At 73.6% G+C, this 55189-nt stretch carries 56 protein-coding genes and 3 tRNA genes (1 of these 59 cut by a window edge); 35 read left to right on the top strand and 24 right to left on the bottom strand.

Annotated elements, in window-relative coordinates; genetic code table 11:
* Positions 1-156 carry the final stretch of a glucose-6-phosphate dehydrogenase (coenzyme-F420) gene (gene fgd, locus ACQZ2A_RS17920; RefSeq protein WP_430213805.1) on the top strand. 882 nt of this gene lie to the left of the window's left edge, so the window shows 156 of its 1038 coding nt (coding positions 883-1038); the start codon falls outside the window, past its left edge; the stop codon is at positions 154-156.
* On the top strand, positions 153-1310 hold the full coding sequence (locus tag ACQZ2A_RS17915) for a CaiB/BaiF CoA transferase family protein (protein WP_430213804.1): 1158 nt from the start codon (positions 153-155) through the stop codon (positions 1308-1310). Before fgd ends, ACQZ2A_RS17915 begins: the two co-directional genes overlap by 4 nt.
* 81 nt (positions 1311-1391) lie before the next feature.
* Here the strand turns inward: ACQZ2A_RS17915 and ACQZ2A_RS17910 are convergent, their stop codons facing one another.
* On the bottom strand, positions 1392-2561 hold the full coding sequence (locus ACQZ2A_RS17910) for an SGNH/GDSL hydrolase family protein (protein WP_430213802.1): 1170 nt from the start codon (positions 2559-2561) through the stop codon (positions 1392-1394).
* Positions 2562-2623: 62 nt separating this feature from the next.
* On the opposite strand from ACQZ2A_RS17910, the gene ACQZ2A_RS17905 reads away from it, so the two are divergent.
* The 14 genes from ACQZ2A_RS17905 to ACQZ2A_RS17840 all read left to right on the top strand — a co-directional run bounded on the left by ACQZ2A_RS17905 (position 2624) and on the right by ACQZ2A_RS17840 (position 18579).
* Complete coding sequence (locus ACQZ2A_RS17905; protein ID WP_430213800.1) at positions 2624-3385, top strand: enoyl-CoA hydratase-related protein; 762 nt, start codon at positions 2624-2626, stop codon at positions 3383-3385.
* A gap of 264 nt (positions 3386-3649) precedes the next feature.
* Positions 3650-3736 (top strand): potassium-transporting ATPase subunit F, encoded by an 87-nt coding sequence (locus ACQZ2A_RS17900; RefSeq protein ID WP_430213830.1) that lies wholly within the window; start codon positions 3650-3652, stop codon positions 3734-3736.
* Between the two features lie 9 nt (positions 3737-3745).
* On the top strand, positions 3746-5392 hold the full coding sequence (gene kdpA, locus ACQZ2A_RS17895) for a potassium-transporting ATPase subunit KdpA (protein WP_430213799.1): 1647 nt from the start codon (positions 3746-3748) through the stop codon (positions 5390-5392).
* Entirely contained in the window at positions 5389-7425 is a 2037-nt protein-coding gene (gene kdpB / locus ACQZ2A_RS17890; protein ID WP_430213797.1) for a potassium-transporting ATPase subunit KdpB, read from the top strand. The genes kdpA and kdpB overlap by 4 nt, the downstream gene beginning before the upstream one ends.
* 11 nt (positions 7426-7436) lie before the next feature.
* Positions 7437-8009 (top strand): potassium-transporting ATPase subunit KdpC, encoded by a 573-nt coding sequence (gene kdpC / locus ACQZ2A_RS17885; RefSeq protein WP_430213795.1) that lies wholly within the window; start codon positions 7437-7439, stop codon positions 8007-8009.
* A gap of 10 nt (positions 8010-8019) precedes the next feature.
* The gene (locus ACQZ2A_RS17880) at positions 8020-10530 is read left to right on the top strand and encodes an ATP-binding protein (RefSeq protein WP_430213793.1); all 2511 of its coding nucleotides are present in this window, start codon (positions 8020-8022) and stop codon (positions 10528-10530) included.
* Positions 10527-11219 (top strand): response regulator transcription factor, encoded by a 693-nt coding sequence (locus tag ACQZ2A_RS17875; protein WP_430213791.1) that lies wholly within the window; start codon positions 10527-10529, stop codon positions 11217-11219. The genes ACQZ2A_RS17880 and ACQZ2A_RS17875 overlap by 4 nt, the downstream gene beginning before the upstream one ends.
* Before the next feature lie 500 nt (positions 11220-11719).
* A complete protein-coding gene (locus ACQZ2A_RS17870; protein ID WP_430213828.1) occupies positions 11720-13408 on the top strand; it encodes a BCCT family transporter in 1689 nt (562 codons plus the stop codon).
* 107 nt (positions 13409-13515) lie between these two features.
* Positions 13516-13950, top strand: coding sequence for a GNAT family N-acetyltransferase (locus ACQZ2A_RS17865; RefSeq protein WP_430213789.1), 435 nt, complete (start codon positions 13516-13518; stop codon positions 13948-13950).
* A 38-nt stretch (positions 13951-13988) separates the two neighbouring features.
* Entirely contained in the window at positions 13989-14348 is a 360-nt protein-coding gene (locus tag ACQZ2A_RS17860; protein WP_430213787.1) for a VOC family protein, read from the top strand.
* Positions 14345-15880 carry an ATP-dependent DNA ligase gene (locus ACQZ2A_RS17855; RefSeq protein WP_430213786.1) on the top strand — a complete coding sequence of 512 codons (1536 nt, stop codon included), beginning with the start codon at positions 14345-14347 and terminating at the stop codon, positions 15878-15880. Before ACQZ2A_RS17860 ends, ACQZ2A_RS17855 begins: the two co-directional genes overlap by 4 nt.
* A 133-nt stretch (positions 15881-16013) precedes the next feature.
* Positions 16014-16736, top strand: a complete 723-nt coding sequence (locus ACQZ2A_RS17850) for an HpcH/HpaI aldolase family protein (RefSeq protein WP_430213784.1) — start codon at positions 16014-16016, stop codon at positions 16734-16736.
* A gap of 42 nt (positions 16737-16778) precedes the next feature.
* On the top strand, positions 16779-17684 hold the full coding sequence (locus ACQZ2A_RS17845) for an alpha/beta hydrolase (RefSeq protein ID WP_430213782.1): 906 nt from the start codon (positions 16779-16781) through the stop codon (positions 17682-17684).
* Positions 17685-17730: 46 nt separating this feature from the next.
* Entirely contained in the window at positions 17731-18579 is an 849-nt protein-coding gene (locus tag ACQZ2A_RS17840) for an SDR family oxidoreductase (RefSeq protein ID WP_430213780.1), read from the top strand.
* Positions 18580-18598: 19 nt separating this feature from the next.
* On the opposite strand, the gene ACQZ2A_RS17835 is transcribed toward ACQZ2A_RS17840, so the two are convergent.
* Entirely contained in the window at positions 18599-19567 is a 969-nt protein-coding gene (locus tag ACQZ2A_RS17835; RefSeq protein ID WP_430213778.1) for an aldo/keto reductase, read from the bottom strand.
* Positions 19519-20670, bottom strand: coding sequence for a lysylphosphatidylglycerol synthase domain-containing protein (locus ACQZ2A_RS17830; RefSeq protein WP_430213776.1), 1152 nt, complete (start codon positions 20668-20670; stop codon positions 19519-19521). Before ACQZ2A_RS17830 ends, ACQZ2A_RS17835 begins: the two co-directional genes overlap by 49 nt.
* A gap of 120 nt (positions 20671-20790) precedes the next feature.
* Here ACQZ2A_RS17830 and ACQZ2A_RS17825 point away from each other — a divergent pair, with 120 nt between their 5' ends.
* Positions 20791-21678, top strand: coding sequence for an ROK family protein (locus ACQZ2A_RS17825; RefSeq protein WP_430213774.1), 888 nt, complete (start codon positions 20791-20793; stop codon positions 21676-21678).
* Here ACQZ2A_RS17825 and ACQZ2A_RS17820 read toward each other — a convergent pair.
* The 5 genes from ACQZ2A_RS17820 to ACQZ2A_RS17800 form a co-directional block, all read right to left on the bottom strand.
* A complete protein-coding gene (locus tag ACQZ2A_RS17820) occupies positions 21654-22487 on the bottom strand; it encodes an ABC transporter permease (RefSeq protein ID WP_430213772.1) in 834 nt (277 codons plus the stop codon). The genes ACQZ2A_RS17825 and ACQZ2A_RS17820 overlap by 25 nt on opposite strands.
* Complete coding sequence (locus ACQZ2A_RS17815; protein ID WP_430213770.1) at positions 22484-23443, bottom strand: ATP-binding cassette domain-containing protein; 960 nt, start codon at positions 23441-23443, stop codon at positions 22484-22486. The genes ACQZ2A_RS17820 and ACQZ2A_RS17815 overlap by 4 nt, the downstream gene beginning before the upstream one ends.
* A gap of 40 nt (positions 23444-23483) precedes the next feature.
* The gene (locus ACQZ2A_RS17810; RefSeq protein ID WP_430213768.1) at positions 23484-24335 is read right to left on the bottom strand and encodes a DUF4097 family beta strand repeat-containing protein; all 852 of its coding nucleotides are present in this window, start codon (positions 24333-24335) and stop codon (positions 23484-23486) included.
* 85 nt (positions 24336-24420) lie between these two features.
* A complete protein-coding gene (locus tag ACQZ2A_RS17805; RefSeq protein ID WP_430213766.1) occupies positions 24421-24942 on the bottom strand; it encodes a toxin-antitoxin system HicB family antitoxin in 522 nt (173 codons plus the stop codon).
* Positions 24943-25000: 58 nt separating this feature from the next.
* Positions 25001-25777, bottom strand: a complete 777-nt coding sequence (locus tag ACQZ2A_RS17800; RefSeq protein WP_430213764.1) for a DUF6624 domain-containing protein — start codon at positions 25775-25777, stop codon at positions 25001-25003.
* A 105-nt stretch (positions 25778-25882) separates the two neighbouring features.
* Between ACQZ2A_RS17800 and ACQZ2A_RS17795 the strand changes: the two genes are divergently transcribed.
* Positions 25883-26428 carry an SRPBCC family protein gene (locus ACQZ2A_RS17795; RefSeq protein WP_430213762.1) on the top strand — a complete coding sequence of 182 codons (546 nt, stop codon included), beginning with the start codon at positions 25883-25885 and terminating at the stop codon, positions 26426-26428.
* A gap of 47 nt (positions 26429-26475) precedes the next feature.
* A complete protein-coding gene (locus tag ACQZ2A_RS17790; RefSeq protein ID WP_430213760.1) occupies positions 26476-27000 on the top strand; it encodes a GNAT family N-acetyltransferase in 525 nt (174 codons plus the stop codon).
* 59 nt (positions 27001-27059) lie between these two features.
* Here the strand turns inward: ACQZ2A_RS17790 and ACQZ2A_RS17785 are convergent.
* The 9 genes from ACQZ2A_RS17785 to ACQZ2A_RS17745 all read right to left on the bottom strand — a co-directional run bounded on the left by ACQZ2A_RS17785 (position 27060) and on the right by ACQZ2A_RS17745 (position 33683).
* Positions 27060-27136, bottom strand: a tRNA-Phe gene (locus tag ACQZ2A_RS17785).
* A gap of 47 nt (positions 27137-27183) precedes the next feature.
* Positions 27184-27257: transfer RNA gene (locus ACQZ2A_RS17780), tRNA-Asp, on the bottom strand.
* A 20-nt stretch (positions 27258-27277) separates the two neighbouring features.
* Positions 27278-27350: transfer RNA gene (locus ACQZ2A_RS17775), tRNA-Glu, on the bottom strand.
* 119 nt (positions 27351-27469) lie between these two features.
* The gene (locus ACQZ2A_RS17770) at positions 27470-27859 is read right to left on the bottom strand and encodes a GntR family transcriptional regulator (RefSeq protein WP_430213758.1); all 390 of its coding nucleotides are present in this window, start codon (positions 27857-27859) and stop codon (positions 27470-27472) included.
* Positions 27856-28821 carry a hypothetical protein gene (locus tag ACQZ2A_RS17765; RefSeq protein ID WP_430213756.1) on the bottom strand — a complete coding sequence of 322 codons (966 nt, stop codon included), beginning with the start codon at positions 28819-28821 and terminating at the stop codon, positions 27856-27858. Before ACQZ2A_RS17765 ends, ACQZ2A_RS17770 begins: the two co-directional genes overlap by 4 nt.
* A gap of 166 nt (positions 28822-28987) precedes the next feature.
* Complete coding sequence (locus ACQZ2A_RS17760) at positions 28988-29833, bottom strand: aldo/keto reductase (protein ID WP_430213754.1); 846 nt, start codon at positions 29831-29833, stop codon at positions 28988-28990.
* A 112-nt stretch (positions 29834-29945) separates the two neighbouring features.
* A complete protein-coding gene (locus ACQZ2A_RS17755) occupies positions 29946-30998 on the bottom strand; it encodes a PHP domain-containing protein (protein WP_430213753.1) in 1053 nt (350 codons plus the stop codon).
* A gap of 2 nt (positions 30999-31000) precedes the next feature.
* Positions 31001-32224, bottom strand: a complete 1224-nt coding sequence (locus ACQZ2A_RS17750) for a cysteine desulfurase-like protein (protein WP_430213751.1) — start codon at positions 32222-32224, stop codon at positions 31001-31003.
* 22 nt (positions 32225-32246) lie between these two features.
* Positions 32247-33683, bottom strand: a complete 1437-nt coding sequence (locus ACQZ2A_RS17745; protein WP_430213749.1) for a GuaB1 family IMP dehydrogenase-related protein — start codon at positions 33681-33683, stop codon at positions 32247-32249.
* A gap of 51 nt (positions 33684-33734) precedes the next feature.
* On the opposite strand from ACQZ2A_RS17745, the gene ACQZ2A_RS17740 reads away from it, so the two are divergent.
* The gene (locus ACQZ2A_RS17740) at positions 33735-34997 is read left to right on the top strand and encodes a DUF445 domain-containing protein (RefSeq protein ID WP_430213747.1); all 1263 of its coding nucleotides are present in this window, start codon (positions 33735-33737) and stop codon (positions 34995-34997) included.
* Between the two features lie 49 nt (positions 34998-35046).
* On the top strand, positions 35047-35481 hold the full coding sequence (locus tag ACQZ2A_RS17735) for a DUF2177 family protein (protein WP_430213745.1): 435 nt from the start codon (positions 35047-35049) through the stop codon (positions 35479-35481).
* Between the two features lie 13 nt (positions 35482-35494).
* Here ACQZ2A_RS17735 and ACQZ2A_RS17730 read toward each other — a convergent pair whose 3' ends face one another.
* The 3 genes from ACQZ2A_RS17730 to ACQZ2A_RS17720 all read right to left on the bottom strand — a co-directional run bounded on the left by ACQZ2A_RS17730 (position 35495) and on the right by ACQZ2A_RS17720 (position 38634).
* Entirely contained in the window at positions 35495-36292 is a 798-nt protein-coding gene (locus tag ACQZ2A_RS17730; RefSeq protein WP_430213743.1) for a DUF1295 domain-containing protein, read from the bottom strand.
* On the bottom strand, positions 36292-37590 hold the full coding sequence (locus ACQZ2A_RS17725; RefSeq protein WP_430213741.1) for a class I SAM-dependent methyltransferase: 1299 nt from the start codon (positions 37588-37590) through the stop codon (positions 36292-36294). Before ACQZ2A_RS17725 ends, ACQZ2A_RS17730 begins: the two co-directional genes overlap by 1 nt.
* Before the next feature lie 72 nt (positions 37591-37662).
* Complete coding sequence (locus ACQZ2A_RS17720) at positions 37663-38634, bottom strand: MerR family transcriptional regulator (RefSeq protein WP_430213826.1); 972 nt, start codon at positions 38632-38634, stop codon at positions 37663-37665.
* A gap of 101 nt (positions 38635-38735) precedes the next feature.
* Here ACQZ2A_RS17720 and ACQZ2A_RS17715 point away from each other — a divergent pair, with 101 nt between their 5' ends.
* From ACQZ2A_RS17715 to ACQZ2A_RS17665, 11 genes are all read left to right on the top strand, one after another.
* Positions 38736-40022 carry an NAD(P)/FAD-dependent oxidoreductase gene (locus tag ACQZ2A_RS17715; protein WP_430213739.1) on the top strand — a complete coding sequence of 429 codons (1287 nt, stop codon included), beginning with the start codon at positions 38736-38738 and terminating at the stop codon, positions 40020-40022.
* A 4-nt stretch (positions 40023-40026) separates the two neighbouring features.
* Positions 40027-40782 carry a DUF1365 domain-containing protein gene (locus ACQZ2A_RS17710; protein ID WP_430213737.1) on the top strand — a complete coding sequence of 252 codons (756 nt, stop codon included), beginning with the start codon at positions 40027-40029 and terminating at the stop codon, positions 40780-40782.
* Complete coding sequence (locus ACQZ2A_RS17705) at positions 40779-42035, top strand: class I SAM-dependent methyltransferase (RefSeq protein ID WP_430213735.1); 1257 nt, start codon at positions 40779-40781, stop codon at positions 42033-42035. Before ACQZ2A_RS17710 ends, ACQZ2A_RS17705 begins: the two co-directional genes overlap by 4 nt.
* On the top strand, positions 42032-42463 hold the full coding sequence (locus ACQZ2A_RS17700; protein ID WP_430213733.1) for an SRPBCC family protein: 432 nt from the start codon (positions 42032-42034) through the stop codon (positions 42461-42463). The genes ACQZ2A_RS17705 and ACQZ2A_RS17700 overlap by 4 nt, the downstream gene beginning before the upstream one ends.
* Positions 42460-43479: an NAD(P)H-binding protein gene (locus ACQZ2A_RS17695; protein WP_430213731.1), complete on the top strand. Its 1020-nt coding sequence runs from the start codon at positions 42460-42462 to the stop codon at positions 43477-43479. Before ACQZ2A_RS17700 ends, ACQZ2A_RS17695 begins: the two co-directional genes overlap by 4 nt.
* Positions 43480-43502: 23 nt before the next feature.
* The gene (locus ACQZ2A_RS17690; protein ID WP_430213729.1) at positions 43503-44225 is read left to right on the top strand and encodes a CPBP family intramembrane glutamic endopeptidase; all 723 of its coding nucleotides are present in this window, start codon (positions 43503-43505) and stop codon (positions 44223-44225) included.
* 10 nt (positions 44226-44235) lie between these two features.
* Complete coding sequence (locus ACQZ2A_RS17685) at positions 44236-45600, top strand: cryptochrome/photolyase family protein (RefSeq protein WP_430213727.1); 1365 nt, start codon at positions 44236-44238, stop codon at positions 45598-45600.
* A 371-nt stretch (positions 45601-45971) separates the two neighbouring features.
* Positions 45972-47033 (top strand): TerC/Alx family metal homeostasis membrane protein, encoded by a 1062-nt coding sequence (locus ACQZ2A_RS17680; RefSeq protein WP_430213725.1) that lies wholly within the window; start codon positions 45972-45974, stop codon positions 47031-47033.
* Positions 47034-47142: 109 nt separating this feature from the next.
* Positions 47143-47976: a D-hexose-6-phosphate mutarotase gene (locus tag ACQZ2A_RS17675; RefSeq protein WP_430213723.1), complete on the top strand. Its 834-nt coding sequence runs from the start codon at positions 47143-47145 to the stop codon at positions 47974-47976.
* Positions 47973-49139 (top strand): AGE family epimerase/isomerase, encoded by a 1167-nt coding sequence (locus ACQZ2A_RS17670; RefSeq protein ID WP_430213721.1) that lies wholly within the window; start codon positions 47973-47975, stop codon positions 49137-49139. Before ACQZ2A_RS17675 ends, ACQZ2A_RS17670 begins: the two co-directional genes overlap by 4 nt.
* Positions 49140-49171: 32 nt before the next feature.
* On the top strand, positions 49172-49477 hold the full coding sequence (locus ACQZ2A_RS17665; protein WP_430213719.1) for a glutaredoxin domain-containing protein: 306 nt from the start codon (positions 49172-49174) through the stop codon (positions 49475-49477).
* Positions 49478-49498: 21 nt separating this feature from the next.
* Here ACQZ2A_RS17665 and ACQZ2A_RS17660 read toward each other — a convergent pair whose 3' ends face one another.
* Complete coding sequence (locus tag ACQZ2A_RS17660; protein ID WP_430213717.1) at positions 49499-50077, bottom strand: TMEM165/GDT1 family protein; 579 nt, start codon at positions 50075-50077, stop codon at positions 49499-49501.
* Between the two features lie 296 nt (positions 50078-50373).
* On the opposite strand from ACQZ2A_RS17660, the gene ACQZ2A_RS17655 reads away from it, so the two are divergent.
* The 3 genes from ACQZ2A_RS17655 (at position 50374) to ACQZ2A_RS17645 (ending at position 52099) form a co-directional block, all read left to right on the top strand.
* Positions 50374-50553: a hypothetical protein gene (locus ACQZ2A_RS17655; RefSeq protein ID WP_430213716.1), complete on the top strand. Its 180-nt coding sequence runs from the start codon at positions 50374-50376 to the stop codon at positions 50551-50553.
* Between the two features lie 79 nt (positions 50554-50632).
* The gene (locus ACQZ2A_RS17650; RefSeq protein ID WP_430213714.1) at positions 50633-51679 is read left to right on the top strand and encodes an NADP-dependent oxidoreductase; all 1047 of its coding nucleotides are present in this window, start codon (positions 50633-50635) and stop codon (positions 51677-51679) included.
* A 78-nt stretch (positions 51680-51757) separates the two neighbouring features.
* Positions 51758-52099, top strand: coding sequence for a YnfA family protein (locus ACQZ2A_RS17645; protein ID WP_430213712.1), 342 nt, complete (start codon positions 51758-51760; stop codon positions 52097-52099).
* Here ACQZ2A_RS17645 and mraY read toward each other — a convergent pair.
* The 3 genes from mraY to ACQZ2A_RS17630 form a co-directional block, all read right to left on the bottom strand.
* Positions 52089-53201, bottom strand: coding sequence for a phospho-N-acetylmuramoyl-pentapeptide-transferase (gene mraY / locus ACQZ2A_RS17640; RefSeq protein ID WP_430213710.1), 1113 nt, complete (start codon positions 53199-53201; stop codon positions 52089-52091). The genes ACQZ2A_RS17645 and mraY overlap by 11 nt on opposite strands.
* A 131-nt stretch (positions 53202-53332) precedes the next feature.
* Positions 53333-54244, bottom strand: a complete 912-nt coding sequence (locus ACQZ2A_RS17635; protein WP_430213709.1) for a carbohydrate ABC transporter permease — start codon at positions 54242-54244, stop codon at positions 53333-53335.
* Positions 54241-55110: a carbohydrate ABC transporter permease gene (locus ACQZ2A_RS17630; RefSeq protein ID WP_430213708.1), complete on the bottom strand. Its 870-nt coding sequence runs from the start codon at positions 55108-55110 to the stop codon at positions 54241-54243. Before ACQZ2A_RS17630 ends, ACQZ2A_RS17635 begins: the two co-directional genes overlap by 4 nt.
* Positions 55111-55189 lie beyond the last annotated feature (79 nt).

Here is a 55189-nt window from a genome sequence, read left to right as displayed (position 1 = left end):
CCCGAGGACGTCGTCGAGACGATGCGCTTCTACACCGACCTCGGGTTCGACCACCTCGTCGTGCACGGCCCCGGCCACGACCAGGAGCGGTTCCTGCGCACCTTCACCGAGCAGGTCCTGCCCGGGCTGCGCGAGCTCGTCCCCGCCGCGCGGTGAGCGAGGGTTCGCCCGTCGCCCCGGCCGGACCGCTCGCCGGGGTGCGTGTCGTCGAGCTCGGCGGCATCGGCCCGGCGCCCTTCGCGTGCCTCGTCCTCGCCGAGATGGGCGCCGATGTCGTGCGCGTCGACCGGCCGGGTGCGGTGAGTGACGTCGACGCCTCCGGTGGGCTGCGGCGCTCGCGGCCGAGCATCGCCGTCGACCTCAAGCACCCCGAGGGTGTGGCGGTGGTCCGTCGTCTGGTGGCGGGGGCCGACGTGCTGGTCGAGGGGTTCCGGCCTGGAGTGCTCGAGCGGCTCGGGCTCGCGCCGGAGGACCTGCTCGCCGAGAACCCGCGGCTGGTCGTCGGCCGGATGACCGGCTGGGGGCAGGACGGGCCGTGGGCGCCGCGCGCCGGTCACGACATCACCTACGCCGCGCTCTCGGGGACGCTGCACGCGATGGGTGGTGAGGACCGCCCGGTCGCACCGGTACCGGTGCTCGCCGACTTCGCGGGCGGGGCGATGTACCTCGTCTCGGGGGTGCTGGCGGCGCTGGTGTCGCGTGGTGTGACCGGGCGCGGGCAGGTCGTCGACGCGGCGATGGTCGACGGCGCCGCACACCTGCTGACGCTCGTCCACACGATGCTCGGCGCCGGAGCCTGGGAGGACCGGCGGCGTTCCAACGTCCTCGACGGCGGTGCGCCCTTCTACGACGTGTACCAGTGTGCCGACGGCCGGTTCGTGGCGGTCGGGGCGCTCGAGCCGCAGTTCTGGCGAGAGCTCGTCGGGCTGCTCGGGGTCACGGTCGACGGCGAGCAGTACGACACCGCGACGTGGCCGGCGCAGCGCGCGGCCTTCGAGGCGGCGTTCGCCGCGCGGACCCGCGACGAGTGGGCGGGGCACTTCGAGGGCTCGGACGCCTGCGTGGCACCGGTGCTCTCGCTCGAGGAGGCGCACCGGCACCCGCACCACGCGGCGCGGGACTCCTTCGTGCCCGGGCCGGGCGGCGGGATGGTGCCGCGGCCGGCGCCGCGCCTGTCGGGGACGCCGCTCGGGACGCCCGGGCCGGAACCGGTGCCGGGGCAGCACACGCGCGAGCAGCTGCTGGCCCACGGCTTCGACGCCGCCGAGGTCGACGCGCTGCTGGCGTCGGGGGCAGTCGTCCAAGCCTGAGCGCCCTGCTCCCGGCGAGATGCGAGGGTCCGCGTGCGACCGCGCACGGACCCGCGCATGTCGCACGGAGGGGAGCCGCGTTCAGGCGGTGGGGAACGGGCCGTCGGCGCCGAAGACGGTGCGGGCGAACCGTTCTCCCATCAGCCGGTGCGTCTCCTCGTCGGGGTGCAGGGCGTCGGGCAGCGGGTGGGCCTCCACGTCGCCGGCGCCGTACATCCCGAGCCCGTCGACGAGGTGGAGGTTCGGGTCGTCGGCCCGGCGCTGCTCGACGACGCGCGCGAGCTCCTCGCGGACGATGCGCAGGGTGAGCTTGCCCATCGGCACCTCGGCGGGATCGCCGGCCGCGGTGAAGACCAGACGCCCCTCGCCCAGGGCCGCGGGGTCGATGGCGCCGGGGCCGGGGGTGTCCTCGTGGATCGGGCAGAGCACGGGTGTCACGACGATCAGCGGCGTGCTCGGGTGCCCCTCGCGGATGGTGTCGAGGAAGCCGTGGACGGCCGGCCCGAGGACGCGGCGCCGCATCAGGTCGCCGCCGACGATGTTGATGCCGACCTTGACGCTGAGGAGGTCGGCGTCGAGGTCGCGCATCGTGCGGGCGACGAACGGGTCCAGGACGGCCGAGCCGCCGAAGCCGAGGTTGACGAGGTCGAGCCCGGCGGTGCGCGCGGCCACGACCGGCCACGTGCCGGTGGGGCGAACGGCGTTGCTGCCGTGGCTGATCGAGCTGCCGTGGTGCACCCACCGAGGGCGGTCGGTGTGCGGCACGGTGGTGACGGGGGCATCGGCACGCAGGGCGACGAGCTCGACGCCCTCCTGGTGCGGCAGCCACAGCTCGACGACCTTCTCTCCGGGCGCCGGCTCGAACCGCACGGTCCCGGCGCCGCCCTGCTCGAGGGTGGTCTGCCCGGTCGTGGGGTCGGTGGTCAACAGGTCCCCGTTCGGGACGACGGCGCCGTCGGTGAGGCGGCCGTCGACGACGAGGTCCACCTGCCCCTGCGCCCGGGCCGGAGCACCGGTCAGCGCCCGGCGGGTGACGACGAGGTCGAGCTCGACGACCGTGGCCGTGGTCCGGACGACGAGGCGGACCCCCGCCGGCTGGCCCTCGTTGACGGCGAGCATCGGGTCGGCGTTCTGCGCGCGGGCCCACGCGGGGAGGCGGTGGGGACGCAGGCCGCCACCCTCGGTGGGCTCGACTTCGACGGCGCCGTGCACGAGGTCGGGAGTCAGGGGGACGTCCTGGAGTGCGGTCACGGGAGCCAAGTCCAGCACGTCCCGTCCGTGCGGTGCCCCGGAGGGTGCGGTTGGATGGCGGGATGAGCAGCGCACGGGTCCGCGTGGAGGCGGACGGATCCATCGGCCGGATCACCCTCGACGCCCCGGAGCGGCTCAACGCCGTCGACCCGGAGATGTGCGCCGCCGTCACCGACGCCCTGCGCCGGTTCGACGCCGACCCCGAGGTGCGGGTCGTCGCGCTGACCGGCGAGGGGCGCGGCTTCTGCTCGGGTGCGCCGCTCACCGCCGAGGGCGCGTCGATGGGGGTGCTCGACGCCGGGGCCGAGCTGGTGCGGGCCGTCGTGGCGTCCCGCACACCGGTCGTCGCCCTCGTCCACGGTGTGGCGGCGGGCATCGGGGTGCCGATGGCGCTCGCCTGCGACTACGTGCTCGCCGCCGACGAGGCGCCGTTCGTCCTGGCGTTCAGCCGGATCGGGCTGATGCCCGACGGCGGCTCGACCGCGCTCGTGGCGGCGGCCGTCGGGCGGGCGCGGGCGATGCGCCTCGCGCTGACCGGTGAGGCGCTGCCGGGGCGCACCGCGGCCGAGTGGGGCCTGGTCGCCGAGTCGGTGCCGGCCGACGGGTTCGCCGCGCGCGCCGAGGAGCTGCTCGTATCCTTCGCCGCCGGCCCGACGCTCGCGCTCGCCGAGACCAAGGCCGCGGTCAACGCCGCGTCGCTCGACCTCGAGGGAGCGCTCGCGCGCGAGGACACCGGCCAGCGCGCGCTCTCGACCACCGCCGACCACCGCGAGGGCGCCGCCGCGTTCGTCGGCAAGCGCCGCCCGGAGTTCCGCGCCCGCTGACCCACTGACCCGCCGGCCCCACGCCACCCGAAGCGACAACAACTGACACATTCGTCGATTTCTGCACGGTCGGGCGGGGTGAGGGTGTGCAGGAACTGACACGTTCGTCGATTCCTGCACGGTCGGGCGGGGTGAGGGTGTGCAGGAACTGACACATTCGTCGATCGGTGGACGCCGGCGCGGGCGTCAGGATGGCGTCAAGACGCCGTCAGCGGCGCATCACCGCGCCCGACCGCGGACCGGCCGGCTGGTGTCGTGGCCGGTATGTGGCAAGACCTCGTCGCGGGCGGAATCGGCCTGCTCCTCCTCGGATACCTGCTCGACGCCCTGATCCACCCGGACAGGTACTGAGGAGCTCTCATGACCATCGCCCTCCAGACGGCCGCGGCCGTCCTCCTCGTCGCGGCCGTCCTGGCCGCCACCCACGTGCCCCTCGGCACCTGGATCCACCGCACCTTCACCGACGAGCGCGACTGGCGTGTCGAGCGCCTCGTGTACCGGCTCGTCGGGGTCGACCCGCGCACCGAGCAGCGCTGGACCGGCTACGCGGGCTCGGTGCTGGCCTTCGCCGTCGTCTCGGTCGCCCTGCTCTTCGCCCTCATCACCGCCCAGGGCCTGCTCCCGTGGTCGCTCGGCCGCTCGATGCACTGGGACACCGCGCTGAACACCGCGGTCTCGTTCGTCACCAACACGAACTGGCAGTCCTACGCGGGGGAGGCCGGGACCGGGCACACCGTGCAGATGGCCGGCCTCACGGTGCAGAACTTCGTCTCGGCGGCGACCGGCCTCGCCGTGGCCGTCGCCCTGCTGCGCGGGCTCTCCCGGGCCACCTCCGACCGGGTCGGCAACTTCTGGGTCGACCTCGTGCGCGGCACCGTGCGCATCCTGCTGCCGCTCGCCGCGGTCGGCGCGGTCCTCCTCCTGCTCGGCGGCGTCATCCAGAACCTCGCGGCGCCGCACACCATCGAGACGCTCACCGGCGCGCAGCAGGTGATCCAGGGCGGGCCGGTCGCCTCGCAGGAGGCGATCAAGGAGCTCGGCACGAACGGCGGCGGGTTCTTCAACGCCAACTCCGCGCACCCCTTCGAGAACCCGGGCCCCTGGACCAACCTCCTGGAGATCGTCCTCATCCTGCTCATCCCGTTCGCCCTCCCGTACGCGTACGGCCTGATGGTCCGCGACCGGCGGCAGGGCGCCGTGGCCACCGGGGTCATGGGCTTCCTCCTCGTCGGCAGCATCGCGCTGACCACGTGGGCCGAGGTGCACGCGGCCGCGGGTCCGCTGGCCTCGATGGAGGGCAAGGAGCAGCGCTTCGGGGTCGTGTGGTCCAGCCTCTTCGCGAGCGTGACCACCGGGACTTCGACGGGCGCCGTCAACTCGATGCACGACAGCTTCAGCGCGCTCGGCGGCGGTGTGCCGCTGGTCAACATGCTGCTCGGCGAGCTGTCGCCGGGAGGTGTGGGAACCGGCCTGTACTCGTACCTCGTCGTCGTCGTGCTCGCGGTGTTCATCGCCGGCCTGATGGTCGGGCGGACCCCCGAGCTGCTCGGCAAGACCATCGGTCGATCCGAGGTCACGAGCGCCGCCCTCGTCACCCTGACGATGCCCGCCCTCGTCCTCGTCGGCACCGGTCTCTCGGTCGTGCTCCCGGTCTCGCTCGACGCCCGGCTCAACGACGGGCCGCACGGACTGTCCGAGCTGATGTACGCCGTCGCCTCGGCCTCGAACAACAACGGCTCGGCGTTCGCGGGGCTCTCGGCCGACCAGCCGTACCTCAACCTGCTGCTCGCCTTCTGCATGTTCGTCGGCCGGTTCCTGCCGATCATCCTGGTGCTCCGCCTCGCCGGATCGCTTGCGGCGCAAGGCAAGCGACCGGTCACGGCGGGCACCATGCCCACCCACACCCCCCTGTTCACCACGCTCGTGGTCGGCACCGTGATCGTCGTCGCCGGCCTGACGTTCTTCCCGTCCCTCGCCCTGGGACCCATCGCGGAGGCTCTCTCATGACGTCGTCCCTCGCGCGCACCGCCTGGCAGAACCTGCCCGCGGCGTTCGCCAAGCTCGACCCCCGCCACCTCTGGCGCAGCCCGGTCATCATGGTCGTCTGGGTCGGTTCGGTCCTCACGACGGTGCTGTCGGTGCTCGACCCGTCGGTGTTCTCGGTCGCGGTCACGGTGTGGCTGTGGGCGACCGTCCTCTTCGCCAACCTCGCCGAGGCCGTCGCCGAGGGCCGGGGCAAGGCCCAGGCCGAGACCCTGCGCCGCACCCGGACCGAGACCTCGGCCCGTCGGCTGCGCGCCGACGGCACGGAGGAGGAGGTGCCCGGCACCGCCCTCGCGCTCGGCGACCACGTCGTCGTCGAGGCCGGTCAGGTGATCCCCGGGGACGGCGACGTCGTCGAGGGCGTCGCGACGGTCGACGAGTCGGCCATCACCGGCGAGTCGGCCCCGGTCATCCGCGAGTCCGGTGGTGACCGGTGCGCCGTCACCGGTGGCACCACGGTGCTCTCGGACCGGATCGTCGTGCGCATCACGAGCAAGCCCGGCGAGACGTTCATCGACCGGATGATCGCCCTCGTCGAGGGTGCCGCCCGGCAGAAGACCCCGAACGAGATCGCCCTGTCCATCCTCCTGACGACGCTGACGATCATCTTCGTCCTCGCCGTCGGGGCCATCCAGCCGATGGCGGCCTACTCCGGGCAGCGGCTCTCGCTCGTCGTCCTCGTCGCGCTCCTCGTCTGCCTCATCCCGACGACGATCGGAGCACTGCTCTCGGCAATCGGCATCGCCGGGATGGACCGGCTCGTCCAGCGCAACGTCCTCGCGATGTCCGGGCGCGCCGTCGAGGCCGCCGGTGACGTCAGCACCCTTCTGCTCGACAAGACCGGCACCATCACCTACGGCAACCGGCGGGCCAGCGAGCTCGTGCCGGTGCACTCCGTCGGGCGTGACGAGCTGGCCCGCGCCGCCTACCTCTCCTCCCTCGCCGACGAGACGCCCGAGGGGCGCTCCATCGTCGAGTTCACGGTCGAGGCGGGAGTGGACGCCGACGCGCTCGGTGACGTCACGGCCCTGCGCCGGGCCGGTGCCGAGGTCGTCGAGTTCAGCGCCACGACGAGGATGTCCGGCGTCGACCTCCCCGACGGCCGTCGCGTCCGCAAGGGCGCCGGGTCCGCGGTGTCGGCGTGGGTGCGCGAGCAGGGCGGCACGGTCGGCGGCGACCTCGAGGTGCACGTCGACGGCATCAGCGCCTCGGGCGGCACGCCGCTCGTCGTCGCCGAGGCCGCTCCCGGCGAGGCGCCCCGCGTGCTCGGTGTCGTCCACCTCAAGGACGTCGTCAAGCCCGGGATGGCCGAGCGCTTCGCCCAGCTGCGTGAGATGGGCATCCGCACGGTGATGATCACCGGTGACAACCCACTGACCGCCAAGGCGATCGCCGAGGAGGCCGGTGTCGACGACTACCTCGCCGAGGCCACGCCCGAGGACAAGATGGCGCTCATCAAGAAGGAGCAGGAGGGCGGGCGGCTCGTCGCGATGACCGGTGACGGCACGAACGACGCCCCGGCGCTCGCCCAGGCCGACGTCGGCGTCGCGATGAACACGGGCACGTCGGCCGCGAAGGAGGCCGGCAACATGGTCGACCTCGACAGCGACCCGACCAAGCTCATCGACGTCGTCGCGATCGGCAAGCAGCTCCTCATCACCCGCGGCGCCCTGACGACCTTCTCGATCGCCAACGACGTGGCCAAGTACTTCGCGATCATCCCCGCGATGTTCGTCGGGATCTTCCCCGGCCTCCAGGCGCTCAACGTGATGGACCTGTCCAGCCCCTCGTCGGCGATGCTCTCCGCGGTCATCTTCAACGCGCTCGTCATCGTCGCGCTGATCCCGCTGGCGCTCAGGGGTGTTCGCTACCGCCCGCTCTCGGCGCACGCGATGCTGCGCCGCAACCTCCTCGTCTACGGGCTCGGAGGGGTGATCGTGCCGTTCATCGGCATCAAGGCGATCGACCTCGTCGTGTCCCTGATCCCCGGCCTCTGAAGGACAGCACCGTGACCACCACCCGACAGCTCGGCGCAGCGCTCAAGGCGCTGCTCGTCCTCACCGTCCTCTGCGGTGTGCTCTACCCCGCGGCGATCCTCGCCGTCGGCCTCGTCGTCCCCGACCGGGCGAACGGCCAGCCGGTCGTCGTCGGCGGTCGCGAGGTCGGCTCGGCCCTCCTCGGCCAGCCGCCGAGCGGCCCGGAGTGGTTCCAGGGCCGCCCCTCGGCCTCCGACTCCTCCGGCGACGTGAGCGGTGGCTCCAACCTCGGGCCGTCCAACCCCGACCTCGCCACCGCGGTGGCGGAGCGCGAGAAGGCCCTGCGCGCCGCGAACCCCGATGCCCCGGAGTCGATCCCGGCCGACGCCCTGACCACCTCGGCCAGCGGCCTCGACCCCGACATCTCGCCCGCCTACGCGCGCTGGCAGGTCTCCCGGGTCGCGGCGGCCCGGGGGCTGGAGCAGACCCGGGTGCTCCGGCTGGTGGACCAGCAGGTCCGCGAGGCCCCGCTCGGCTTCGTCGGCCAGGACCGCGTCAACGTGCTCGAGCTCAACGTGGCGCTCGCCGCCCTCGGCCGCGGGTGAGAATGGGCCCATGGCACGCGGACGGCTGCGGATCTACCTCGGGGCGGCCCCGGGCGTCGGCAAGACCGTCGCGATGCTCGACGAGGGCCACCGCCGCCTCGACCGCGGCACCGACGTCGTCGTCGGCCTCGTCGAGACGCACGAGCGGCCGCACACCTCCGACCTGCTCGCAGGCCTCGAGGTGGTGCCCCGGGCGCGGGTGAGCCACCGGGGCGCGACGCTCGAGGAGATGGACCTCGACGGCCTGCTGGCCCGGGCGCCCAGGGTCGCGCTCGTCGACGAGCTCGCGCACAGCAACGCCCCCGGCAGCCGGAACGCGAAGCGCTGGGAGGACATCGAGGAGCTGCTCGACGCCGGCATCGACGTCATCTCGACGGTCAACATCCAGCACCTCGAGTCGCTCAACGACGCCGTCACCGCCATCACCGGGGTGGTGCAGCGCGAGACGGTGCCCGACGCCGTCGTCCGGGCCGCCGACCAGATCGAGCTCGTCGACATGTCCCCGGAGGCGCTGCGCCGCCGGATGGCGCACGGCAACGTCTACGCCCCGGAGAAGGTCGACGCCGCCCTCTCCAACTACTTCCGCGTCGGCAACCTCTCGGCGCTGCGCGAGCTCGCGCTGCTCTGGCTCGCCGACCGCGTCGACGAGGGGATGGGCCGGTACCGCGCCGACCACGGCATCGAGGCCACGTGGCCGACGCGCGAGCGGGTCGTCGTCGCGGTCTCCGGTGCGGCAGAGGGCGAGACGTTGCTGCGGCGTGGCGCACGCATCGCGGCCCGGGGGGCCGGTGGCGAGCTCCTCGCCGTCCACGTCGTGCGCTCGGACGGCCTGACCGGTCCGCACCTGCCCGACCTCGTGGCGCAGCGCCGGCTCACCGACGAGCTGGGCGGCACCTTCCACACCGTGTCGGGCGACGACCTCGCCGAGGCGGTGCTCGACTTCGCGCGCGGCGTCAACGCGAGCCAGGTCGTCATCGGGTCCTCGCGGCGGCCGCGCTGGCGGACCCTGTTGTCCCCCAGCACGACCGAGGAGGTCATCGCCGAGTCCGGCGACGTTGACGTGCACGTGGTGACGCACCGGTTCGCGGCCGGTCGCGGGTGGCGGGCGCCGCGCGCGGGCCTGCCCCGACGCCGCAAGCTGCTCGGGTACGGCCTCGGCGTGCTCGGGCCGTTCGTGCTCACCGAGGTGCTCGCGGGGCTGCCCGAGGACCCCGACCTGCCGCTCACCGTCCCCCTCTTCCTCCTGCTCAGCGTGCTCACCGCGCTGCTCGGCGGCATGGGACCGGCGCTGCTCGGGGCGGTGGCGTCCTCGCTGTTCCTCAACTGGTTCTTCACGCCCCCGACCGGGGGTCTGACGATCTCCGAGCCCGAGAACGCCGTCGCGCTCGTCGTCTTCGTCCTCGTGGCCGCTGCGGTGGCCTGGGTCGTCGACCGCAGCGCCCGGCGGGCCGACCGCGCGCTGCGGGCCCAGGCCGAGTCGGCCTCGCTCGCCGAGCTCAGCCACACCCTCCTCGGCTCGACCGACCAGATGGCCCTTCTCCTCGAGCACGCGGTCGAGATGTTCGGCGCCGAGGCGGCGGCCGTCGTCCGCCGCCCGGACCGCGAGCACCCCGCAGCCGTGCTCGCCTCCACGGACCCGGTGCTCACGACGAGCGACCTCGGCCGCGCTGGCCTGCCCCGTGAGGAGGCCGACGACGAGCACGACCTCGTCCTCGTCGGCGCCACCGTGCCGGCGGGCCGGCAGCGCCTGCTCGCCGCCTTCGCCGCGCATGCGGGCGCCATCCTCCAGCGCCGGTCCCTCCAGGCCTCGGCGGGCGAGGCGGCGGTGTTGGCCCGTGACAACTCGGCGCGCACCGCCCTGCTGTCGGCCGTCTCGCACGACCTGCGCACGCCGCTCGCCGGCATCAAGGCCGCCATCGGCAGCCTGCGCTCGGACGAGGTGACCTTCAGCCCCGAGGACGAGGCCGAGCTCGAGGCGGCCATCGAGGACTCCGCCGACCGGCTCGACGCGCTCATCGGCAACCTCCTCGACATGTCGCGGCTCCAGGCCGGCGCGCTCGTCGCCCACCCGCGGCGGGTGGACCTCGGGGAGGTCGTGCCGGGCGTCGTCGCGGCCGTCGCCGAGCCGGAGCGGGTCGAGTGGGCGCTCGACCCCGACGCGCGGGTCGTCGTCGCCGACGCCGGGCTGCTCGACCGCGTCCTCGGTAACGTCGTCGAGAACGCCCTGCGCCACCAGCCGTCGCCCGGCCGGGTCCGGGTGTGCACCAGCCCGTTCGGTGACCGGGTGCAGGTGCGGGTCGTCGACTCCGGTCCGGGTGTCCCCGAGCCCGACCGCGACCGCATCTTCCTGCCGTTCCAGCGCCAGGGCGACGTGCCGGCCGGCGACGGGGTGGGGCTGGGTCTCGCCGTCGCCCGCGGACTCGCCGAGGCGATGGGCGGCAGCGTCACCGCCGAGGACACCCCCGGTGGGGGCCTGACGATGGTCGTCGACCTGCCGACGACGGAGGAGGAGGACCGATGAGCCAGCGCGTGCTCGTCGTCGACGACGACCCCACGCTGCGCCGCACCCTGCGCATCAACCTGCGGGCGCGCGGCTACGAGGTGGAAGAGGTCGGGTCCGGGCGTGACGCACTGGCGACGATGCAGGACGCACCGCCGGACCTCGTCGTCCTCGACCTCGGCCTGCCGGACGTCGACGGCGTCGAGGTGCTGCGCCGCATCCGGGAACGGTCCCGCGTCCCGGTCGTCGTGCTGTCGGCGCGCCACCAGTCCGACGACAAGGTCGAGGCCCTCGACGAGGGCGCCGACGACTACGTCACCAAGCCGTTCGGGATGGACGAGCTGATGGCCCGGGTGCGCTCGGCGCTCCGGCGCGGGGGCGGCGAGGACGACGGGCTGGCCTCCGTCGCACCGGTTTCCACGGACGCGTTCGAGCTCGACTTCGCCACGCTCGCCGCGACGCACCGCGGCGAGCCCGTGCACCTCACGCCCACCGAGTGGCGCCTGGTCGCCGAGCTGGCCCGCCACCGCGGCCGGGTCGTCACCCAGGCCGACCTCCTGCAGGCGGTCTGGGGGCCGGGGTACGGCCGCGAGTCGAACTACCTGCGCGTGTACGGGAACCAGCTGCGGCGCAAGCTCGAGGACGATCCCTCGGCACCGCGGCACATCCTCACCGAGCCTGGCATCGGGTACCGCCTCGTCGAGGGCTGACCCGCCACGCGGGCAGGGGTGCTCCCACCCCGCGATCGCCTCGTCGAGGGCGGCGCCCATCACGGTGCGGTCGGGGTCGACCCCGGTCCAGAGCCGGATGTCGACCGCGCGACCGTCGGGTTCCCTGCGGCGGGGCAGGTGAACGACCCGGTGAGCGCCGGCAGCAGGCCGGTCATGGCCCCACGGTAGGGGTCGGTGGGCGTGAGAACGGTCTCGTCACACGATTGGAATACTCGGGGTATCGGTGCAGGTCAGCGGTGGTGCGCAGGGCGATCGAACGCGGGATCCGGGCCGTCCCGGTTTGGGGACGGCGCCCATCGGTGGTCTGGTTGGAAGGTTGACAGGACCGAGTACCCCCGACTTCGAGCATGGACGGAGGCCGCGGCGAGCGCGCCGTGGACGCACCCAGAGTGAGCACAGACACCCGACCGCCGCACGCACCGGACGCACCGCCCACCCCATCCACCACCGCCGACGACGTTCCCCACCCCGTCCTCGGCATCGACGTCGTGGAGCAGACCGCCCGCGGCTCGGCCGTCGACAAGGTCGTCTTCGGCGTCGTCGCCGCGATCGCGGTCGCCTTCGTCGCATGGGGTTTCCTCAGCACCGACACCCTGGCGAGCGCCTCCGGCTCCGCGCTCGGCTGGTCGGTGACGAACATGGGCTGGATGTTCGTCGTCCTCGCGTCGGCGTGCGTCGCGTTCGTGATCTGGTTGGCGGTCAGCCGTTTCGGTGACATCCCGCTCGGCACCGACGACGAGGGGCCGGAGTTCCGCACCGTCTCGTGGATCGCGATGATGTTCTCCGCGGGCATGGGCATCGGCCTGATGTTCTACGGCGTCAGCGAGCCGTTGTCGCACTTCACCACCCCGCCGCCCGGCACCGGCGAGGCCGGCAACCCGCAGGCCGTGCAGACCGCGATGGCCACGACCCTCTTCCACTGGACCCTGCACCCGTGGGCGATCTACGCCGTCGTCGGCATCGCCATCGCCTACGGCGTCTTCCGCAAGGGCCGCTCGCAGCTCATCTCCTCGGCGTTCATCCCGCTCATCGGCGAGCGCCGCGCGACCGGTGGCGCCGGCCGCGTCATCGACATGCTCGCGATCTTCGCGACGCTCTTCGGCTCGGCCGCCTCGCTCGGCCTGGGCGCGCTGCAGATCGGCAGCGGCCTCGAGATCGTCGCCGGCATCGGGAAGGTCGGCAACGGCGTCCTCGTCGCCGTCATCGCGCTGCTCACCGTCGCGTTCATCCTCTCCGCGGTCTCCGGCGTCGCCAAGGGCATCCAGTGGCTGTCCAACATCAACATGGTGCTGGCCATCGGCCTCGCGGTCTTCGTGTTCGTCGTCGGCCCGACCGTCTTCATGCTCGACCTCATCCCCACCGCGGTCGGCTCCTACTTCCAGGACCTCGCGATGATGTCCGCGCGCACCGACGCCGCGGGCGGCGACGGGATGGCCGAGTGGCTCTCCGGCTGGACGGTCTTCTACTGGGCCTGGTGGATGTCGTGGACGCCGTTCGTCGGCATGTTCATCGCGCGCATCTCGCGCGGGCGCACCATCCGCCAGTTCGTCACCGGTGTGCTGCTCGTCCCGAGCCTCGTCAGCCTCGTGTGGTTCGCGATCTTCGGCGGCGCCGGCATCCACGCGCAGCAGGGCGGCACCGACCTCGCGGGCCAGTCGACGTCCGAGGGGCAGCTGTTCGGGCTGCTCGACACGATGCCGCTCGCAGGCGTCACGACCGTCGTCGTCATGCTGCTCGTCGCGATCTTCTTCGTCTCGGGTGCCGATGCGGCGTCCATCGTCATGGGCACCCTCTCGCAGCGCGGCACGATGGAGCCGAGCCGCTGGAACGTCATCTTCTGGGGCGTGGCCACCGGTGCCGTCGCGGCGGTGATGCTGCTCGTCGGTGGCGACTCCGCGCTCACCGGGCTGCAGAACCTGACGATCGTGGCGGCGCTGCCGTTCGCGCTCGTCATGGTCGGGCTGGCGTGGGCGCTGGTCAAGGACCTGTCGCAGGACCCGGTCGTGGTGCGGCGGAAGTACGCCGTCGCAGCCGTCGAGAAGGCCGTGGTCACCGGGGCGACCCGGCACGGCGACGACTTCGCGTTCACCGTCGAGGCCGCCGACGAGCCGGTCATGGGCGAGAGCGACCCGACGCCGAGCGAGGCCTCCGAGGTCGCCCGCGCCTGACCGCGCTACCTCGCCTCGTCCCACCGCGAACGTGTGTGGACTCGCCGGAGACCACCGGCGAGTCCACACACGTTTCGTGCGTCGCGGGGGTGCCTAGGGTGGTGGGCGTGTCCACCGTTCGTTCCGCGCCGACGCTCGAGCTCACCCCCGAGGTCCTCTACGCCCTGATGCGGCTGCGACAGGACGTCTTCGTGCTCGAGCAGGAGTGCCTCTACCCCGACCTCGACGGCCGCGACCTCGAGCCCGGCACGGTGCAGTGGTGGGCGGAGGACGGCTCGGGCGAGGTCGTGGCGACGCTGCGGGCCCTCGACGACGGTGGCGATGTGGTGCGGATCGGCCGGGTGGCGACGGCGCGGGAGGCGAGGGGCGCGGGGATCGCGCGCGAGCTCGTCGTCGCGGTGCTGGCGGCCACGCGCGGGCCGGTCGTCCTCGACGCCCAGTCCCACCTGGAGCACTGGTACGCCCGGCTGGGGTTCGCGCGCGACGGCGCCGAGTTCCTCGACGACGGCATCCCGCACGTCCCGATGCGCCTCGCCCGCTGACGCCCCGGGTGTCGGTGGGGGTCGCTAGCGTGCGGGGGATGACGCACACCCACCACGCCATCGACTACGTCGAGCTGGGCGCGCCCGACCTCGCGCCGACCCGCGCCTTCTACGAGCAGGCGTTCGGCTGGACCTTCACCGAGTACGGCCCCGACTACCTCGGCTACCGCGTCCCGGGGCGGGACGACGAGGCGGGCGGCATCGACGCCGGGCGCGCCCCCGGCACCGGCGGCCCGCTCGTCCTCCTCTACTCCGACGACCTCGACGCCACGGTCCGGGCGGTCCGCGACGCCGGCGGCGCGGTGAGCAAGGACCCCTACGAGTTCCCCGGCGGCCGCCGGTTCTACTTCACCGACCCCGCCGGCAACGAGCTCGGGGCCTGGCAGCCGGCCGGATGACCGTCGCGCTCGCCGACCTGGTCGCCGTCTCGGGGGAGGTCGGAGCCACCCGCTCGCGCACGGCCAAGACCGCCGCGCTCGCCGGGCTGCTCGCGCGCGCCGACGCCGACGAGGTCGGCACCGTCGTCGCCTTCCTCTCCGGTGTCCTGCCCCAGCGACGGCTCGGGGTCGGGTACCGGTCGCTCACCTCGCTGCCCGCGCCGGCGGACGAGCCGTCCCTCACGGTCGCCGACGTCGACGTCGCCTTCGACGGGCTGGCCACTACGGCCGGGGCGGGCTCCACCGCTGCCCGGCGCGAGGCGCTTGCCGGCCTGATGGGCCGCGCCACCGCCGACGAGCAGGCCTTCCTCCGCGCCCTGATGACGGGCAACCTGCGCCAGGGCGCCCTCGACGGCGTCGTCCTCGGAGCCGTCGCCGCGGCGTTCGAGGTCCCCGACGCGGTCGTCCGCCGAGCCGTGATGCTCGCCGGGTCCACGCACGTCGTCGCCGGGATCGCCGCGCGCGGAGGGCAGCCGGCCCTCGAGGAGGTCGGTCTCGTCGTCGGCCGGCCGCTGCGCCCGATGCTCGCCGGCTCGGCCAAGACCACCGCCGAGGCGGTCGACGGGTTCGACGGCGCCGCCATGCTCGTCGACGGCAAGCTCGACGGCATCCGGGTGCAGGTCCACCGCCGCGAGGGTGCGGTCACCGTCTTCACCCGCAGCCTCGACGAGATCACCGAGCGCGTGCCCGAGGTCGTCGAGGCCGTGGCCGCCCTGCCCGGCGGCGACCTCGTCCTCGACGGCGAGGCCATCGCGCTCCGGGAGGACGGCCGGCCGGAACCGTTCCAGGTCACCGGTGCCCGCACCGCCAGCTCGGCGGACGTCGAGCGGCTGCGCACCGAGGTGCCGCTGACCACCTACCTCTTCGACGTCCTGCACGCCGACGGCCGCGACCTCGTCGACGCGCCCGCCCACGAGCGTCACGAGGTCCTCGCCGCCCTCGCGCCGCACCTCCTCGTCCCTCGGCTGCTGACGGCCGACCCCGACGACGCCTCCGCGTTCTTCGACGAGCTCGTCGCGGCCGGCCACGAGGGCGTCGTCGTCAAGGACGCCGCTGCTCCCTACGCGGCCGGCCGCCGGGGCAGCGGCTGGGTGAAGGTGAAGCCGACGCACACCCTCGACCTCGTCGTGCTGGCCGTCGAGCGCGGCTCGGGCCGCCGCAGGGAGTGGCTCTCCAACATCCACCTCGGGGCCCGCGACCCCGCCACCGGCGGCTGGGTGATGGTCGGTAAGACCTTCAAGGGCATGACCGACGAGATGCTGCGCTGGCAGACCGAGCGGTTCACCGCGCTCGCCGACGGGCCCGCCGACGGCTACGTCGTCACCGTCCGTCCCGAGCAGGTCGTCGAGATCGCCCTCGACGGCGTGCAGCGCTCGAGCCGCTACCCCGGCGGGGTGGCGCTGCGCTTCGCCCGGGTGCTGCGCTACCGCGACGACAAGCCGGTCGAGGAGACCGACACCATCGACGCCGTCCGCGCCCTCGGCGGCGCCTGATCCCGGCAGAGCCCGTCCGTCGACCTACGGACGACACGATGCCCATCGCCCCAAACGCCACGAGCACGCACTGCCCCTGGATGACACGCTTCGTGTCGTCGGCCGGTCGGCGCCGCGCTGGCACGATGGCCGGATGGAGCACTCCCGCGGCATCTGGACGAGCACGGCCGATGTCGACCTCCTGCTGCGGCTCGCGGGGACGGGCTTCGACTGGCTCGCCCTCGACGCCCAGCACGGGCCGGTCGACCGGGCGGTGCTCCACGCGGCCGGGCGGGCCCTCGCCGGTGTCCACGCCCCGTTCCTCGTGCGTGTCCCCGCCGTCGACCCCGCGTGGATCGGGGCGGCCCTCGACGCCGGGGCGGCCGGCGTCGTCGTCCCGTCCGTCACGGGCGTGGCCGACGCCGAGCGAGCGGCCCTCGCATCCCGCTATCCGCCTCTCGGAGAACGCAGCTGGGGGCCGTTCCCACCGCTCTGGGGCGGCAAGGCCTCGGACCCCGAGGTCGCGAACGAGCTCGTCCGGTGCTGGGTGATGGTCGAGACGCCCGGGGCGCTCGACGACGTCGAGGCCATCGCGGCCACCCCTGGCGTCGACGGGCTCTTCGTCGGACCGCTCGACCTCGCGCTCTCGCTCGGCACCAGCGTCGACGCGCTGCTCGACGACCACGACCCGCAGGGGCCGCTCGCCCGGGTCGTCGCCGCGGCCGAGCGGCAGGGCATCCTCGTGGGTGCCTTCGCCGGTTCACCGACCGCCGCCCGCCGGCTGCGCGCGCACGGCATCGGGTTCCTCGCCGTGACCACCGACTCGGCCCTGCTCACGGCCGGAGTGCGTGCGGTCCTGGAGGACGACGACGCCTGACGGTGCCCATCCGCCGCCCCTGCCGGCCCCGAACCACGGGGCGTGACCTTCCTCGACGACGCGCAGGCCTGGCTGATGCAGAAGTCGGCGCCCTTCACGGTGCGCTACGGGGACCCGCTGAGGTTCGCGGGGCAGGACCTGCCGGCGCCGGAGCGGCTGCGGGTCCCGACGCGGCACGGTGACGTCCGGGTCGACCTGTACCGGCCCGCACCGCGCCCCGGCCCGGGTGCCCCTCCGCCGGTCGTCGTGCACTTCCACGGCGGGGCCTTCGTGATGCGGTACCCGGAGATGGACGACTGGTGGTGCCGGTACCTCGTGGCCACGGCCGGGGTGGCCGTGGCGAACGTCGACTGGTCGGTCGCCCCGCAGGCGCGCTACCCGGTCGGGCAGGAGGAGGGCGACGACGTCGCCGCCGAGCTGGCCGCCCACGGCGCGGAGTACGGGGTCGACGGGCGCCGGCTGGTCGTCAGCGGGTTCAGCGCGGGCGGGCAGGTGGCTGCCGCCGTCTGCCTCATGGCGCGCGACCACGGTTCCTACGCACCGGTGCTCCAGGTCCTCGGGGTACCGGCGCTCGACCTCGCCTCCCCCGTGGAGGACCGGCCCGGGATGGTGGGGGCCGACCTCCGGCGGCTCGTCCGACGGGTCTACTTCCCCGACGTCGCCCGCCGACGCGAGCCCTACGCGTCGCCACTGCTCGCCGACGACCTGTCGCGCCTGCCCCCGACGGTCGTCCTCACCGGCGGCCGCGACGCACTCCGGCCGGACGGTGACCGGTACGCGGCCCGCCTGCGAGCCGCCGGGGTCGACGTCGTCCACGAGGTCACGCCCGATGTCGACCACTACTTCCTGACCGACGACCCGGAGCGCGCCCGCGTCACGATGGCGATGGTCGCCGAGCAGGTCCGGGCGGCCTGCGGGCTCCTCCCGCGCGGAGTCGCGCAGCCCTGACCTGCGGCGCTCCCGCGCGTGGCGGGGGCGGGTCTACCCTCCGGGGATGAGCCCTCGGCAGGACATCGCCCTCGTGACCGGTACCTCGAGCGGGATGGGGCTCGAGACCGCCGTCGGCCTGGCCCGGGCCGGGCTCACCGTCGTCGCGACGATGCGCGACACCGGGCGCGCCGGACCGCTGCGCGAGGCCGCCGCGGAGGCGGGCGTCGAGCTCGACGTCCGCGCCCTCGACGTCACCGACGCGGACGGCTCGCGCGCCGCGGTCGAGGCCGTCCTCGCCGACCACGGCTCCCTCGACGTGCTGGTCAACAACGCCGGCCGGGGCGCCGTCGCCACCCTCGAGCAGCTGAGCGATGCCCAGCTCCAGGAGCAGCTCGACGTCAACTACCTCGGCGTCGCCCGGATGACCCGCCTCGTCCTCCCGGCGATGCGCGCCGCCGGGCGCGGGCGCGTCGTCACGGTGACGAGTGTCGGCGGGGCGGTGGGCCAGCCGTTCGCCGATGCCTACTGCGCCGCGAAGTTCGCCGTCGAGGGGCTCATGCAGTCGCTCGCGCCCGTCGTCGCGACCTTCGGCGTGACCGTCAGCATCGTCGAGCCGGGCGCGGTGGCCAGCGAGTTCACAGGCAACGTCCACCGGGCCGACGGCGACGGCGCGGAGACCACCGACGACCCCTACGCGGAGCTGCTGGCCGCCTACCTGCACCGCACGGCCGCCGCCTTCGACGCCGCGCAGTCCTCGCGCGATGCGGCGGCGGTCATCGTCGAGGCCGCCACCACCGATGCGCCCCGGTTCCGCTGGCAGACCTCGGCGCAGGCCGAGCAGTTCGTCGGCCTCTCGCTGGGCGACCTCGACGGCTCACGCGTCGTCGGCGCCACCTCGACCTGGCTCGGCTGAGCGGGCCCCGACGCCGGCGTCAGAACCCGGTCGGCCGGCGCGGGGTGTAGGCCTCCTCGAGCGCCGCGACCTCGTCGTCGGTCAGCTCGAGGTCGAGCGCGGCGACGGCGTCCGGCAGGTGGTGCTCCTTGGTCGCCCCGACGATCGGCGCGGTGACGACCGGGTTGCGCAGCACCCACGCGAGGGCGACGGTCGACATCGCGACGCCACGGTCGGCCGCCACCCGCTCGACGGCTCCGACGATCTCGGCGTCGCCCTCCTGGTAGAGCCGCTTCCCGAACTCGTCGGTGCCGGAGCGGTCGGTCTCGCCACCCCACGGCCGCGCGAGCCGGCCGCGCGCCAGCGGGCTCCACGGCAGGGACCCGAGCCCCTGGGAGGCGAGCAGCGGGAACATCTCCTGCTCCTCCTCGCGCATGAGGAGGCTGTACTGGTCCTGCATCGTGACGAACCGGGTCCACCCGCCGAGGTCGGCGGCGTGCTGCATCGTCGCGAGCTGCCAGGCCCACATCGAGGACGCCCCGATGTAGCGCGCCTTGCCCGCACGGACGACGTCGTGCAGCGCCTCCATCGTCTCCTCGACCGGGACCTCGGGGTCGAAGCGGTGGATCTGGTAGAGGTCGACGAAGTCGGTGCCGAGGCGGCGCAGCGAGGCATCGACCTGTTCGAGGATCGCCTTGCGGGACAACCCGCTCCCGCCCGGGCCGTCGTGCATCCGGCCGTGGACCTTGGTGGCGAGCACGATGTCCTCGCGGCGGCTGTAGGTGCGGATCGCCCGACCGACGAACTCCTCGGACGTCCCGGCGCTGTAGACGTTCGCGGTGTCCCAGAACGTGATCCCGAGCTCGACCGCCTGGCGGAAGAAGGCGCCCGAGGTGTCCTCGTCCAGGGCCCACGGATGCGCGCCGCGGCTGCCGTCCGCGTAGCTCATGCAGCCGAGGGCTATCCGGCTGACGGTGAGCCCGGTGCTGCCGAGACGGGTGTACTCCACGGGGATGCTCCTTCGGTCGGGACGCTCCCCGCATCATGCGCCCCGCTGCGGGGCGAGGGCCCCACGGGGTGCACGCGGATCACGGACCGGACCGGTGATGCCTCGCGCCGCCGGGCGACCCACCAGCCGAGGAGCGTCAGCCCGCCGACCGGCACCTCCATGCCGATGACGAAGGCGCGGTAGAGCAGCACACCGGCCGCAGCCGGCGCGGCCGGTGCCCCGAGCGCGGTGAGCGCCCCGGCCATCCCGACCTCGACGACGCCGGTGGCGCCGGGGGTGAGGACGACCATCGAGAGCAGGCGCTCGACGACGAAGGCCGAGGCGACGAGCAGCGGCGCGGACGGCGCGCCGACGACGGCGAGGCAGGCCCAGAGGAGCAGCGCCTGGAACGCCGCGTAGAGGACCTTGCCGCCGAGCATCCGGTGCCAGCCGGCGCGCACGAGGTCGGCGCTCTCGGCGCGGAAGCGGGCGGCGCGCTCGCCCCATCCCTCGGGGGCGTCGGGGAGGCGCGGGTGACGGGCGGCGAGGCGGTCGGCGAGGCCGCCGACCCGCCGCAGGGCGCGGTCGTCGCGCCCGACGAGGACGACCGCCAGGACGAGCACCACGAGGAGGGCCAGGCCGAGCGCACCCGGGCCGGCCAGCCGTGCCGCACCGCGGTCCCCGGCGAGGGCGAACCAGCAGAGGACGACGCCGGGCAGGAGGAGCTTGACGACCGTGTCGGCGAGGTTGGTCACCAGGGCCCAGCGCCCGAACGCGGCCGAGCCGAAGCCCCAGGCCCGGGCCATCCGCCAGTTGAGGACGGTGCCGGCCGCCCCACCGAGCGGCAGCAGGTTGGAGACGCACGAGCCGGAGAGGTTGAGCATCAGCGCCCGGCGGTGCGAGAGGCCGGGGAGGGCGGCGGTGAGCGAGGGGGTGTGCACCCAGAGACCGGCGAGCCAGAGGACGGCGAGCAGGGCCAGCTGCCCCGCGCTGGGGTGGGTGAGCGCGTCGAGGATGGGACGCCACGAGGTGCCCGTCACCCGCGGGAGCGCCAGCGCGATGGCGGCCGCCGCGAGGGCGAGCCCCACCACCAGGCGCGCTCCCGGTCCCCAGATCCTCGTCATGGCCCCCACCGTGTCGTGCCGTGCGCGCGTGGCGCATCAGGGGTGACCCCGATGTCGACCCCGGGATCACGGTAGCGACCCCCGGTGGCCGCCCGCCGGGACACGCCTAGGGTGGGCGACATGGCCGCCGGTCGCTCCCTCGCCGTCGTCGCGGACGTGGGCGGGACCAAGGTGCTCCTGCGGGCGGTCGACGAGCGCGGGACGGTCCGGGCCGAGGAGCGCCACGTGACCGGCCCCGAGGCCGACGGGCCGTGGCTCGACCGACTGATCGGCCGCTTCGTCGACCGCCACGACGAGGTGGGGCAGGTGGCCGTGGCGGTGCCCGGTCTGGTCGACGCCGACCACCGGGTCGTCCTCTCGGACGTGCTACCGCGGCTGGCCGGGTGGTCGCCGGTGCGCGCGGACCTGGTCGTCAACGACGTCCGGGCCGCGCTGGCCGCGGTGCGGGCCGAGGAGCCCGGGGTCGAGGACCTCGCCGTCGTGGTGGTGGGCACGGGCATCGCGGCCGCCGTGCTCACGGGCGGCCGGGTGCTCACCGGGGTGCGCGGATGGGCCGGCGAGCTCGGGAGCGTCCCGGTCGACCTCACGGGTGGCTCGGACCTCCGGCTCGACGACGTCGCGTCCGGTCGGGCGATCGTGCGGGCCCTGGGGGTGACCGGGGAGGAGGTCGCGCGGCGCCTGGCCGGCGGTGACCCGGCAACGAGAGAGGTCGTCTCGGTCGCCGGCTCGGCCCTGGGTCGGGCCGTGGGGTCCCTCGTGACGCTGCTGGCGCCGGCCCGGGTCGTCCTCGCCGGGGGGACCACGCGCTTCGCGGGGTACGCGGAGGCCGCGCTCGCGGCGGCCGCGGACGTGGCGCTGCCCGAGTCGTGGGCGGGCTGCCGGGTCGGGGTCGACGCGGACCCGGGGTCGCTCGTCGTGCGCGGCCTGACCGCGCTCGCCCTCGCCCCCCGGGCCGGGGACGAGGGTGAGGACGGGCACCGGGGTCAGGCGCGGCGCGGGCGGGCGTAGAGCCGCCGGGCCAGCCACCAGCCGACCACCGTGAACACAACGCACCAGCCGGCGGCCAGCCACACGGTCGAGGCATCGACCGGCGTGCCGAGCAGCAGCCCGCGGACGGCGTCCATGATCGGCGTGAACGGCTGGTACTCGGCGAACCAGCGGAGGCCGGCGGGCATCGAGTCGGTCGGCACGAACCCGCTGCCGAGGAAGGGCAGCAGGACGAGCGGCATCGGGTAGTTGCTCGCGCTCTCGACGGTGCGCGAGGCGAGCCCGAGCGCGACCGACAGCCACGAGACGCCGAACGACACCCCCGCCAGCAAGGCCGCCACGACGAGCCAGTCGGTGGCCCCGGCCTGCGGCCGGAACCCAACGGCCAGACCGACGCCCGTGACGACGACCATCGACAGCAGCGACTGGATCGTCGCCGCGAGGACGTGCCCGGAGAGCACTGCTCCCGGTGCGATGGACAGGGTGCGGAAGCGGTCGATGATGCCCTGCGTCGTGTCCATGGCCATCGTCGTCGACGTGCCCTGGGCGATCGAGGCGATGGTCATCACGAGGATGCCGGGCAGGACGTAGTCCGCGTAGGCGCCGCGGCCCGCCCCGCTCGCGCCCGGGACGAGCCCGGCGCCGAGCGCGCCGCCGAAGACCATGACGAACAGGACGAGCAGGATCACCGGGACGAGCAGGACGATGACGGTCAGCTCGGGGTAGCGGCGCGCGTGGCGCAGCTGCCGGTCGAGCATCGTCATCGCGTCGGCGAACGGGCGGGGTCGCGGCAGCGCCGGGGTGGGGACGGGGGCGGTCGTGGCGCTCATCGGGAGGCCTCCTCGGGCTGGTCGGTGCGACGCGGCCCGCCGGTCAGGGCGAGGAACACGTCGTCGAGGTCGGGGGTGCGGATGCTGAGGTCGTCGACGGCGACCCCGGCGGTGTCGAGCCGGTCGAGCAGGGTGCGCAGGGCGGTGACGTCGCCGGTGCCCGGCACGTCGAGCGCGAGCGCCTCGCGGTCGGGTTCGCCGCCGAGGGCGTGCAGGGCTCCGTCGAGCGCGGACTCGTCGGGGAAGGTCAGCCGGACGTGGCCCCCGGGCACGAGCCGCTTGAGCTCGGCCGGGGTGCCGTCGGCGACGACGCGGCCGCCGTCGAGCAGCGAGATGCGGTCGGCGAGCTGGTCGGCCTCCTCGAGGTACTGCGTCGTGAGGAGGACGGTGACCCCGTCGGCGACGAGGTCGCGCACGACGTCCCAGGTGGCCCGCCGGCTGCGGGGGTCCAGCCCGGTCGTCGGCTCGTCGAGGACGAGGACGCTCGGGCGGCCGACGAGCCCCATCGCGAGGTCGAGCCGGCGGCGCATCCCGCCGGAGAACGTCGAGGGGCGGGCACCCGCGACGTCGGCGAGGTCGAAGCGCTCGAGCAGCTCGGTGGCGCGCCGGCGGGTCTCGGCCGGGGGCAGGTGGTGCAGCCGCCCGATGAGCACGAGGTTCTCCTCGGCGGTCAGCAGGTCGTCGACCGCGGCGAACTGCCCGGTCAGGCCGATGCAGGCCCGCACGAGCCGGGGCTCGCGGAGGACGTCGTGGCCGAGGACGGCCGCGGTGCCGCCGTCCGGGGCGAGGAGCGTGGTGAGGATGTTGACCGTCGTCGTCTTGCCGGCGCCGTTCGGGCCGAGCAGGGCGTGGACGGTGCCGGGCGCGACGGTGAGGTCGACGCCGTCGAGGACGACCGTCTCGCCGTAGGACTTGCGCAGGCCGCGCAGCGCGACGGCCGGTGTGGTGGTGCTCATCGGGGGTCCTTCCCTGGTGCTCGGTGTCGGTCGGTGGTCGTCAGACGCGACGCAGGACGATGTCGCCGTAGCCGGCGCGCACGCGCAGCTCGAGGGTCGGTTCGCCCTCGGCGGGGGCGGCGGTGCCCTGCAGCTCGTTGCGGACGGCGCCGTGGCGGGCCTCGACGTCGAGCCAGGCGGGGAGGTCGTCGGCGACGCCGATGTCGACCCGCCCGTAGGAGCTGTCGACGCCGACCACGCCGCCGTGGACGGCGGCGAGCCGGACGTCGCCGGCCGAGGCCTTGGCGGTGACGCCGCCGCGCGCGTGCTCGACCCGGACGTCGCCCGCGGTGGTCGAGAGGTGGAGCGGGCCGTGACCGGTGCCGACGGTGACGTCACCAGCGGAGGTGCGCGCGGTCACCTCCTCAGCGGCCTGCTCGACGTGGATCGCGCCGGCCGAGGTGCGGAGCTCCACGCGGCCGCCGGCCGAGCCCAGCCGGACGTCGCCCATCGAGGTGCGGGCGTGGACGGCCCCGGCGCGCTCGATGCCGATGTCTCCCATCGAGGTGTCGACGTCGACCGCGCCGAGGAGGCCGCTGGTGCGGGTCTCGCCCCACCCGCGGACCTCGAGGGCCGACCCCTCGGGCAGCTGCACGTCGATGTCGACGCGATCGCCCGTGCCGACCATCGCGCGCAGCCGGCTCGCGACCGAGCGGGGGGAGCGGACGGTGACGCGGGTGCCGGAGTGCTCGGCGGTGAGGGCCGCCGCGTGCTCGACATCGCCCCGGCGGGCCGGGTTGTGCGGGCGGATGTCGACGACCGTCTCGTCGGTCGCGGTGGCGTGGACGGTGAGGTCGGCGCCGGCGACGTCGATGTGCAGGGTGACGGGGTCGGGGGTGCTGAACGTGGGCATGACGGATCCTCCCGTGGCGGGTCGGGTTGTGGCTGTAGGGTTCTCGTGGGGCCGGCGCCGGGTGGGCCGGTCGGGTGGGCGGGTCCTAGCGGACCCAGCCGGTCTGGCGCTGCCCGGTGAGGGACGGCGCCGGCGTGGGGACGGTGGGGGTGCTGGGGGTTGCGCGCGGTTCGGCGACGGCGGCCGCGACGGTTCGGACGAGCCAGGCGTTGACCGACAGGCCGGCGGCCTCGGCGGCCTCCTCGAGCCTCGGCTTGAGGCGCTCCGGCAGGCGCAGGCTGAGCCGGGCGGTGCCGCCGGCCTCGTCCTCGTCGGCCGGGTCGGGCTCGACCACGGCGGGGACGGGCGCCGGTGCCGCTGCCTCGGTGGGGGTGCTCACGACGAGGTCGAGGTCACGGCCGCGGAGGCGGACGTCGACCGAGCCCGGGGCCATCCGCTCGGTGACCTCGGCGGCGGCCTCCACGACGGCGTCGAGGAGGAGCATCCGCGCGGAGGGCTCGAGCCCGCCGGCGATCAGCTCGGCCAGCTCGGTCGCCTCGGGGCCGCCGGTGCGGGCGGTCGTGACGAGGTCGCGCTGGAGGCGGGCGACGTAGGGCGTGAGGTCCATGACGCCACTATGACACCAAGATGACGTCATGCGCAACCCCTATGACGTCATGGTGACGTCACGATGCCGCGGCGAGCTCCTCGAGGTAGGCGGCGAGCGTGCCCAGGCCCACGGCCGCCCGGCGCACGTCGACCCGCTCGAAGTCCTCGATGGGTGTCCGCGGGGCCGGGGCGCCGGTGGCGTCCGAGCCCCACTGGGTGCCGTAGACCTGCGGCTGCCCGGTCGCCACGCGCACCCGGTCCAGGAGGTAGGCAAGGTCGCTGGGGTCGGCGTCCCCGCGGCCGACGGCTGCCGTCAGCAGCTCCAGGCCCCGCTGCTGGAGCGGTAGGTCGAGGTCGGCGTGCTGCACGAGGACGAAGGCCGCGAAGGCGCCGTCGGAGCCGACCAGCCGCCACCCCGGCCACCCGTGCTCGTCGAGTACCGCGTGCATCCGCTCGCCGTGGCGGCGGTCGGTCTCGTCCCACGCCGCGGCCAGCTCGTCGGGCGAGCGGGAGTCGCCGGGCGGGGCGACGCCGGTGCGTACGGCTTGGTCCTGGACGAGCATCGCGAGCAGCTCGGTGCGCAGTGCCGGCTCCTCGACGGGTGCCGTGGTCGGTGGCTTCTCGATGACCGCCGGCGCCGGCGCAGGGAGCGGCGAGCCCGTCGGCGCCGGCTCCGGCGTGTCCGGCGGCCCGGTGGGAGCGGGTGTGGCCGGGGCGGAGGAGGGCGGGCGCGTGGGACCGGCGTCCCGCAGGTCGTCGCGCCGCGTGCTGCAACCGGCGGCCAGCGAGGCGAGCAGTGCGGGGACCAGGGCGCAGGCCAGGCCGGCCGTTGCGGTCCGCCCCACGCGTGGCACCCGGCACCTCCTGCCCGCGCCGGACCGGGGCCGGCCGCGGCGCCCTGTCATCATGACCCCGGAGGCACGCCCCATGCACGGGTGCGTCCGGACGGGAGGTCCAGGGTGTTCGGAACCATCGCCGTCACCGACGACGAACGCGCGGCGCCGCGCGAGGGCGACGACCTGGTGCCCGGGGCGGACGTCGTGATGGACCGCGCCTTCACCCTCCGGGCCGCACCGGCCGAGGTGTGGCCGTGGCTGGTGCAGCTCGGCAAGCGCCGGGCGGGCTGGTACCTGCCACGGTCCGTCGAGCGGTTCGTGCCGCCGAGCCGGCGCGCGCTGCGGGTCATCGATGCGCGGTGGCAGGGCCTCGCCGTGGGCGACACCATCCCCGACTACGGCGGCCGGCACGAGACCTTCGACGCGCGGGTCGTCGACCCACCCCGGGTGCTCGTCTACACCTCTCGACGCGGTGCCGTCGACCTCAGCTGGTCGATCACCCTCGTCCCGGTGGGCGAGGGGACGCGCGTCTTCTTCCGGCTGCGTCTGGGTGGCGTGAAGCGGAAACGGCTGGCCGAGACCGCCGGCGGGTTCTTCGACGCGCTGACCCTCGCCGGGCTGGCGGAAGGCTTGGAGGAGCGAGTGACCCCGGGCTCGTCCCGTCGGTAGCGTGGGTGCGCGGCGGCCCGGGGCGGGTCGCGGAGGGAGGGGTGGTCGTGGACGACTCGTCGCACGGGGGAGCGCCGGGTGACCGGCAGGTGCCGCTGCGCCTGCCCGAGCACCGCCGTGGTGTGCGGGATCTCTACCTCGCCGTCTTCTCCGAGCCGCCATGGGGTGAGGGTGCGGACGAGGCCGACGGGTTCGCCGAGCGGCTCGACGCCGAGGTGGCTGCCGGGGCTCGCGGGCTGGTGCTCCTCGACGGCGAGCGCGTCGTCGGGCTGGCCTACGCCGTCCCGACCCCTGCGCCGTTCCCGACCGGCCGCTCGTACGGCCGGGTCGCGCGCGTGTGCGAGGCGCGGCTGCTCGAGGGCACGTGGGAGGTCATGGAGGTCGCGGTGCACCCCGACGCGCGTGGCGGCGGGCGGGCCCGGAGGCTGCTGGATGCCCTGCTGCTCGACTGCTCGCCGGCGTGGCTGCTGACCTCCACCGAGGCGCTCGCCGCGCAGCGGTTCTACGACCGGCAGCCGGGGTTGGTGCGGCTGGGGACCGGCGAGGGGCTGGTCGTCTACGGCACGACCTGAGCACGGTCGCCGGGAACGGGAGAAGCCGCAGGCCAGAGGGTTCTGGGCTGCGGCTTCGGTGGTGGCCAGGGGCGGGGTCGAACCGCCGACCTTCCGATTTTCAGTCGGACGCTCGTACCAACTGAGCTACCTGGCCGGACCTTGCAGGAAAGGGCCGGACGAACCGGCCCTTCCATGAAGGAGCGACCCCGACGGGACTCGAACCCGCGACCTCCGCCGTGACAGGGCGGCGCGCTAACCAACTGCGCTACGGGGCCTTGTGTGTGACGCAAGACCGTATCCCCAACGGGATTCGAACCCGTGCTACCGCCGTGAAAGGGCGGGGTCCTGGGCCGCTAGACGATGGGGACCCGACTCTCGTCGAACCCGCCCGTCGGACAACCCGGGTTCGGATCCGTCGAGGACTCGGAAAGCATAGGGGACGGCGGGCCAGCCACCAAAACGAGGTCGGCGTCGTCGGCGGGCGGGGTCACCCGGCGGGTGCGCCGGACGGTCCGCCGTGCCGCACCGCGGCCCGGACGAGGTCGAGCGCCTCCACCTCGCTCAGCCCGTGCCGGCGGGCGAGCTCGGCGAACGCGTCGGCGGCCCGGCGCACGTCGGCGGCCGGCGGCGCCATGGCCTGCGCCACCACCGTCCCCGTCCGCCGGCGCGTGTGGACCAGCCCGAGGGCCTCGAGCTCGCGGTAGGCCCGGGCCACCGTGCCGCCGGCGATCCCGAGGTCGCCGGCGAGAGCCCGGATGGTCGGGAGCCGGTCGCCCGGAGCCAGCCGGCCCGTCGCGATGTGCCCCGCGATCTGCGCGCGCAGCTGCTCGTACGGCGGGGTGGCGGCGGCCAGGTCGACGGTGAGCGTGGTCGTCATCGGGGGGTGTCCGGCACGGCCGAGGAGGTGCTCGGGCGGGATGAGGTGGCCGTCGGGGCGTCGCGTGCCTCCCAGCGCGGTCGCGCAGGGTCGGCCGACGTGACCGCCGCGACGAAGGCCAGGACCCCGGCGAGCAGCCCGAGCGCGAAGAGGCCGAAGGCGAGGTCCTGGCGCCAGTCGAGGGGCGGGGCCAGGGCCATCGGCGAGTCGACCATGCGCAGCCCCTGGGCGTACTCGTGGAGGGATGACCCCGCCACGAAGGCCACACCGAGCACGGCGAGCCACGTGGTGCACGCGGAGTAGCGGAGCAGCCGGGCGGTCCCCGTGCGGCGGGCGGCGGCATCGACCTCGGCGTGCGCGACGTCGAGCGAGGGGCGCGCCTCGACGACGCGTAGCCCCCAGCCAACGGCCAGCCACAGGAGGCCGAGCGCGGCGACGAGGGCGAGGCCGTACGGCCAGCCCGGGAACAGCCCGTCGCCGAGCAGCGGGAACGCGGTGAGGCCCCGCATCCGCCGGCCGTGGTCGGCGCCCTCGGTCGCCCCGAGGACCGCGGTGAGCCCGCACAGGGCGACGAGCGTGAGCGCCCCGCCGGCGCGGAGCCGGCGCAGACCCGGGCCGACGTCCGGTCGCGGGCGGGCCGTGGCGGTGCGCACCGTGCCGTGGGGCCGCGGCCAGGTCAGCTCGACGAGGGCCGCCGTGACCGCCATGACCGCACCGACGAGGAGCACGCCGACCGACCCGACCAGCGGGTTGCCCGCGGGTACCGGGACGTCGAGGACCAGGAGCGCCAGCACGGCGAGCCCGGCGGCCGCGCCCGCCCCGGCCGTCCGGCGGCGCACGCCACGGTCGACGGGGTCGGTGCCGCGGCCGAGGGTGGCCGACACGGTCCGGACGACGTGGACGAGCAGGACCACGAGCAGCGCCGGGAGGGCGAGCCCGAGCGCGAGGGGGAGTCCCTGCATCGTGCACTCCTGGGGGGCGAGGGAATTCGGTGCGGGGAGCATCCCGCCATTCATCCAATGTGTCAAGTGATTGAGTGAATGCCCGCACGGTCGCCCGGTGACGACGGAGCGCCCGCACCGAGGGGGTGCGGGCGCTCGCGGGCCGTCTGCTCGGCGGGGTCCGAGGTCAGTCGGGGATGTAGTCGAACTCGTCCGGGTTGGGGCCGGTGCGGCCGTCCTCGCCGCGGTCGAGGGCCGAGATGCGGCCGACCTCATCCGGGGTCAGGGAGAAGCCGAAGATGTCGAAGTTCTCGCGCATCCGGGACTCGGTGACCGACTTCGGGAAGACGATGTCGCCCCGCTCGACGTGCCAGCGCAGCGTGGCCTGGGCGGTGGTGACGCCGTGGGCCTCGGCGATCTCGGTGATGACCGGGTCGTCGAGCACACCGCCCTGCGCGATCGGGGACCACGCCTCGGTCGCGATGCCGTGCTCGGCGTCGGCGGCGCGGACGGCCTCGTTGGTCAGGTACGGGTGCACCTCGACCTGGTTGACGGCCGGGATGACGCCGGTCTCGTCGATGATCCGGGCCAGGTGCGCCGGCTGGAAGTTGGAGACACCCACCGAGGCGGCGCGCCCGTCGTCGGCGAAGGAGGCCATCGTGCGCCACGTCGAGACGAAGTCACCGTCGTAGCGCGTCGGCAGCGGCCAGTGGATCAGGAAGAGGTCGACCTGCTCGACCCCGAGCTTCTCGAGGGTCTCGGCGAACGCCTTCTGCGCGTCCTCGGGGCGGTGGAAGCCGTTGTTCAGCTTGGAGGTCACGAAGATCTCCTCGCGCGGGATGCCGGAGCGCGCGATCGCCTCACCAACCTCCCGCTCGTTGCCGTACATCTGCGCGGTGTCGATGTGCCGGTACCCGATCTCCAGGGCCTTGGTCACGGCCTCGACCGTGTCGGCCGGGTCGATCTGGAAGACGCCGAAGCCGAGCTGCGGGATCGTGCGGCCGGTGTTCAGGGTGATCGTCGGAACGCTCATACAGGGGCCAGCGCCCTCGCGCGGGCTGGTATTCCGACGGGTACGGCCACTCCGGACGTCCAGGAATCGACGAATGTGTCAGTTCGTGGACATGCAGCCCCCCGGGCGCCGCTCAGGCCGGCGTCGCCCACTCGCGGACGCGGTCGACGTCCCACGTCGTGACGATGCGCTCGGCCGGCACGCCCAGCCGCTCGGCGCGCTCGCAGCCGTAGGCCTTCATGTCGAGCTGGCCGGGGGCGTGGGCGTCGGAGTCGATGCTGAAGAGGCACCCCATCTCGAGGGCCATCGTCACGAGCTCGTCCGGTGGATCGCAGCGCTCGGGGCGGCTGTTGATCTCGACGGCGGTGTCGTGCTCGGCGCAGGCCTCGAAGACGGCCCGGGCGTCGAACTCGGACTGCGGGCGGGTGCCGCGCGAGCCCTCGACGAGCCGCCCGGTGCAGTGGCCGAGGACGTTGACGCGCGGGTTCGACACCGCGGCCACCATCCGCTGCGTCATCGGCACCCGGTTCATCCGCAGCTTGCTGTGGACCGATGCCGTGACGAGGTCGAGCCGGCCGAGCATCTCGTCGGTCTGGTCCAGCGAGCCGTCGTCGAGGATGTCGACCTCGATGCCCTTGAGGAGCGTGAAGTGCCCTGCGAGGGAACGGTTCACGCCGTCCACGATCTTCAGCTGCTGGCGCAGGCGCTCGACGGTCAGACCGTTCGCCACCCGCAGCTGGGGGCTGTGGTCGGTGAGGACCATCCACTCGTGGCCGAGCTCGACACCGGTGAGCACCATCTCGTCGATGGGCGAACCGCCGTCGCTCCAGTCCGAGTGCAGGTGGCAGTCGCCGCGGAGCATCGCGTAGAGCTCCTCGCCGCCCTCGACGAGCGGGCCACCGGACTTCTCCTGCAGCGACGCCAGGTACGCAGGAACCTCACCGGCCAGCGACTCCTCGATGACCCCGGCGGTCGACTTCCCGATGCCCGGGATCTCCTGCAGCGTCCCGGCCTCGGCGCGCTCGCGCAGCTCGTCGTCGTCGATGCCGCGCAGGGTCTTCACCGCGTTGCGGAACGCCTCGACCCGGTAGGTGCCGGCGCGCGTGCGCTCGAGGAGGAAGGCCACCCGGCGCAGCGCCTCGACCGGGTCGACCGGTGCCTCCAGCGGCTCGAGCAGGGCGACCACGGTCAGCCTCGCGAGCCGATGACGGCCTCGAGGCCGGCGAGCAGGCGCTCGACGTCGTCCTGGCTCGTGTAGGGGGCGAGCCCGACCCGCACGCCGCCGGTGTCGCCGAGGCCGAGGTGGCGCGAGCACTCCAGCGCGTAGAAGCTGCTCGCCGGTGCGTTGACGCCGTGCTCGGCGAGGCCACGGTAGACGTCCTGCGGGTCGACGCCGTCGACCGTGAACAGCAGTGTGGGAGTGCGGCTCTCGGCGTTGGAGTAGACGGTGACCCCGGGGAGGGCGCGCAACGCGGGCTCGAGCACGGCCAACAGCTTCTCCTCGTGCTCCTCGAGGGCGCGGAAGGAGGCGAGCAGCCGCTCGCGGCGGTCGGCATCGGTGACCGGGGTGTCGAGGTCGTCCATCCCGGCGAGGAAGTCGATGGCCGCGCTCGTGCCGGCGAGCAGCTCGTAGGGGAGGGTGCCGAGCTCGAAGCGCTCGGGGACGGCGTCGCTGGAGGGTGCGAGCTTGTCGTTGCGCACCGTCTCGAGCCACGCCGGGTCGGCCGCGAGGAGGCCGCAGTGCGGGCCGAGGAACTTGTACGGCGAGCAGGTCCAGACGTCGACGCCGAGGGCCTCGACGTCGACGGATGCGTGCGCCGTCGCGTGCACGCCGTCGACCCAGTGCAGCGAGCCGACCCGGTGCACCGCCTCGGAGATCTGCCGCACCGGAGGCCGTGTGCCGATCAGGTTGCTCGCGGCCGTCGTGGCCACGAGGCGGGTGCGCTCGGAGAGGACGGCCTCGACGTCGGCGACGGTCAGCTCGCCGCTCGCGGGGTCGAAGTCGACCCAGCGCACCGTGGCGCCGACGGCCTCCGCGGCCTGCACCCACGGGCGGACGTTCGAGTCGTGGTCGAGGCGGGTGACGACGACCTCGTCCCCGGGGCCCCACTGCTTGGCGAGCGCCCGGGCGAGGTCGTAGGTCAGCGCGGTGGCGCTGCGGCCGTACACGATGCCGCGCGGGTCGGCCCCGAGCAGGTCGGCGGCCGTGCGGCGGAAGCGGGACACGACGTCGTCCGCCCGGCGCTCCGACGCGGTGACGGTGCCGCGGTTGGAGATCGACGCGGTGAGGGTGTCGGCGACGGCCTGCCCGACGACGTCGGGGGTCTGGCTGCCACCCGGGCCGTCGAAGTGGGCCAGCCCGGCGTTCAGCGACGGGAAGTGGGACCGGATGCGCTCGACGTCGTAGGCCATGGCGCCATCCTGCCCCAGCCGGTCACCAGGACGAGTGGAGCGGGCGGCCCTCGGCGAACCCGGCCGTGCTCTGCAGCCCGACGGTGGCCCGCTCGTGGAACTCCTCGAGCGTGCGGGCCCCGGCGTAGGTGCACGAGGACCGCAGTCCCGCGACGATCTCGTCGATGACGTCCTCGACGCTCGGGCGGGCCGGGTCGACGTACATCCGGGCGCTGCTGATGCCCTCCTCGAACATCGCCTTGCGTGCCCGCTCGTACGCGCTGTCGGTGGCCGTGCGGTTGCGCACGGCGCGGGCCGAGGCCATGCCGAAGGACTCCTTGTACTGGCGGCCCTTCTCGTCGGTGTAGAGGTCGCCGGGCGACTCGAGCGTGCCTGCGAACCACGAGCCCACCATGACGTTCGAGGCGCCGGCGGCCAGCGCCAGGGCGACGTCGCGAGGATGCCGCACCCCGCCGTCCGCCCAGACGTGCTTGCCGAGCTCGCGTGCAGCGGAGGCGCACTCGAGCACCGCGGAGAACTGCGGCCGGCCGACGGCGGTCATCATCCGGGTCGTGCACATGGCGCCGGGGCCCACGCCCACCTTGACGATGTCGGCGCCCGCCTCGACGAGGTCACGGGTGCCGGCGGCCGAGACGACGTTGCCGGCGACCAGGGGCACGCCGAGGTCGAGGGCCCGCAGCGTGCGCAGCGTCTCGAGCATCTTCTCCTGGTGCCCGTGCGCGGTGTCGATGACGAGGACGTCGGCCCCGGCCTGCGCGAGCGCGGACGCCTTGGCGGCGACGTCGCCGTTGATGCCGACCGCCGCGCCGATCCGCAGCCGGTCGTTCGCGTCGACCGCCGGCGCGTAGAGGTGGGCGCGCAGTGCTCCCGCGCGGGTGAGGAGGCCGACGAGCCGGCCGTCGACGTCGACGACCGGGGCGAGCCGGCGGCGCGCGTGGGACAGGGTGTCGAAGGCCTTCTCGACGTCGACGCCGTCGTCGAGGGTGACCATCTCGCGGACCATGACGTCGGCGAGCTGGGTGTACCGGTCGACGCCCGTCAGGTCGGTCTCGGTGACGACGCCGACGGGGCGCTCGCCGTCGACGACGACCGCGGCACCGTGGGCCCGCTTGTGCAGCAGCACGAGCGCCTCGCCGGTGGTGGTCGTCGGGTCGAGGGTGATCGGGGTGTCGTAGACGAGGTGGCGCGACTTCTGCCAGCCGATGACCTCGGCGACGACCTCGGTGGGGATGTCCTGCGGGATGACGGTCAGCGCGCCGCGGCGGGCCGTGGTCTCGGCCATCCGGCGCCCGGCGATCGCGGTCATGTTCGCGACGACGAGCGGGATGGTCGTGCCGGTGCCGTCGACGGTGCGCAGGTCGACGTCGAGCCGGCTGGTCACCGACGAGCGGTTGGGCACCATGAAGACGTCGTCGTACGTCAGGTCGTGCTGCGGCATGAGGTCGTTGAGGAAGCGCACGGCACCAGCGTAGGTGCGCCGGCGCCGACCGGATGGGGCAGGATCGGCCGGGTGAGCCTCATGGCACCGTCCCCGGCCGACGAGCGGCGTCGCGCCGGGCTGCGCCGGATGCGGCTGCTCGCCCTCTCGCTGCTCGTCCTCGCCGCCGTCGTCTTCCTCGCGACCCTGCGCCTCGACCACAGCGGCGTGTGGGGCTACGTCAACACCGCAGCCGAGGCCGCGATGGTCGGCGCGCTGGCCGACTGGTTCGCCGTCACCGCACTGTTCCGGCACCCGCTCGGGGTACCGGTACCGCACACGGCGATCATCCCCAAGCGCAAGAACGAGATCGGCCGCAACCTCCAGGAGTTCGTCACCGAGAACTTCCTCACCGAGGAGATCGCCCGAGAACGGCTGGCCGCCGCCCACGTCTCCGAGCGGGTGGGGCGCTGGCTGGGGGTGGCGTCGCACCGGCGGCGGGTGCTCACCGAGGTCGTGCGGGTGGCCCGGGCCGGGCTCGGCCGGCTCGACGAGGACGAGGTCCGCCGGCTCGTCGAGGACTTCCTCGTGCCGCGGCTGGTCCGCGAGCCGATCAGCCCGATCGCCGGCGCGCTGCTCGAGGGCGTCGTCGAGGAGAGCACCCACCACGGGCTCGTCGACCTCGGGCTCGAGCAGCTGCACGACTGGCTGCGCGACAACCCCGGTGCCTACGCCGAGGTGCTCACCACCAAGGCGCCGTGGTGGACGCCGCCGTGGCTCGACGAGCGGGTCATCGGGTGGACCTACGACCAGGTGCTCTCCTGGCTCGTCGAGATCCGGCGCGACCCCCGCCACCCCGCGCGGCTCGCGCTCGACGACCTGCTGCGCACCCTCGCCCACGACCTGCAGCACGACGCCGCGGTGATGGCCCGCGCCGAGTCGCTCAAGGAGCGGCTGCTCACCCACCCCCAGGCCGCCGAGACCGCGCTCGGGCTGTGGCGCTCGTTCCGGGCGGCCCTGGAGACGGCGATGGACGACACCGACTCCTACTTCCACCGCCGCGGCGACGAGCTGCTCGAGCACCTCGGCGAGCACCTGGTCGACGACCCCGAGTGGCGCTCGGTCGTGGAGGCCCGTCTCGGGGAGGCGCTCTCGTTCGTCGTCAACACCTACGGCTCCGAGCTCGCCGAGGTCATCTCGGTCACCGTCGACCGCTGGGACGGGAAGGAGGCCGCCGAGCGCATCGAGCTGCACGTGGGCCGGGACCTGCAGTTCATCCGGATCAACGGGACGGTCGTCGGCGCGCTGGCCGGCCTCGTCATCCACGGGGTGGCCCAGCTCCTCACGGCGGCGTAGCACCTCGGCCGAGGGTCGGCATCGTCCTGCGGCTGGGATGATGGACGCCATGACCGCCGACGCCCGGCCCGCCGCCCCGCCGACCCGCCTGCTGCTCACCGCCGCCGGCCTGAGTGCCCTGGTCTTCGCCGTGCTCGACGCCGTCTGGCTGACCACCGGGTCCGGCACCCTCTACGACGACCGCATCGGCCACCTGCTCGCCGAGAAGCCGAACATGGCTGCGGCGGTGGCGTTCTACGTCGTCTACCTGCTCGGCTTCGTCCACTTCGTCGTCCGCCCGGCGCTCGCGGCGGGGTCGGTGCGCCGCGGCGTGCGCGACGCGGCCGCCTTCGGCGCCGTCACCTACGCCACCTTCGACCTGACCTCGATGGCGGTCTTCCGCGACTTCCCGCTCGTCGTCGTGCTCGTCGACATCGCGTGGGGCACGGTGCTCTGCACGGTGACCGCCGCCGTCGCGCTGGGCCTCGCCCTCCGTCGCCGCTGAACCGCCGCGGCGGTCAGCGCTTCTTCGGCGGCAGCGGGAAGAACATCGAGGTCCGCTGCTGGTACTCGGGGTACCCGGGCCGCTTGGCCATCTCCGACTCGAGCAGCTTGGCCCCCGTCGCGAACGCGAGGAAGTAGGTCATCACGACGGGCGAGAGCACGGTGAGCACGCCGGGCCACACCTCGGCCGCGACCACGAACATCCCCCACCAGACGGCGGAGTCGCCGAAGTAGTTCGGGTGGCGGGTCCAGCCCCAGAGGCCGCGGTCCATGACCTTGCCCTTGTTGGACGGGTCGGCCTTGAAGGCCTTGAGCTGGGCGTCACCGACCGACTCGAAGGTCACGCCGACCAGCCACACCACCACACCGATCGCGGCGACCCAGCCCAGCGCGGAGTCGGTGGCGGCGGCCACCTGGAGCGGCAGCGAGACGAACCACGCCGCGAGCCCCTGGACGACGAAGACGCGCTTGACCGCGAAGGCGAACCGCTTCTCCGGCGGCTGCGAGGAGAGCATCTTCTCGTAGCGCGGGTCCTCGCCCTGGCCGAGCGCGCGGCCCCGGATGTGCCACGCGAGCCGCCCGCCCCAGAGCGTGACGAGGACGGCGAGCAGGAGCGAGCGCACCGAGTGCTGGCCGAGGGCGTAGGCCACCCAGCCGATGGCCACGAAGACCAGGCCCCAGGTGATGTCGACGACGGCGACCTTGCCGATCCGCTTCGAGATCGCCGCCGTGACGGCCATCGCGACGGCCGAGGTGAGCAGCGACCCGAGGAGGACGACGACGAAGGTGCCGCCCATGAACGAGGCGCCCATCAGCGGGCCGGGTCCGACACGACGGCCGGCCCACCCGGGCGGCGCAGGAGCAGCTGGTCGACGCCCATCCGGTTGTCCCGGAACGCCTGCGAGCCGCCGACGAGGTAGAGCCGCCAGACGCGGGCGCCCTCCTCGCCGATGAGCTCGACCGCCCGGTCCCAGTTCTCCTCGAGGGTGCGGGCCCAGGCGTCGACGGTCCAGACGTAGTGCTCGCGCATCGCGTGGACCCCGCGGATCTCGAAGCCGGCGTCCTGCAGGAAGTTCAGCGTGTCGCCGACCGGGCGCATCGTCATGTCCGGGGCGATGAACTGCTCGATGAAGGGGCCGCCGCCGGGGTGGTGGCCGGCGAAGCGCGACATCTGCTGGACCAGCACGTAGCCGCCCGGTCGCACCGCGCGGTGCAGCACCGAGGCGTACGTGGCGTAGTTCTTCTCGCCGACGTGCTCGCCCATCTCGAGCGAGGCGACGGCGTCGAACGGCTCGTCCCGCACCTCGCGGTAGTCCTGGAGCCGGATCTGCACGCGGTCCTGGAGCCCACGCTCGCGGATGCGCTCGTCGATGAAGGCCTTCTGCTCGGCGGCGATGGTGACGCCGGTGACCTGCGCCCCGAAGTGCTCGGCGGCGTACAGCGACAGCGACCCCCAGCCGCAGCCGACGTCGAGGAAGCGCATGCCTTCGGAGAGACCGACCTTGCGGCACACCATGTCGAGCTTGGCGGCCTGCGCGGCCTCGAGCGGCATGTCCGGCCCGTCGGCGAAGAAGGCGCTCGAGTAGGCCATGTGCGGGTCGAGGAGGAACTCGTAGAACTCGTTCGACAGGTCGTAGTGGTGGCTGATCGAGGCGCGGTCACGGGCCATCGAGTGCAGCCGCCCCTTGACGACCGCCTGCGTGGCCGGCGGTGCCGGCGGCCGGGCGAGGGCGCCGGTGTCGCGCCCGAGCCGGACGAGGTCGGGCAGCAGCCGCGCCAGCCGCGCCGGCGTGAGCGGCGGCAGGGACCGGGCGGCCACGGTCTCGCGGACGAGGTCGAGGGCGTCGCCGATGTCGCCGTCGACCTCGAGCTCGCCGGTGACGTACGCCTGGGCGGCGCCGAGCTCACCCGGGTGCCAGAGGAGCCGGGTCAGGGCCTGCGGGGTGCGCAGCGTGACGAGGGTGCCGTCGGCCGGACCGGCCTCCGACCCGTCCCACGCACGCAGCCGGACCGGCAGCGGGCCACCGAGCACGGGGCGCAGGGCGGCCTCGATGCGGCCGGCCACGCCGGTGGTCGTCGTGGTGGTGGTGCCGTCGTCGGTCAGCGTCACGTGCTGCTCCTGGGGTCGGGTCGGCACGCGGAGGTCTCCGCGTGGGGGGTCACGCGCGGTGGTGCGCGAAGGTCACGCGCGGCGTTCGGAGTCCGAGGTCGCGGCGGATGTCTCGTCCTCGCGGCTGCGCCGGCGCTCGCGGGCGGCCGTGGTGAGCAGCGCGACGTCGGCGACGAGGTCCGGGCCGAGGTGCTGCGCACCGATCTCCTCGAGCACGCGCGGCGTGGTGCCCCGGCCGGCGAGCCACAACGGGTGGTTCTGGGCGAGGCGGCGCAGCGCCGGACCGTGGGCGCGGAACCCGGACGGCCGCCGCGACGACAGCACGACGGCATCGGGCCGGACGAGGTCGGCCGCCGAGGTGAGCGAGGCGATGGGGGTGTCCGGGCCCAGGTAGCGGATGCGCCAGCCCGCGCGCCCGAGAAGCACGCCGAAGGACAGCGGGATGATGTCGTGGAACTCGCCCGGGGGACAGGCGATCACGGCGATCGGGCCCGTGCCGATGCCCCACGTCAGGGACAGCGCCCCGAGCCGGCGACGGACCAGGCTGCTCGCGAAGTGCTCCTGCGCGATGCCGATGCGGCCGAGCTCCCACATCTCGCCGACGCGGACGAAGAAGGGGACGAGGACGTCGACGATGGCGCTCTCGACCGAGCGGTCGAGGAAGGCGGTGTCGAGGACGGCGTGGGCGCGGTCCTCGTCGAGGGCGGTGATGGCGTCGAGGAGCTGGGCGACGAGGACGGGCGGGTCGGCGCGCATCGTGTCGCGGCGCGGGTCGCCGGTCTCCTCCGAGCCGAGGGCGGGGCCCTCGCCGGTGGCGGCGGCGCCGGCGCGCTCGGCGGCGAGCACCTGCCGGGCGGCCTCCATCGCGCTGACGCCCTGCTCGCGGAGCACCAGCACCTCGCGGACGCGGCGCTCGTCGTCGATGCCGTAGAGGCGGTAGCCGCCGGGGGAGCGGACGGGGTCGAGGAGCCCGTAGCGCGACTCCCAGGCACGCAGGACGTGCGTACTGACTCCCACTCGGGTAGCCAGCTCGCCAATCCGCATCGACGGGGGGACCGAACGCCTCACGAGAGCCACCGTAAGCGCTGGCGGATCATTTGACAAACCTTTGACGAAGGTCGACGAAAGGTTCTACGGTCGTGGCCATGCCCCCCATCTCCTCGACGGAGCGTCCGCACGCCCGCGAACGCGTCGCCGTCGTCGGCGCCGGCGTCTCCGGTCTCACCGCCGCGCACGTCCTGTCGACCCGTCACGACGTCACGCTCTACGAGGGGGAGGACCGGCTCGGGGGCCACGCGCACACGCACACCGTGCCCACCCCGCACGGCGACCTCCGCGTCGACAGCGGCTTCATCGTGCACAACGACCGCACGTACCCGTACCTGCGACGACTCTTCCGCGAGCTGGGCGTCGAGGCGCGCGACACCGAGATGTCGATGAGCATCCGCGACGAGTCCACCGGCCTCGAGTACGCGGGCGGCCGGGGCGTCAAGGGCTTCGTCGCCCGTCCCCGTCAGCTCCTCGACCGCGAGTACGTCGGGATGCTGCGCTCCGTCAAGCGCTTCCACACCCTCGCCACCGCGTTCCTCGAGCAGACCGACGACGAGGACACCACGACCTACGGCGAGTTCATCCGCGAGCACGGCTTCCCCGAGTCCTTCACCCGGCTCTACGCGATCCCGGTCGTCGCCTGCGTCTGGTCCAGCGGTGAGGGCCAGGCCCTCGACTACCCGGCGCGCTACCTGTTCCGCTTCCTCCAGCACCACGGGATGCTCTCCATCGGCGACTCCCCGCAGTGGATGACCGTCGTGGGCGGTTCCCGCACCTACGTCGACCTGCTGGCCGCCCGGCTGCCCGCCGTCCACGTCGGCGACCCCGTGACCTCGGTCGCCCGCACGCCCGACGGTGTCGAGGTCCGCACCGCCGGAGGGCGGCTCGACCGCCACGACCGCGTCGTCGTGGCGACCCACGCCGACGACGCCCTGCGCCTCCTCGCCGACCCCACGCCCGCCGAGAAGGAGGTCCTCGGCGCGTTCCGCTACTCGCAGAACGAGACCGTGCTGCACCGCGACCCGTCGTTCATGCCGCGCGCCCGGCTGGCCCGCTCGTCGTGGAACTACCTCGTCGGCGACGACCCGTCGAAGGGCGCGATCGTCACGTACTGGATGAACCGTCTCCAGGGGCTCCCCGCCGAGGAGCCGTTCTTCGTGACCCTGAACGCCACCGAGCGCATCGACCCCGGTAGCGTCATCGCCACCATGCAGTACTCGCACCCTCTCTACGACGTCGAGGCCGTCCGCGCCCAGCGCCGGATCGCCGAGATCACCACCGGGGTAACGGCATTCGCCGGCGCGTACCAGGGGTGGGGGTTCCACGAGGACGGGTGCCGCTCGGGGGTCGAGGCGGCACGTGCCCTCGGGGTCGAGTGGTGACGCCGTGACCACCGCGGCGGACCTCCCGGTCCTGCCGGCCCTGGTCGTCGGGCGGGTGCACCACACCCGGCACCGCCCGGTCCGGCACTCGTTCACCCACCGCCACACCCAGTGGCTCGTCGACCTCGACGCCATGCCGCGCCTCCCGCGCTGGCTGCGGCCGTTCGCGACCTTCCGCGGCGAGGACCACCTCTCGGGCAACCCCGGCATCGCGGCGCTCAAGGCCAACGTCCTGCGGGTCCTCGAGCGCGACGGCGTCGCCACGACCCCCCACGACCGCGTCGTCATGCTCGCCCACGCCCGCACCCTCGGCCACGTCTTCGACCCGATGAGCGCCTTCTGGGTCCTCGCGCCCGACGGCACCCTGCGCGCCGTGCTCGTCGAGGTCCACAACACCTACGGCGGCCGGCACGCGTACGTCCTGCGGCCCGACGCCGGCGGCCGGGCCGCCATGGACAAGGACTTCTACGTCTCGCCGTTCAACGACGTCGAGGGCGAGTACGCCATCCGCCTCACGATGTCCCCCGGGACCGTGGGCGTGGCCATCCGGCTGCGCGTCCACGACGAACCCCTGGTGACCGCGACCGTGACGGGCACGCCGAGGCCGGCCACGACCTCGGCGGTCGCCCGGACCGCGCTGCGGCACCCGTTGATGCCCCAGCGGGTGAGCGGGCTGATCCGGGTCCACGGCATCTGGCTGTGGCTCCGGAGACTGCCCGTCCGCCCCCGCCCCGAGAACTCCCTGGAGACCGTGCGATGACCACCGCCGACACCACCCGCTTCGAGCTCGCCGCCCCCCGGCTCGACTTCCCGCGCGTGCTGACGCGCGGCGCCGTCGCCAAGGCCATCACCGAGGTCGCCGTGCGGCCGATGCCCGTGCGGATGCGCTACCCCGACGGCACCGTCGTCGGCGCCGGCGGCCCGGACAGCCCGGTGCTCGAGGTCGTCCGGCCGCGGGCGATGTTCCGTCGCCTCGAGGCGCACCCGAAGATCGGCCTCGGCGAGGCGTACATGGCCGGTGACTGGCGGGCGGCCGAGGGCACCGACCTCGCGCAGGCGCTCATGCCGTTCGCCGCGCGGATGGGCGAGCTCGTCCCGAAGCCGCTGCTCTCGCTGCGTGGCCTCGTCGACCGGGCGATCCCGCGCCACCAGCGCAACACCCTCGAGGGCTCGCGCAGCAACATCAGCGCGCACTACGACCTGTCCAACGACCTCTTCGCGGGCTTCCTCGACCCGTCGATGTCCTACAGCTCGGCCCTCTTCGACTCCTCGCGGCCGATGGCCGAGCAAGACCTCCACGAGGCGCAGGTGCGCAAGGTCGAGGCCATTCTGGACGCCGCCGACGTCCGCGAGGGCTCGCGGGTCCTCGAGATCGGCACCGGCTGGGGCGAGCTGTCCATCCGGGCCGCGGCGCGTGGTGCGACGGTGACGTCGGTCACCCTCTCGGCGGAGCAGCGGGCGCTGGCGATGGAGCGCATCGCCGCGGCCGGGTACTCCGACCGCGTCGAGGTCCTGCTCCAGGACTACCGCGAGACCACGGGCCAGTTCGACTCGATCGTCAGCGTCGAGATGATCGAGGCCGTGGGAGAGGAGTACTGGGAGACCTACTTCCAGCAGATCGACGGTCTCCTCGCGCCCGGCGGGGCGGTGGCCATCCAGGCGATCCTCATGGAGCACCACCGACTGCTGGCGACCAAGGGGTCCTTCGGCTGGATCCAGAAGTACATCTTCCCCGGCGGGCTCATCCCCTCCCTCCAGGCCATCCGCGACGTGACGCGTGAGTCGACGTCGCTGCGGGTAGAGAGGGTGCAGGCGTTCGGGCCGGACTACGCGGAGACCCTGCGTCGCTGGCGCGAGACCTTCGTCGAGCAGTGGGACGACATCCGCCACCACGGGTTCGACGAGACCTTCCGGCGCATGTGGGAGTTCTACCTCGCGTACTGCGAGGCCGGGTTCGCCACCGGCTACCTCGACGTCGCCCAGATCCGTTTCACCCGCCAGGAGGACCGATGACCACCACCGTCGAGCGAACGATCCAGACCACCGCCAGCCCCGAGCAGGTCTTCCCCTACCTCGTCGACTTCCGCAACGCGACCGAGTGGGACGCCGGCACGGTCTCGTGCGAGCGCGTCTCCGGCGACGGCAGTCCGGGCACCGTGTACAAGAACGTCTCGAAGTTCGCCGGCAACACCGTCGAGCTCGAGTACACGACGGAGGAGGTCTCCGAGCCCCGCTTCGTCATCGTCGGGCGCAACGAGACCACCACCAGCCACGACACGATCACGGTGCGGCCCAACGGCTCCGGCTCGCAGGTCACCTACCGCGCGGACTTCGAGTTCACGGGGTTCGCCCGCTTCCTCGGCCCGCTGATGACGCCCCTGCTCGGCCGGCTGGGTGACCGCACCGCGGCCCAGCTCAAGGAGGCGCTGGACCGCCGGTGAGCAGCTCCTCCGGCGCCGGCCGCCGCGCCCTCGTCACCGGTGTCACGGGGTACATCGGCTCCCGACTCGTGCCCGCCCTCCTCGACGCCGGCTGGACCGTGCGCGTCCTCACCCGGGACGCCGGCAAGGTCGCCGACCGCTGGTGGGTCGACCGGGCCGAGGTCGTCGAGGGTGACGCCACGTCGCGGGCGACCCTCGCCGAGGCCCTCGCGGACGTCGACGTCGCCTACTACCTCCTGCACTCGATGGACAGCGAGGGCGGGTTCGTCGAGCGCGACCGCGAGATGGCCACGACCTTCGGCCGGGCGGCGTACGAGGCCGAGGTCTCGCGCATCGTCTACCTCTCCGGGCTGCACCCGCACGACGGGCCGCTGAGCGACCACCTCGCCTCGCGCGTCGAGGTCGGCGACCTCCTGCTGTCCAGCGGCGTCCCGACGGCCGTGCTGCAGGCGGCCATCATCCTCGGGTCGGGGTCGGCGTCCTTCGAGATGCTGCGCCACCTCACCTCGCGCCTCCCGGTGATGGTCACGCCGAAGTGGCTCGACAACCGGATCCAGCCCACCGCCGTACGCGACGTCCTGCACTACCTCGTGGGCGCGGCCGACCTGCCGCCCGAGGTGAACCGGACCTTCGACATCGGCGGCCCGGACGTGCTCACCTACCGCGAGATGATCACGCGGTTCGCCCGCCTCGCCGGGATGTTCCCGCGCACCATCGTCACCGTGCCGGTGCTGACCCCGCGCCTGGCCAGCCAGTGGGTCGGCTTCGTGACCCCCGTGCCGACCGGTCTCGCCAAGCCGCTCGTCGAGAGCCTGCTCCACGAGGTGGTCTGCGAGGAGCACGACGTCGACGACCTCGTCGGCCCGCCGCCCGGTGGTGCGCTCGGCTTCGACCGCGCCGTCACCGACGCCATCGCCGGTGACGAGGCCGATCCGCGTCCCGAGCCCGGCACCGTCGACCCCGCCCGCGTCACCGCTGCCGACCCCGCCTGGGCCGGTGGAGGTTCCGGGTCCTGAGTGGTCGGCGTGAGGAGGGCTTCGTGAACCCGGTCGCCGAGCTCCGGGCGTTCGTGCGGGCGGCGCTCGTCGACCCCGTGCCGCGGGACCACACCGAGTCCGACGCGGCGTTCCGTCGCCGCCGGCTCGTGGCCGTGGTCACCCTGCTGCTGGGGGCGGGCATCCTCGCGTACGCGCTGCGGATCGAGCCGGGCGACCCCACGTTCTACGTCGCCACCTTCGCGCTGGCCGCGGTGTGGGCGGTCGGGGCGTTCGCGTCCGGCCCGCTGCACCTCGGGCGGGCCCACCGTCGGGCGGGTCAGGGCGAGAGCCGCGCCGTCGTGCAGTCGCTCGCGCTCGGGGCGATGCTCCTGGTGCTCTTCCTCGCCGGCTCGGTCGTCGTCGCGCAGGTGCCCTTCCTGCGCGACCCGGTGCAGGAGCTCCTCGACCACGCCCGCTTCGGCTCCCTCGGCGTCGTCGCGGTCATCACGGTCGTGAACGGCGTCGCCGAGGAGCTGTACTTCCGGGGCGCGCTGTACGCCGGCGTGGGTCGGCGGCACGCCGTCGCCGTGACCACGGTCGTCTACGCCCTCGTCACGGCGGCGTCCGGAATCCCGCTGCTCGTCCTCGCCGCCGCGCTCGTCGGGCTGGTCGTCGGCCTGCAGCGCCGCGTGACCGGCGGCATCCTCGGGCCGGTCGTCACGCACCTCACGTGGTCCCTGGGGATGCTCTTCCTCCTGCCACCCGTCCTCGACCGCCTCTCGTGAGGAGCCCTCGATGACCTCCGTCCTCTGGTTGCGCCGCGACCTGCGCCGCCGCGACCACCCCGCCCTCGTGGCCGCCCGCGAGGCGGCCGGGGACGGTGACCTCGTGGTCGCGTTCGTCGTCGACCCCCGACTCTGGGACGGTGGAGGGCTCGTCCGCCGGGCCTGGCTGGCCGCCAACCTGCGGGCTCTGGACGAGTCGCTGGACGGTGGCCTCACGCTCCTGCACGGCGACCCGCGACAGGTCGTTCCCGCTCTGGCGCAGCGCGTCTCGGCCTCCTCGCTGCACGTCTCGCGCGAGACCACGCCGGCGGGCGTGCGCCGCGACGAGACCGTGCGGGACGCGCTGGGGGAGGGCGTCGAGTGGGTCGAGACCGGCACGCCGTACGCCGTCGGCCCGGGCCTGGTCACCAACGGATCGGGCGACCCCTACAAGGTGTTCACCCCCTTCGCGAAAGCGTGGCGACAGCACGGATGGCCCCAGCCGGCGCCCACGCCGCGCTCGCTCGAGGTGCGGCACGCCCGCAACGACGCCGACGCCACGGCGGCCCTCGACGCGGCGCTCGGCGCCCCCGACCTCCCCGAGCTCCCGCCGGCCGGCGAGGAGGCGGCGCTGCGCCGCTTCCGGTCCTTCCGCGACGACTCGCTCGGCGACTACGACGGCGACCGCAACCTGCCGGCGGTCGACGCGACCTCCCGGATGTCGCCGTACCTCAAGCTCGGCGTCGTCCACCCCCGCACCCTGCTGGCGGACCTCGCCGACCGCCGCGGCACGGGCGTCGAGACCTTCCGCGACGAGCTCGCCTGGCGCGAGTTCTACGCGGACGTCCTGTGGCACAACCCGAAGAGCGCGTGGCACGACCTGCGCCCGGCCCTGAAGGGGATGCGCTACGACGAGCCGGAGGACGCCATCGAGGCGTGGAAGGCGGGCCGCACCGGCTACCCGGTCGTCGACGCCGGGATGCGCCAGCTGCTCGCCGAGGGCTGGATGCACAACCGCGTCCGGATGATCACCGCGAGCTTCCTCACCAAGGACCTGCACGTCTGGTGGCCCGTGGGCGCGCGGCACTTCCTCGACCGGCTGTGCGACGGCGACGTCGCGTCAAACAACCACGGCTGGCAGTGGGTGGCCGGTACCGGCACGGACGCCTCGCCGTACTTCCGCGTCTTCAACCCGGTGACCCAGGGCGAGAAGTTCGACCCGAGCGGCGAGTACGTGCGGCGCTGGGTGCCCGAGCTGCGCCACCTCGAGGGCAAGGCCGCGCACACGCCCTGGGACCAGCAGGACGGGTACGCCCACGGCTACCCCGAGCGGATCGTCGACCACGCGGCCGAGCGCCAGGAGGCCCTCGACCGCCTCGCCGCCACCAAGCGCTGACCGACCCGCACCCCTCGACCCCTCGACCGCCGACCCCCGACCGCACAACACCTGACGAATGTGTCAGTTGTTGTGCGTCGAAGGGCGACCCGGGCGACGACAACCGACGAATGTGTCACGTGTCGTCGCCGGCGGCGCGTCCTCACCCGTCACGTCGGACCCACCTGTCCCGGGTTTGTCTAAGGTTCGGCGTATTTCCCCACACGGAGTTGGGGAAAGACGGAGCGCCTCGATACGCTTGCCACAGACGAGGGGAGTACTTCCCAAGTCCGCTCCGGTCAGTACGGACACCTTCGGGTGACCCCGGTGCGGCGCCGCCACCGCGGTGAAGGAGACCTCGGGCCTGTTCCGACCATGCCCCGAGGAGTTCCATGTCATCCCTCCCCACCCTCCTGGCCGCGGCCGAGCCCGCCGCCGCCACCGAGCAGTCCGTCGGCACCCCCCTCCTGTGGGGCGTGACCATCGGCGCCGTGCTCGCCCTCTTCGCCCTCGACTTCCTCCTGACGCGCAAGCCGCACGAGGTCTCGATGAAGGAGGCCGTCGCCTGGTCGAGCTTCTACATCGCCCTCCCGCTGGCCTTCGGTGTCTACATCTGGAGCCAGTACGGCGGCGACCGCGGCCTGGAGTACTACACCGGCTACCTCGTCGAGAAGTCGCTCTCGGTCGACAACCTCTTCGTCTTCATGCTCCTGCTCACGGCCTTCGCCGTGCCCAAGGAGCTGCGCCAGCGCGTCCTGCTCATCGGTGTCGCCGGAGCCCTGATCCTGCGCGGCATCTTCATCGCCCTGGGCGCGCAGCTCATCTCGATGTTCTCGTGGACCTTCCTGCTCTTCGGCGTCATCCTGCTCGTCACGGCGGTCAAGGTCCTCAAGGACGCCATGTCGCACGACGACCAGGCCGTCGACATCGGCTCGCTGCGCTCGGTCAAGCTGCTGCGCCGCTTCTTCCCGGTCGTCGAGGACTACCGCGGCCCGAACCTCACCGTCGTGGAGGCCGGCAAGCGCGCCCTGACCCCGCTCGGCCTCGTGGCGGTCGCCATCCTCGGCACCGACATCGTCTTCGCCGTCGACTCCGTGCCGGCCGTCTTCGGCATCACCGGCGACGCCTACCTCGTGTTCGCGACCAACGCCTTCGCCCTGCTCGGCCTGCGCGCCCTGTACTTCGTCCTCGAGGGGGCGCTCGGCTCGCTGGTCCACCTCGGCCACGGCCTCGCCGCGATCCTCGCGTTCATCGGCGTCAAGCTCGTCCTGCACTGGGCGCACGGCATCTGGCCCGGCACCCCCGAGGTCCCGACCCTCGCCTCGCTGGGCGTGATCATCGGCATCCTCGCGATCGTCACGACCACGAGCCTCATCGCCAAGCGGCGGGCCGAGGCGCGAGGCGAGAGCGTCGACGACGAGCCGCTCGAGAGCGTGGAGTCCGGCCGGTCCTGACCACCACGCACCTCACGACGCCGGCCGCCGGAGCACCTGACGAGGAGCTCCGGCGGTCGGTCCGTGGGAGCCGGGTGCCGTGGGCCGTCCCGACGAATACGGTGGGGGCGTGAGCGCGCCCGCACCCCTCGTCCGCGAGGTCAGAACGGACCACTGCACGGCCGAGGTGCTCGACGAGGGCGCGCTCGTCCTCCGGTGGGCGCCGGCCGGTCACGCTCCGGTCCTCTTCGCCCACCCCGCCGTCACGGTGCGCAGCGGGACCTCGCCGCACGCCGGAGTCCCGGTCTGCTGGCCGTGGTTCGGCCCCGGTCGCCGCGGTGGGATGACGCCCTCCCACGGCTTCGTCCGCACGGCCGTGTGGGAGCTCGTGTCCGAGGAGGAGCGGGACGGCACCACGATGCTCCGCCACCGGGTGACGTCGCGAGAGGCGACGAGCGAGGCGTGGCCGCACCCGTACCGGCTCGAGCTCGAGGCGCGGCTGGGCCGCACTCTCGAGCTGCGGCTCACCACCACCAACACCGGCGCCGAGCCCTTCGTCGTCGAGGAGGCCCTGCACGCCTACCTCGCCGTCGGTGATGTCCGGCGGGTGCTCCTCGGCGGCCTCGACGGCAGCACGTTCCACGACAAGGTGTCCGGCGAGGACCGCGTGCAGGAGGGCGACCTCGTGCTCACCGCCGAGACCGACCGCGTGCACCGCAGCGCGGCCGACGTCACCGTCACCGACCCCGTCCTCGGTCGGCGCCTCGTCGTCTCCACCGAGGGCGCCGCGAACCGCGTGGTGTGGAACCCGTGGGCCGAGAAGGGCCCCGGCATCGCCGACGTCGGCGACGAGTGGCCCCACTTCGTCTGCGTCGAGGCGGCCAACGTGCTCGACGACGTCGTCACCGTGGCTCCGGGAGAAAGCCGTTCGATGACCTACCGCCTCACCGTGGAGGACCTGTGACCAGCTGGCTCGACACCCCCACGCACCGCGAGTGGCTGGGGCGCGGCCTCTCCGACGTGCTGGGCTTCGCGCTCGGGTCGATCCGTCCCGAGGGCGGCTTCCACCACCTCGACGGCGACGGCGTCCCGTTGCCCGGCCGCTCACCCCAGCTCTTCCTCACCGCCCGCGTGGCGTACACGGCCGCCGCCGGTGTGCGGCACGGTATCCCGGGGTCCGGTGAGCTCCTCGACCACGCGATGGACTCGCTCGCCGGGCTGCACGCCGACCCGGTGCACGGGGGATGGCTCAGCGAGCCGGGCGCCGAGACCCGGAAGATGACCTACGACCACGTCCACGTCGGCCTGGCCGCCTCCGCAGCCCTCGGCGTCGGGCATCCCTCTGCCGCAGCCCTGCTGGAGCAGGTGGTCGAGGTGGTCGACACCCACCTCTGGGACCCCGCGAGCGGGACGCTGCTCGAGTCCTTCGCCCCGGACTGGTCCGACTCCGAGGACTACCGCGGCGCGAACGCCAACATGCACGGGCTCGAGGCGTTCCTCGCGATGGGCACCGCCACCGGCGACGCCGTGTGGCACGAGCGCGGCCTGGCCATCGCCGAGCGGCTCATCGACGGGTCGGCACGGAGCCAGGGCTGGCTCCTCCCCGAGCACTACTCCGCCGGGTGGGAGGTGCTGCCGGAGTACAACCGTGACGACCCGAACCACCCCTTCCGGCCGTACGGCGCCACCTTCGGGCACTCCCTCGAGTGGGCGCGCTTCCTCCTCCAGCTCGACGACTCGCCGCTCGTCGCCTCGCCCGCCTGGCTCGTCGAGTCGGCGGAGGCGCTGGCCCGGCGCGCCCTCGACGGCGGCTGGGCCCTGGACGGCCGGCCCGGGCTGGTCTACACCGTCGACTGGGAGGGCCGGCCGGTCGCCGACGTCCGGCTGCACTGGCCGGTGTGCGAGGGGATCCAGCTGTGCGCCACCCTCGTCCGCCGGACCGGCGACCCGCACTGGGAGGCCTGGTACCGGCGGCTCTGGGACCACGCGGCCCGCTGGTTCGTCGACGAGCGCGGCACCTGGCGCAACGAGCTCGACGAGCAGATGCGCGAGGCCGGCACCATCTGGCCCGGTCGTCCCGACGTCTACCACTGCGGCGGAGCGCTCGCGGGTCCCCTCGAGGCTTGACCCCGGGGGAGTCCCGGGGCCAGCCTGTCGGCATGGGACTCGTCGACCTCGTGGCCGGTCATCCGGAAGCCACCCCGCACGCCGAGGCGCTCGCACACGCCGAGCAGGGTGTTACCGTCTACTGGCGCCCGGGCTGCCCCTTCTGCGCCCGCCTGCGGACCGCCGTGCGCGGTGACCGCGAGCGGGCCCGCTGGGTGAACATCTGGGAGGACGACGCCGGCCGCGCCTACGTCGCGAGCGTCAACGACGGCAACGAGACCGTGCCGACGGTGGTCATCGACGGTGTGCCGCACACGAACCCGGACCCGAAGCTCGTCAAGGAGGCCCTGCGCCGCTGAGCGCACCGGCCCCCGAGGGGGTCAGAGCCAGCCGGCGCCCTGGGCGATGAGCAGCAGGCCGAAGACGAGGAAGGCCGCGGCCGCGCCGTACTTGATGACCTTCTCCGGCAGCTTGCGGCCGAGCACGGCGCCGACGCCGATGGCCAGCGCGTCCGCAGCGACCATCCCCACGGTCGAGCCGATCCACGTGCCGAGCCAGCCCTCCTGCGTGGCGAGGGTGATGGTGGCGAGCATCGTCTTGTCGCCGAGCTCGGCGAGGAAGAACGCGACGCCGACGGCGAGAAGCGCGGCGCCGGTGCTGCGACGCGCCTTGTCGGCCTCGTCCTCGGTCAGCTCGTCGCCGCGCAGGGTCCAGGCGGCGAAGACGAGGAACGCGACGCCGGCCACGATCGAGATCGTCCCCTGGTACTGCTCGAAGGCGGTCCCGACGGCGGCGCCGATGCCGACCGAGACGAGGTGGACGATCGCGGTGGCGGCGGTGATGCCGATGAGGACGTCGCGGACGCGGTAGCGGGTGGCGAAGGTCATCGCCATGAGCTGGCTCTTGTCGCCGAGCTCGGCGACGAAGATGACGGCGGTACTGAGCAGGAAGGCGTACATCGGTGGTCTCCTCGCGCTCCCGGCCGAGGAGCGTCTGGACGCCTTCGGCCAGGCGCGCCCGTGTCGGTGGGTGCTGCAACTGGCCGAAAGTCTCGTCCGCCACCCGAGGTGGCCCACCGCACCGGACCCGGGGGTCAGTGTGTCGACGCGGCGATTGGGGACTACTCCCTTTCGACCTCCCACGGTAGCGGGCGGGGACCGCGGACGGGAAATCGCCGGTGGGGGTGGTCCCGTAGGTTGGACGGCAGCGGGCGCCGGACGGCGGTGCACCGGTGCAGTGGAAGGGCGTGGTGGTCGTGGCACGGTCGGACGGTCTGTCCCTGGGCTACCGGATCGGCTGGCGCGTGCGGTACGCGCTGACCAGCGTGTTCGGCCCCGCCCAGCTCGGCACCGCCGACGACCCCCAGCAGAAGCTGCGCTGCGAGCGCGAGCGCCGGGTCGAGCAGGCCCGCCGCGAGCGCGGTACCACCGACTGACCCTCGCCACCGCTCCGCTCGGACCCGAGTGGCGCGGCTCACGGCATACCCGGGGCGGTGCGGGTCGTTGGACCTCTTCGTGACCACGACCCAACCCACCCCGGAGGTACCCGTGTCCGACACCGCCACCACCCCGCGCGAGGTCCGCCTCGTCTCCCGCCCCGTCGGCTGGCCCCAGCCCACCGACTTCGAGCTCGTCGCGAGCGAGGTCCCCGCGCTCGCCGACGGCCAGCTGCGCGTCCGCAACGTCGTCATGTCGGTCGACCCGTACATGCGCGGCCGGATGAGCGACGCCAAGTCCTACGCCGCCCCGTTCGAGCTCGGGAAGGCGATGGAGGGCGGCGCGGTCGGTGTCGTCGAGGAGTCCCGCGCCGAAGGCTTCGCGCCGGGCGACCACGTCCTGCACGGCCTCGGCTGGCGCGAGGTCGCCGTCCTCGACGCCAAGGCCGCCCGCGTCATCGACGTCGACGCCGCCCCGGCCTCGGCCTACCTCGGCATCCTCGGGATGACCGGCCTCACCGCGTACGCCGGCCTCACCCGCGTCGCCGCCCTCAAGGAGGGTGACGTCGTCTTCGTGTCGGGCGCCGCGGGGGCCGTCGGTGGCGCCGTGGGTCAGATCGCCAAGGCGCTCGGCGCCTCGAAGGTGATCGGGTCGGCCGGTTCGCCGGAGAAGGTGCGCCACCTCGTGGAGGACCTCGGCTTCGACGAGGCGTTCTCCTACAAGGACGGTCGCGTCTCGGACCACCTGCGCGAGCTCGCGCCGGACGGCATCGACGTGTACTTCGACAACGTCGGCGGTGAGCACCTCGAGGCCGCCATCGGCTCGCTGCGCCTCGGCGGCCGCATCGCCGTCTGCGGGATGATCTCCGTCTACAACGACACCGAGGCCTCCCCGGGCCCGCGCAACCTGGCGCGCCTCATCCAGACCCGCGGCCGCATCGAGGGCTTCCTCGTGGGTGACCACTACGACCTCGCCGGCGAGTACTTCGGCCGTGCCGCCCAGTGGCTGGCCGACGGCACGCTCTCCTCGCGCGAGACCTTCGTCGACGGCATCGACCACGCGGTCGACGGCTTCCTCGGCGTCCTGCGCGGCGAGAACACGGGGAAGATGGTCGTCCGCCTCTGACGATGCGCCCCCCGCCTCGCGCCCGGCCCCGTGGTCCTCGTGACCGCGGGGCCGGGCGTCGCTGGGACGATGGGTCCCATGACCGTCGCGCGCTCGATCGCCCTGTTCGTCCTCGCCGCGCTCGCCGAGATCGGTGGGGCGTGGCTCGTGTGGCAGGGCGTGCGCGAGCACCGCGGATGGCTGTGGGTCGGGGCGGGCGTCATCGCCCTCGGCCTGTACGGGTTCGTCGCCACCCTCCAGCCGGACGCGAGCTTCGGGCGCATCCTCGCGGCCTACGGCGGTGTCTTCGTGGCGGGTTCGCTCGTCTGGGGGATGGTGGTCGACGGCTTCCGGCCGGACCGCTACGACGTGGCCGGGGCGCTGGTGTGCCTGGTCGGGGTCGGGCTCATCATGTACGCGCCGCGGGGCGTCACAGGGTGACGAACCACTCGCCGTAGAACAGGCCGAGGCCGCCGAGCACGAAGATGCCGGCGATGATCCAGAACCGGATGACGATGGTGATCTCGGCCCACCCGACCACCTCGAAGTGGTGGTGCAGGGGCGCGATCCGGAAGACCCGCTTCCCCCGCAGCTTGAAGCTCGCGACCTGGATGATGACCGACAGCGTGATGACGACGAAGAGCCCGCCGAGGACGCCGAGCAGCAGCTCGGTGCGGGTGAGGATCGCCAGGCCGGCGAGGGCCGCGCCGAGGGACAGCGACCCGGTGTCGCCCATGATGATCGAGGCCGGGGCGGCGTTCCACCACAGGAAGCCGAAGCAGGCGCCCGCGACGGCCGCCGCGACGACGGCGAGGTCGAGCGCGTTCGACGTCGGGTAGCAGCTGGGTCCCGGTGCGACGGAGCAGCTCTCGTTGTGCTGCCAGAGGCTGATCATCGTGTAGGCGCCGAACACCATCACGCACGTGCCGGTGGCGAGGCCGTCGAGCCCGTCCGTGAGGTTGACGCCGTTCGAGGCGCCGGTGATGAGCAGGTTGGCCCAGAGCAGGAACAGCAGCGCGCCGACCACGGGGCCGGCGAAGGCGAGGTCGAGCGGGGTGTCGCGGACGAACGAGACGGCCGTCGAGGCCGGGGCCTGCCCGCGGTCGTCGGTGAGCCAGAGGGCGAGGGCCGCGAAGACGACGGTCACGAGCGTCTGCCCCGCGAGCTTCTGGCGCGACGTCAGCCCGAGGCTGCGCTCGGCGCGGATCTTGGTGAAGTCGTCGACGAACCCGACCGCCCCGAGGCCGACGAGCAGGAACAGGACGAGCAGGGCGCTGAGCGAGACCGGGTCGCTGCGCACGCCCGCGAGGTCGACGGCCTCGACGCCGACCAGCGCCAGGTGCGACCCGAAGTAGCCGACGAGCGCCGCCCCGATGATGACGGCGCCGCCCATCGTCGGCTTGCCGCGCTTGACGTGGTGCAGCGTGAGGTCGTCGTGGATGGGCTGGCCGTAGCCGCGCCGGACGAGGAAGCGGACGAACAGCGGTGTGCCGAGGAGGGACACGAGCAGGGCGAGACCGCCCGCCAGCATGACGTTGACCATCGCCGCTCCTTCCCCCGGCCCAGAACCCTAGCCGCGGGGTGGCGCCCGGCCGAGGAGGCTCGCAGGAGAGGGCGAACCACCCCGGCCGGGGCCGTGCCGTCGCTGGGTCGGCCCGCAGGGGGCCGGCCCGGTCAGCCCTTGACGGCGCCCACGGTCATCCCCGCGATGACCTGCTTCTGGAAGAGGGCGTAGATGACGAGCTGGGGGAGCAGCACGAGGGTGGCGGCGGCCATCATCGCGCCGTAGTCGACGGTGTACTGGCCCTGGAACCTCGAGACGGCCAGCGACACGGTGACCATGTCCGGGTCGTTGATGAGGATGGAGGCGAAGGGGAACTCGTTGAAGACGTAGACGACGTTGAAGATGAGGATGGTGGCGATGACCGGGCGCATCAGGGGGAGCACGACCGTCCAGCACAGGCGCCAGAGGCCGGCGCCGTCGATGATCGCGGCCTCCTCGAGCTCGGTGGGGAACTCGCGCAGGAATCCGGTGAGCAGCAAGGTGTTGAACGGGATCGAGACCGCGACGTAGGGCAGGACGAGGGCGGCGTAGGTGCCGAAGACACCGAGGGCGAGGTCCAGCCGGTACACCGGGAACAGGAGGATGTAGACCGGCACGGCGAGCCCACCGAGCACGTAGAAGCGCAGGCTCGACTGGACGCGCGGCCGCCGGAAGACCATGCGGGTCAGCGCGAAGGCGGCCATGAACGAGACGGCCGTCCCCACGGTCACCGAGACGAGCGCGATGAGCAGCGTGTTGCCGTACATGCGCAGCAGCGGCGTGGACTCGAGGACGGCCAGGTAGTTGTCGAGGGTGAGCCCGGAGAACGCGAACGGGTTGCCGAGGATGTTGCCGCTGGGCTGGAACGACAGCAGGACGATCCAGGCCAGGGGCAGGACGATGAGGAAGGTCACGAGGTAGGCGGCCACCCCGGCGACGCGCAGCCCCCGGCGTCGGCGGCGGGGCGGGTCGGCGGTGGGCGACGACGACGGCACGGTGATCCTTCCCGGGGCCTGGTTTGAGCGCGAGCTGGTCGTGGTCATGCCGTCCGCCGTTCCCGGGACACGAGGAGGTAGGCGACCGAGACCACGGCCCCCAGGAGCGTGATGATCACCGCGAGCGACATCCCCAGGCCGTACTTCTGGTTCGTGAAGGTCAGGAAGTACATGTAGCTGACGAGGGTCTCGGACCGGTGGACCGGCCCGCCCCCCGTGAGCATGTACACGAGCTCGAAGATCTTGAAGACGTTGGTGATCATGAGGATCGTGACGATGGCGAAGGTCTCGCGCATCATCGGCACGGTGACGTACCGCAGCTGCTGCCACCCGGAGGCGCCGTCGAGGGAGCTGGCCTCGAGAACGTCCTCGGGCAGGACCTGGCGGCCCGCGTAGAAGATGGTCATCGCGAATCCGATGCTGCTCCAGATGAACACGAGGGCGACGGCGTAGGGCGTCAGGGTGTCACCACCGATCCACTGGACCGGCCCCACCCCGATGCCGGCCAGGGCGCGGTTCAACAGACCGATCTTCGGGTCGAGCAGGAAGACCCAGATGAGGCCGACGAGGATGGGCGCGATGATCGCCGGCGCGAAGACGAGCGCTCGCAGCGCCCCGCCGGCGCGCACGGTGCGCCGCAGCAGGAGGGCCAGCCCGAACGAGCCGGGGACGAGCACGGCGAGGCTCACGACGAGGATGATCAGGGTGTTCTGCAGGGAGCGCCAGAAGAACGGGTCGTCGAAGAGCGCGGCGTAGTTGGCGAGGCCGATGAACTCGGGCTCACCGAAGCCCTGGAACTTCGTGAGGCTGAAGACGAGCGAGTAGCCGAGCGGGTAGGCGATGAAGACCGTGAAGAACGCCAGCGCGGGCGCGAGCATCAGGGCGATCTTCCAGCGGGAGCTGATCCAGACCACGGAGGTGACTTCCTGACGGTGGGCGTGGGGGGGGGGGGGGGGGGGGGGGGGGGGGGGGGGGGGGGGGGGGGGGGGGGGG

The sequence above is a fragment of the Phycicoccus avicenniae genome, from assembly GCF_050496545.1.
Lineage (GTDB): Bacteria > Actinomycetota > Actinomycetes > Actinomycetales > Dermatophilaceae > Phycicoccus > Phycicoccus avicenniae_A.
Note: the sequence above shows the minus strand (reverse complement) of the source record. Positions and strands in the feature narration are given on the sequence as shown.

Excerpts from the sequence above, each read along its gene's own strand:
- ACQZ2A_RS17905 (WP_430213800.1), top strand. The coding sequence starts at position 2,624 with ATGAGCAGCGCACGGGTCCGCGTGGAGGCGGACGGATCCATCGGCCGG.
- ACQZ2A_RS17900 (WP_430213830.1), top strand. The coding sequence starts at position 3,650 with ATGTGGCAAGACCTCGTCGCGGGCGGAATCGGCCTGCTCCTCCTCGGA.
- kdpA (WP_430213799.1), top strand. The coding sequence starts at position 3,746 with ATGACCATCGCCCTCCAGACGGCCGCGGCCGTCCTCCTCGTCGCGGCC.
- kdpB (WP_430213797.1), top strand. The coding sequence starts at position 5,389 with ATGACGTCGTCCCTCGCGCGCACCGCCTGGCAGAACCTGCCCGCGGCG.
- ACQZ2A_RS17880 (WP_430213793.1), top strand. The coding sequence starts at position 8,020 with ATGGCACGCGGACGGCTGCGGATCTACCTCGGGGCGGCCCCGGGCGTC.
- ACQZ2A_RS17875 (WP_430213791.1), top strand. The coding sequence starts at position 10,527 with ATGAGCCAGCGCGTGCTCGTCGTCGACGACGACCCCACGCTGCGCCGC.
- ACQZ2A_RS17860 (WP_430213787.1), top strand. The coding sequence starts at position 13,989 with ATGACGCACACCCACCACGCCATCGACTACGTCGAGCTGGGCGCGCCC.
- ACQZ2A_RS17855 (WP_430213786.1), top strand. The coding sequence starts at position 14,345 with ATGACCGTCGCGCTCGCCGACCTGGTCGCCGTCTCGGGGGAGGTCGGA.
- ACQZ2A_RS17850 (WP_430213784.1), top strand. The coding sequence starts at position 16,014 with ATGGAGCACTCCCGCGGCATCTGGACGAGCACGGCCGATGTCGACCTC.
- ACQZ2A_RS17840 (WP_430213780.1), top strand. The coding sequence starts at position 17,731 with ATGAGCCCTCGGCAGGACATCGCCCTCGTGACCGGTACCTCGAGCGGG.
- ACQZ2A_RS17830 (WP_430213776.1), bottom strand. The coding sequence starts at position 20,670 with ATGACGAGGATCTGGGGACCGGGAGCGCGCCTGGTGGTGGGGCTCGCC.
- ACQZ2A_RS17825 (WP_430213774.1), top strand. The coding sequence starts at position 20,791 with ATGGCCGCCGGTCGCTCCCTCGCCGTCGTCGCGGACGTGGGCGGGACC.
- ACQZ2A_RS17820 (WP_430213772.1), bottom strand. The coding sequence starts at position 22,487 with ATGAGCGCCACGACCGCCCCCGTCCCCACCCCGGCGCTGCCGCGACCC.
- ACQZ2A_RS17815 (WP_430213770.1), bottom strand. The coding sequence starts at position 23,443 with ATGAGCACCACCACACCGGCCGTCGCGCTGCGCGGCCTGCGCAAGTCC.
- ACQZ2A_RS17810 (WP_430213768.1), bottom strand. The coding sequence starts at position 24,335 with ATGCCCACGTTCAGCACCCCCGACCCCGTCACCCTGCACATCGACGTC.
- ACQZ2A_RS17805 (WP_430213766.1), bottom strand. The coding sequence starts at position 24,942 with ATGGACCTCACGCCCTACGTCGCCCGCCTCCAGCGCGACCTCGTCACG.
- ACQZ2A_RS17770 (WP_430213758.1), bottom strand. The coding sequence starts at position 27,859 with ATGACGACCACGCTCACCGTCGACCTGGCCGCCGCCACCCCGCCGTAC.
- ACQZ2A_RS17765 (WP_430213756.1), bottom strand. The coding sequence starts at position 28,821 with ATGCAGGGACTCCCCCTCGCGCTCGGGCTCGCCCTCCCGGCGCTGCTC.
- ACQZ2A_RS17760 (WP_430213754.1), bottom strand. The coding sequence starts at position 29,833 with ATGAGCGTTCCGACGATCACCCTGAACACCGGCCGCACGATCCCGCAG.
- ACQZ2A_RS17750 (WP_430213751.1), bottom strand. The coding sequence starts at position 32,224 with ATGGCCTACGACGTCGAGCGCATCCGGTCCCACTTCCCGTCGCTGAAC.
- ACQZ2A_RS17735 (WP_430213745.1), top strand. The coding sequence starts at position 35,047 with ATGACCGCCGACGCCCGGCCCGCCGCCCCGCCGACCCGCCTGCTGCTC.
- ACQZ2A_RS17730 (WP_430213743.1), bottom strand. The coding sequence starts at position 36,292 with ATGGGCGCCTCGTTCATGGGCGGCACCTTCGTCGTCGTCCTCCTCGGG.
- ACQZ2A_RS17720 (WP_430213826.1), bottom strand. The coding sequence starts at position 38,634 with ATGCGGATTGGCGAGCTGGCTACCCGAGTGGGAGTCAGTACGCACGTC.
- ACQZ2A_RS17715 (WP_430213739.1), top strand. The coding sequence starts at position 38,736 with ATGCCCCCCATCTCCTCGACGGAGCGTCCGCACGCCCGCGAACGCGTC.
- ACQZ2A_RS17705 (WP_430213735.1), top strand. The coding sequence starts at position 40,779 with ATGACCACCGCCGACACCACCCGCTTCGAGCTCGCCGCCCCCCGGCTC.
- ACQZ2A_RS17700 (WP_430213733.1), top strand. The coding sequence starts at position 42,032 with ATGACCACCACCGTCGAGCGAACGATCCAGACCACCGCCAGCCCCGAG.
- ACQZ2A_RS17685 (WP_430213727.1), top strand. The coding sequence starts at position 44,236 with ATGACCTCCGTCCTCTGGTTGCGCCGCGACCTGCGCCGCCGCGACCAC.
- ACQZ2A_RS17680 (WP_430213725.1), top strand. The coding sequence starts at position 45,972 with ATGTCATCCCTCCCCACCCTCCTGGCCGCGGCCGAGCCCGCCGCCGCC.
- ACQZ2A_RS17665 (WP_430213719.1), top strand. The coding sequence starts at position 49,172 with ATGGGACTCGTCGACCTCGTGGCCGGTCATCCGGAAGCCACCCCGCAC.
- ACQZ2A_RS17660 (WP_430213717.1), bottom strand. The coding sequence starts at position 50,077 with ATGTACGCCTTCCTGCTCAGTACCGCCGTCATCTTCGTCGCCGAGCTC.
- ACQZ2A_RS17645 (WP_430213712.1), top strand. The coding sequence starts at position 51,758 with ATGACCGTCGCGCGCTCGATCGCCCTGTTCGTCCTCGCCGCGCTCGCC.
- mraY (WP_430213710.1), bottom strand. The coding sequence starts at position 53,201 with ATGGTCAACGTCATGCTGGCGGGCGGTCTCGCCCTGCTCGTGTCCCTC.
- ACQZ2A_RS17635 (WP_430213709.1), bottom strand. The coding sequence starts at position 54,244 with ATGACCACGACCAGCTCGCGCTCAAACCAGGCCCCGGGAAGGATCACC.